This window comes from Novosphingobium sp. AAP83 (genome assembly GCF_001295795.1).
Lineage (GTDB): Bacteria > Pseudomonadota > Alphaproteobacteria > Sphingomonadales > Sphingomonadaceae > Novosphingobium.
Genome location: NZ_LJHY01000016.1, coordinates 1 through 56,609, shown reverse-complemented (window position 1 = coordinate 56,609; position 56,609 = coordinate 1). Strand labels below are relative to the sequence as shown.

Genomic DNA, 56,609 nt, shown 5'->3' with positions numbered 1-56,609 from the left:
TGAGGATTTCGTCAGCACCGTCGGCATGGGCGATGCGCACAGCCGCGCGACCAGAGCCGTCGGCGTACCGCGTGATGCATTCATGCGCGATATTGAGGTGATCGCGATCGCCGTCGAACAATTCCCACAGTGCCGCCGTCGAGGCGTGCTGCTGCGCGTCGGCATAGCTCGAATAGTTGGTGAGTCGGTTCATGCAACGCGCTGTCACACAACCGGCTTGCCGTTGTAAATAATGAATGATATTCAATATATCGAATGACAATCAACAAAGCCCCCGCCATTGCCCGCGCCGCCGCCATTTTGCGGCTTTTGGGAAAGAGTGACACGCCCTTGGGCGTGAACAACATCGCCCGGGCGTTGGGGCTGGTGCCGTCCACATGCCTCTATGTCTTGCGCGCGCTGGCCGAAGAAGAGCTGGTCGCGTTCGATCCCGATACCAAACGTTATACTTTGGATGCCGGGGTGCTCACGCTCGCGCGCGGCTGGTTGCGCCGCAATCTCTTCGCCGATGTCGCGCAACCTGCGGTGGATCGGCTTGCGCGCGATCATGGGGTAACGATCCTTGCGGTGCAGATCGTCGGGCTGGAACACATTATCGTGGTCGCCACCTCGCAAGGTGGCGCAAATTTCCAGCTATCGGCCAATGTCGGCAGCCGCTTCCCCGCGCTGATAAGCGCAACCGGACGCTGCATTGCCGCTTTCGGGGAATACCCGCGCGCCGAAATCGAGCGGCGCTTTCACACCCTGCGCTGGGACGATCCGCCCTCCTACGAAGCATGGCTCGATCAGGTCGCGCAAACCGCACAGCGCGGTTATGCAGTCGATAGCGGGAATTACATCGCGGGCGTCACCGTCATCGCCGCGCCCGTATCGCGCGATCACGGCAGGCCCACCCATGCGCTGGTCGCCGTAGGTATTTCCGGCGCGATGGAGCGGGCAGGGGTAGACGCCATCGGCGCGGCCCTGGATCAAGCCGCGCGCAATGTGTCAGGCCGCCTGAACCGCAGTTAGACGCCTAACCCTTCACCGGAATCCTGAACCGGTCGATATAGTCGGCAAAATGGCTGTAAACCGCCTCTCGCGTCAGACCATAATCTTCCAGCGCATAGGCATGCTTGCCATGCTTGCCCTGCGGATTGGCATCGAGCATCGCCTGCATCGAAGCCGCCGCTTCATCGCTCAACGCCTCATCGAAGTTGGCGTAAAGCTTGCGCATCTCGCCAATCGGATCGGAGGTGAGTTCTTTGTACTGTATATGGTGGATCGATCCTGCGCCATGCTTGGCTTCATAGGCCAACACCCGTTCAATCATCGCATCGAAGGTCTTGAGCGAGACATCCGCCACTGCCTTGGGGTCAGCATCCGGGCTATAGAGCTTGCGCACGGCATACACCAGCGAACAGGCCGATGCGACCACATCTGCCGGATCGCGGTGCGTCATCACCAGTTGCGCATCGGGGTAGACATCGGTCAGCTCATCCAGATAGAGCGGATGCCAAGGGTTCTTGAACGTCCAGTGGCCGCCATTGTTCTGCTGCAAAACCTGCATCAACCGCTTGTGATAACGGAACGCGGGGCGATAATCGGTGTTCAGGAACCACTCGCTGTAGCTCGGGATATGATATTGTGAATCATATACTTGCGAACAGAACGTGGGAGACATTGCGAACTGGCATTCGCACGATGAATCCGCGTCCTCGTGATGCATCGCCGATATATGCGGCACATACTTCAGCGACATGTCCAGCTTGGCTTGCTCTGCATGATAGCGCGGATCACTGCGCAACGCGCCTTTGTCCGCAGGCGGTACCGTGGCAAAGGCTTCCCAGCGCAGGAAGCACCGCCGCGCCGGATCAGCTGCCAGCAGATTGATCGCCAGCGTCGTGCCGGTGCGCGGCAGGCCGAACACGAATGTCGGCTTGGTAATCGGCGCATCAAGTAGTTCGGGATGCTGCGCCAGATAGTCTTCCACCTGCAACCGGTTGACCAACGTCGCCACGATGCTCGCGCCAACACGGCCGACCGCAGCCTCGGCCAGATTCGCTTCGGTATTCAGCGCGGCAACCAGCACGTCCAGCCCCTCGCGAAAGGCAGGGTCGCCGAAATTGGTCAACCCCGCCTGTTCGGTCGCGGCAGCAAGCAGCGCTTCACTGTTCAACGTCGTCATGGTCAGGCAGGCTTCTTCATGAGCTGGATTTCTGCCTTGGCCGTCGCCAGAATACTCCCGCTCTGGTTGGCCATCTTTACGTCGACCGCAACCATGGCGCGGCCTTCATCATCGATGTATTTGTCGAGGATGTTGCCGGTCATTACCGTGATATCGCCGGTCAGTGCAGGGCTGCGATAACTGGCGACAGAATGGCACACCATGCCCCATTCGCTGGCCCAACCTGCAAGGTAGTCGGTCACCCATGCCCCCATCGATGCGCCGTAGCCATAGCCGCGCGGCATGCCGATGTAGCGCGCCCAACGCGGGAACAAGTGCCCGCGCGATGGGCCGATATAAGCGCCATCGGTGTTTTCGGGGTTGTTCGCCTCTTCGGTCGGGTCTTGCTCAGGGCCAGCCATAGGGCCGACAAAGCCAAGCTCGGCCATGTTCAGGTCTGTGCGGCGGTGCATCGAACCCCACTGGGTGAAAGTATAGCTGCGCCATTCCGTGGCAAAGCTGACGATCGAATGCGGGCCAAACACGCGTTCTGGCAGGGCGGTATTGGCGGCAACATCGTCCCAATAACGTGGCGAATGGCCCAGATCGTGGAGCATCTTGATCCACTCGTACTTGCGCACTTCCAGCGCTTCGAGTTCGTCATCGGACCAAACCGGATCGTCGGAAGCAGCGGTTGCCTCGGTCTGGCTGGCTTCGCCCGCAGCTTGGGAATAGCGGATCGAGGTCGAGCGCTGCTTGGCCACCAATTCACCGCGTTGGTTATAATAGAAATTGTCGCCGCGCTGGAAGCAGGTCGGGCCGAACGAGGATGTGTCCTTGACCTTGTAATCAAACGGCACGCGCTCATTCCAGATACGGTCGCCTGCGCGCACCACAACATCGGAAAACCACCATTCGTCACCGCCAAACAGCATGTGCGAATTGGGGATCAGGCCAACGCAGCTTGGCGCAGCACCGTGGCCGTCATCCATCGTAATGGGGAAGCTTTGCGGTGCGATCAGCCCGCCGTGGCGGCTCTGCATGGCAAACATCGAATCGTAATGCAGCCGGTTGGGGTAATGCATGGCCTGCACCCAACGGCGGATATCATTGTTTGCAAAAGGGTCCACCATGCGCGCTGGCTGCATGGGCTTGCCCATGTAACGGTCAAGATCCGAACAATCCAGTTGGGGCGTGGTCATGATGATCCCTCTCTCTAGCAATGGGTTTTTATGGCGAACGCATTGTTCCTATGGCCATTGCCGTAATCTGTCGGGACGCAGAATAAAGCCCTCGGGGCGATCTATGACGTTTGGCCGCCTTCATATCGCGCCCGCGTTATCCCGATGACCTGTTTTGTGCCGGGATCGCCGCACGGGCGATACTGGCACAGGCGTCATGCAGCAGCGCTTGATTTGCACGACCCCATGGTTGCATGAGGATTGCCAGTCCCAAGGAGTTCTAGAAAAGATGGATATCAAGCCAGGGTCGCGCTGGAAGAGCGCCGTCTGCGATGCACAGCTGGTTGTGGTGCGGCCACCCAAGCAGGCTGGAGAGCTTCAGTGTGGCGGTGTTGCCGTGCTGGAACTGGCCGATGCAACCGCGCCCGGCGGCGATGTCCATCCCGATCACGCTGGCGGGGTGATGATCGGCAAGCGTTACACCGATGCCGAAACCGGCATCGAAGTTCTCGGCGCAAAGGCCGGACGCGGCTCGCTGTCGTTCGATGGCAGGCCCTTGCAGCTTAAAGATGCCAAGCCGCTTCCGGCTTCGGACTAGGATCATCGCGCGTGCACATTCCGCTTCTTCTCGACTTGATGGCAGATGTCGCCCCTGATCGCATGGCGCTCGGCAATCTCGATGGCGGCCTCGATTTTGGTGCCATGCGCAGCAATGCCCGCGCCGCCGCAGCATGGCTGGCAACTTGCGGAACGGATAAGGCTGTATTCGTCGGTCTGAACGGCAATGCTTTGCCCGTGCTGATGTTTGCCAGCGGAATGGCCGGGTGCAGCTTTGTCCCGGTCAATTACCGTCTGCCCGATGCCGAATTGCGCAAGCTGATCGCACGCACGGTGCCTTCGGTGGTGATCGTTGACGATGATATGGCCGCCCGGATCGAAGGCATCGATGGCGCAACGCTGGTCACCCGCAGCGAATTTGAAGCACGCTTTTTGCTGGCTTCCCCTGCGGAAGGCGAACCGCTGGACGAAAGCACCAACGACATCGCCGTGCTGCTGTTTACCAGCGGCACGACCGGTGAACCAAAAGCCGCCGTTCTGCGCCACGCAAACCTCACCTCCTATGTGATGTCTACGGTCGAATTTATGGGCGCTGATGAGGATGAAGCCGCGCTGATCAGCGTGCCCCCTTATCATATCGCGGGGATTTCGGCGGTTCTGACATCGGCTTATGGCGGCAGGCGCTTGGTCTATCTCCCGGCATTCACAGCCGAGGAATGGGTCGCTGCTGCCGCGCGCGAAAAGATTACGCACGCCATGGTCGTACCCACCATGCTTGATCGCATTCTGGACGTGCTCGAAAAAACCGGCGAAACGCTGCCTGCCCTGCGCGCGCTGTCCTATGGCGGCGGGCGTATGCCCGAACCGGTAATTGCCCGCGCACTGGACAGATTGCCGCATGTCGATTTCGTCAATGCCTATGGCCTGACCGAAACCAGCTCCACCATTGCGCTCCTGGGTGCAGAAGATCACCGCGCCGCATTTTCCAGCAGCGATGCGCAAGTCCGTCGCCGGCTTGGCTCGGTTGGCAAGCCACTGCCGTCCATCGAACTCGAAATCCGCCGCGATGATGGCACCTGCTGCGCAGCCGATGAACCCGGCGAGATTTACGTGCGCGGTGAACAGGTCTCGGGCGAATACCTCCACAAGAAAGCCATTGCCGATGACGGGTGGTTTGCCACCAACGATGCGGGCTGGCTTGATGCCGATGGCTACTTGTTCGTTGATGGACGTCTTGACGATGTGATCGTGCGCGGCGGGGAAAACATTTCGCCCGGCGAGATCGAGGACGTCCTGCGCCAACACGCGGAAATTGCCGACGTTGCCGTTCTGGGTCTGCCTTGCGTGCAATGGGGTGAAAAGGTTGCCGCCGTGATCGTCTCGCGCAACCCGACGCTTGATGTCGAAGCGCTGTCGCAACACGTCCGCAACCAGCTTCGGTCCACCAAAACACCCGAAAGCTGGTTCTTCCGCGATGAACTGCCGTATAATGAAACGGGCAAGCTGCTCCGCCGCGTGTTGAAGGCCGAACTGGCAAAGCCGGATTGACGAGGCTAGGTTTGCGGGCATGATTGGCGCGCATTCCCTTGATGATATCGATTTTCTGGACGCCGCCCGGTTTTCGGCCATGGGCGATGTGCCGGTCGTGATTGGTGATGCGCAAAGCTGGCAACCGCCGGTTCCCGGCCTGCAAGCGGTATGCATTGGCGTGGACGCAGCGGGCGCGCTTCCTGCCCTCAATCCTGCACACTTCGATGTGTTGGTAACAACCGCTGTCGATGCACCCGCGCCGTGGGTGTCGATTGCGCCCGCACAGCTTGAAACGCATCTGCACGATCTTGCCGCAGCGGTGCGTGATCGCCCGGTTGCGGCAACGATCCTGTGCCGTGTTCTGAAAACAGCGCAAGCGCTGCCTTTTGAAGCCGCGCTCGATATGGAATCGCTGGCCTATTCAGCACTTCTGGGCGGCGAAGAATTTGCGCGATGGCGGAGGGCAACGCCAGCGCAGCCAGTGCCGCAAAGCGATGGCCCACTGGTGCTGGTAGACCGTGAAGCCGATCACATCACGCTCACATTGAACAATCCTGCAGGCCAGAACGCGATGACCGCTGCCATGCGCGATGCGCTGCACGAAGCGCTGGCCGCCGTGCTGGATGATCCGACAATGCCATGCGTCACCTTGCGCGGGGCAGGGCGCTGCTTTTCCACCGGCGGTGCACTGGGTGAATTTGGCAGCGCCACCGATCTGGCTCAGGCGCATGTCGTGCGCACTTTGCGCAGTTGCGCCGCTTTGCTCGCGCGGTTGGGGGATCGCGCAAGCGTGCAATTGCACGGTGCCTGCGTGGGGTCAGGGTTGGAAGTGCCCGCCGCCGCCGCGCATCGCAGCGCCACCCGTGAGGCTTGGTTCCAACTCCCCGAATTGCGCATGGGCCTGATCCCCGGTGCGGGCGGCACTGTCAGCGTTGCCCGCGCAATCGGTCGGCATCGCACCACGTGGTTATTGCTGACCGGCAAGCGCATCAGTGCTCGTCAGTCGCTCGGCTGGGGCCTGATTCACAAGATCATGCCATGATTCCATCCGCCCTGATCGATGCTATTGCCGATGAAGGCAAAGCGGTCGCGGACCTTGCCGCGCAACTCGGCCGCAAAATCGCCATTGATCCCCGCACATTGCTGGAACGGGACATAGCATTGCAACCGCCGGGTCTGTTTTCACCCAACGGCTATTGCCGACTGGTTGCCGCATCCGACGGTTGGATCGCCGTAAACCTCGCGCGCGAAGATGATCGCGCGGCCATACCGGCATGGCTCGAATGTGATGAAACCGCAGATCCGTGGGTGGCAGTAACCAATCATGCGCGGCACCGGACAATCGCCATTCTGATCGAACGGGCCAAGCTGCTGGGGATGCCGGTTGCAGCGCTTAAAGAAGCTGACGTTCAGCCGTCAAATCCTCTGGCACCAAACGTCTTGCCGCAAAATCCGCACTCTGTGCTCGATCTGTCAGCCTTATGGGCAGGGCCGTTGTGCGGTGGGCTATTGGCGCAAGCGGGCATAGCTGTCACCAAAGTTGAAGACCCGGCGCGGCCCGATCCCACCGCGATCACCACGCCCGATCACAATCACCGGTTGAACGGTCAGAAGCGCCGTCTGACGATGCCATTGCACAGTCCTGATCTGCTCGATGCCGTCGCAGGCGCGGACATTCTCGTCACGAGCGCGCGCGCCCATGCGCTGGCGCGGCTTGGTCTCACCCCGCAGGCCCTGTTCGCCCGCAACCCCGGCCTGATCTGGGTGGCGATCACCGCGCATGGCTTCGCCGGTGAAAACGCGATGCGCGTCGGCTTTGGCGATGATGCGGCGGCGGCTGGCGGACTGGTCGGCTGGACCAGTGATGCGCCGCAGTTCCTGGGTGACGCGCTCGCCGATCCTCTCACCGGCCTGCGCGCCGCTCGCCTTGCATTGCGCGCCATCACCGCGGGGCAAAGCGGCATCATAGACGTCGCACTTGCAGCCACCGCCGCAGACTTCGCAACGAAAGCGGGCTTGCGGTGAACCACGCCTACGATCTCATCTTGCGGCAGGCGCAATTGATTGATGGCACCGTTGCCGATGTCGGCATTCGCGATGGCCAGTTCGCGGCAATCGCGCCCTGCTTGGGAAAATCGGATCAGGATCAGGATTGTCAGGGCAAGCTCCTGCTCGGCGGATTGCACGATCACCATCTCCACCTGCTCGCCACCGCAGCAAAGTTGCAATCGGCCGACTTGACCGGGCAGGTCGATCCCGCAGCGATCAGATCCATCTTGCAAGCAAAGGCCGGCAGCACCCCTCCCGGCGAATGGCTGCGCGCGACAGGATACGATGAACGCGCCGCCGGAATTCCGGATCACGTGACACTCGATCAGTGGGTTTCAGACCGGCCGATGCGGATTCAGGACCGCACCGGAGCGCTGTGGTTGCTGAACAGCGCGGCGATTGCGCTGATCGGTCCCGCGCCATGGCCCGAAGGTGTCGAACTTGACCAAAAAGGTGCGGCTACTGGCCGCATTTGGCGCGGCGATGCATGGTTGAGGACACAAATTGCCCACAAAACGCCATCAATCGCCACCTTATCCCAGCAACTTGCCGCGTGGGGTGTCACTGCCCTGACCGACGCCGGCGCGCAAAATGGCCCGGAAGAAGCCGCGATTCTGGCGCAATCTTGCCGCGATGGCACCCTGCGCCAACGCCTCACCATCATGGGCCGCGAGGATTTGCCAACGGGCAAAGAATACCACCTTGGCCCGGTTAAGCTATTGTTTGACGAACGGAATTTCCCAGATCCCGCCAGCATCGCCAGCCGTATCACCGCAGCGCGCACGCTCGGGCGGGCAGTCGCGGCGCACTGCGTAACCGAAGCCGAACTCCTGTTCTATCTGGCCGCGCTCGATCTGGCAGGCGGCGCGATGCCGGGCGACCGGATCGAACACGGCAGCATGATCGCCCAAAGCCTGCTGCCAGACATCGCCAAAGCCGGGCTCATTGTCGTTGCGAATCCTGGCTTTATCGCCCTGCGCGGCGACCGTTATCTATCTGAAATTGAGCCAGAAGATCGTCCGAACCTTCAACGATTGGCGTCTTTGAAGAATGCAGGGATTGCAGTTCTGGCAGGCAGCGACGCGCCTTACGGTCCGATCAACCCCTGGGTGACAATCCGCGCCGCGATGTTCCGACAGACACCGGCAGGGGCGCTTCTGGGCGCGGAGGAAGTCCTGTCCGGATTGCAGGCCCTGGGGCTGTTCAGCGCTGCAAACCCGTTGAAAATTGGCGCTTTAGCCGATTGCTGTGCCGTCCGCATGGATTGGCAGAGGCACGCCGCTGACACCCTTGATCCCAACCCTGTGGAGCTGACCCTGATCGGCGGACGTGCTCAAGACACCAGCGCGATTTCGCACGGGCGATAGGTTGCTCCGCTGCAGTTGCGCTTGCTACAGCCCGGAGGCATGCACGTTTGTGCGTACGAGTGAAAGGGGCGAGCATGATTGAAAAACGCAAACGCCGTGCGCGTAATCCCGACGCAACCCGGGAAACGATCCTCGTGGCCGCGCGCACTATTTTGGCAAAGGACGGGCCAGAGGGTCTCAGCCTTTCGAAAGTCGCAAGCCTGGCAGGGGTCAATCGCGGCACGGCGTACCAGCATTTCGCTACACGCGAAAACCTGATCGCTGATACGCTGCAATCCGTTTCGGACATCATCTTCCGCGCGGTTTTCGGCGATCCCGAAACGATCGGTGAGCGTGATGTAGAACATGTCGATATGGTGGCAGTGCCCGAACGGCTGGCCAATTTTGCGATGGAAAATCCGGAGCTTGGCCGAATTTGGCTATTGCAGGTGCTATCCGCGCCTGATCCAACAGCAGATCCTTTCTGGCGCGAATACGCCGGATCCATTGGCCGGTTTGCACAAACCGATCTGGCCGAGCCGAACATCGATGTTGAAGTGTTTTCGGTGATTACGCTGACCGCGAACTTCCTGTGGCCAGTGTGGGCGCGCTCGCACTCGCAAAGCAGTGATGAACGCAAGGCACTGTCCCACCGGTTTGCCCAGGAAGTGGTGCGCTTGTGCATGTACGGCACGCTCAAATCCGCCAAGCTTCCCCATGTCGCTGCGCAGCTTGAAAGCGCAGCTCCACCTCCGCCACCACCGCAGTTGCGCGTGGTCTGCTGAATTTCAGGAAAGAACCCTCTCCATGTTCAATGCCATTCTGATCGAAAAAACCGATGATGTGCAAAGCGTTGCACTGAAGCAGATCGATGAAACTGTGCTGCACGATGGCGATGTGACCATCGACGTCGCCTATTCAACGCTGAACTACAAGGATGGCTTGGCAATCACGGGCTCATCGCCAGTGGTGCGCAAGTTCCCGATGGTTCCGGGCATCGACCTTGCCGGCACTGTGCGTGAATCTTCGCACGCCGATTGGAAAGCGGGCGACAAAGTCGTGCTCAACGGCTGGGGCGTGGGCGAAGGCCACACCGGCGGTTTGGCGCAAGTTGCGCGGCTGAATGGCGATTGGCTGGTGCCCCTGCCATCTGCATTCAACGAAAAGCAGGCGATGGCAATTGGTACTGCCGGCTATACCGCAGCGCTTTGTGTTGAAGCATTGGTGAAAGCAGGCGTTACGCCAGATCAGGGCGAAGTGCTGGTAACCGGCGCAACTGGCGGCGTGGGCAGCGTTGCGGTCGCCCTATTGAAGAAAGCTGGTTTCACTGTCGCTGGCTCAACCGGCAAAGCTTCGGAAGCGGATTATCTGAAGCAGCTTGGGGCGGATACCATCATCGATCGTGCGGAACTGTCTGAAAAGGGCCGCCCGCTGGCCAAGGAGCGTTGGGCCGGTGTGGTCGATTCAGTAGGCAGCTTCACGCTGGTTAACGCTTGTGCAGCAACACGTTATGGCGGTGCGGTTGCGGCTTGTGGCCTTGCTCAAGGCGCTGATTTCCCCGCCACGGTTATGCCGTTCATCCTGCGCGGTGTGCGCCTGCTCGGCGTGGATAGCGTGATGGCACCCAAGGCTGCGCGCCTTGCGGCCTGGGAGCGTCTGGCGCGTGATCTTGATCCTGCGCTGCTTGATGTCATCGCTGTTGAAATCGGTTTGGGCGAAGCTGTTGCCGCTGCTTCTGATCTGCTGGCAGGCAAAGTACGCGGCCGCATCATCGTTGATGTGAACCGTTGATTCCATGGCAGGGGGGCTGCAATCTGATATGCCGTTATCGGTAATTCACGGTCCCCCGCTGGCCGAGGAGCCAGGGTTGGGTGAACTCACCCTGTCAGGCTGGTTCCGCACCATTTGCGAACAATGGTGCAGTAACGAAGCGCTTGTCCATTATGAGGGCGGCTTTGCCCAAGGTGAGCGCGTAAGCTGGACTTATGCCGAGATGTGGGCGCGCTCCAATGAGGTCGCGCGCGCCCTAGTGGCTTGTGGTGTCGGCAAGGGCACCCGCGTTGGCATCTTGATGACCAACCGCCCCGAATTTCTCGCTGCCACTTTCGGCACCGCGCTGGCAGGCGGCGTGGCCACCACGCTAAGCACCTTCTCGACCGCCGCAGAACTTGAGCATTTGCTTGGCGCATCGTGCATTTCGGTGCTGCTCATGGAGCGGCAGGTGCTGAAGAAGGATTTTGGCGCGCTAGTGTGCGAACTCGATCCTGCATTGGCATCTGCCTCCCCTGGCGCAATAACCTCGACGAAATATCCGTTTCTCACCCATATCGCAGCAGTCGGCGGTGGTTCGGGCGCGATTGAGGACTGGTCCGTATTTCTGGCGCGCGGCGCTAGCATAGCGCAAGCCTGTGTCGATGCGCGCGCATTGAGTAATTCTCCGGCTGATCCGGGCGTCCTGTTCTTCTCGTCAGGCTCCACCGCCATGCCCAAGGGCATTCTCTCGGCGCATCGCGGCGTGACGCTGCAATTGTGGCGCTGGCCCAAATGGTATGACGCAAAGCCCGGCGACTTGCGGATGTGGTCGGCCAACGGCTTTTTCTGGTCTGGTAATTTCAGCATGGCGCTGGGCGGGGCGCTCACCGACGGCGGCTGCCTGATCCTGCAAACCACCTTCAACGCCGAAGAAGCGCTGCAATTGATGGAAGCGGAAAAGGCCTCGTTCCTGAACGCTTGGCCTCACCAATGGGAGCAAATCATTGCCGCGCCCAACTGGGCAATGACCGACCTCTCGTCGCTGACTTACATTGATTACAAATCGCCCATCGCGCAGCATCCCACGATCAAATCGACATGGCGCGAACCGTTCGCAGCATTCGGCAATACCGAAACCTTCACGCTTTTCACCGTCTATCCGGCCAACACGCCCGATGAAGTGACCGCAGGCAGCGTCGGCGTACCTGCCCACGGTGTCACCGTCAAAATCATCGATCCGTTGACCGGCGCGATCATGCCGCAAGGAGAGCGCGGCGAGATTTGCGTAAAAGGCCCGACGCTGATGCTCGGCTATTTAGGCCTCCCGCTCACAGAAACGCTCGATGCTGAGGGCTATCTGCGCACCGGCGATAGCGGGCATTTCGATGCCCAAGGTCGGATGTTCTGGCACGGGCGGCTTAATGATATCATCAAAACAGGCGGCGCCAACGTCTCGCCTGTCGAGGTTGATACGCTGATGCGCAAGATGCCGCAGGTCAAAATCAGCCAGACAGTCGGCGTGCCACATGCCACGCTGGGCGAACTGGTAGTCACATGCATCGTGCCACACGAAGGCGCGTTGTTGTCAGAGGAAGACGTTAAGGCTTTTGCCAAGCAATCATTGGCTAGCTTTAAAGTGCCGCGATCGGTTTTGTTCTTTGCAGAAGACGAACTGGCTACAACGGGCACCAACAAGATCAAGACCGCAGATTTGCGCAAACTGGCAACGGAGCGTTTGGCATGACCAAAGCCAAGGACAGTCTGGAAATTGCTAACCTCAAAGCTCTTTACTGCTTTGCCGCCGATACATCTTGCACGGATGAAGCAGCGGCGCGTGCCATGTTTGCAGATATCTTCACCGATGATTTTGTGGGTGATTATGGCTTCGGCACGATGGAAGGCCCGCAGGTAATTGTCGATTTCATGTGCAAAGCCATCGGCGGTGGCAGCGAATGGATGATCCATGCACTTGGCTCGCCGCGCATCAGTGTTGATGGCGATCATGCCACCGGCGATTGGACAATCAGCGTTCAATCACGCCGCCGCGATGGGGCAGGAATGATGGCTATCGTCGGGCGTTATTCCGACACATTCTGCCGCACCAGGCATGGCTGGCGGATTGCGGGCATCACCTTCAGGAGGTTCGAATGAGCCATAAGTTTGCCGGCAAGACGGTTTTGGTGACCGGTGGCGCGGCAGGGCTGGGGCGTGCCTATGCCTTGAAATTCGGCGCTGAGGGTGCGCATGTCATTTTGGCCGATATAAACGCCGAGGGTATGGCCGAGACCAAAGCACTGGTTGAAGCAGTCGGCGGCACCGCCGAATGTCATCCGTGCGATATGAGCGATGAGGCTCAGATCAATGCGCTAGGTGCAGCCGTGATTGCAGGCCATGACAAGCTCGATGTGCTGATTAACAACGCCGGCTTGCATTTGGGCGAAATTGCGCGCGGGTTTTTCGGTCTGGGCCAAGCCAAGTGGCAGTATTACTTTGCGGTCAATACGATTGGCCCGTTGCTGCTGGCCGAGGCGCTGCGCCCGGCATTGGCCAAAGCCAAGGGTTTGATCATCAACAAATCTTCGATGGCCAGCTATCAGCCGCAATCCGCTTATGGCATCACCAAGGCATCGCTTAATGTGTTCACCCATGCGATGGCCAGCCAGTTTGCGGTCGATGAAATTCGCTGCGTGGCGATTGCGCCGGGCTTGATGGAAACGCCAGCGGCCAAGGGCGGTGTGGCGGATGAAAACTGGGCGCGGTTGCTCGCGATGCAGGCGGTAAAGCGGCAGGGTACTGCTGATGATATCGCCAATCTGGGACTGTTTCTGGCATCGGACGAAGGCAGCTTCATCAACAATCAGGTCTTGCTGTGCGATGGCGGAAACCAGATGCGCGGCTTCCGGATGTGAGCGGGCCTAGCTTTCCGGACTGGCCGCAGATCTGCCATCTCGAAGCGCGCTGACGCGGATCAATATGGAAATGACCGGCGAATAACAGAATCGGGACGGATCAATGGCGCTTTATACCACCACGCATTTGTACAACGTCACCGCCGGTCGCGAGGCTGAATACGCGGCTTGGTTCGATGGGCTGCATGCGCAAGATCTTGCGCGGCTGCGCGGTTTCAAATCGGCGGACCGCTATGAAGTGACTCCCGAGCAGGTGATGCCTGACATCGCCCAGCCCTGGCGGTTTATGAGCGTTTACGAGTTCGATTATTCGGCACCGGAAATCGATCTTCCGGCGCTAGGGCCATTGCTGGCGCAGGCGCGTGATAGCGGGCTGATTGATGACGGCAATGAATCCGAGCGCATCTTCAGCTATGCGCTCTATGCTGATTGGTATTCCGGCCCGAACCATCAGAAAGACAAGCCTTTTTCCAGCATGTTCATCATTCCGGCAAACTTCGTAGCAGGAATGGAGGCAGAATATCACGCCTGGTATGATGATGTGCACATACCCGAAGTGTGCCGTGTGCCCGGGTTCGTGGCGATGAAGCGCGGGCGGCTTTCCCCGCTCCAAATTGAACCACGACGGTTCTGTCCCGGGAGCGAACTGGTAATGTGTGGCCATCAGACCGATGACCTGCTGTTTTCTGTCAAGGATTTCAGCGCGCGGGCGCGCGGGGTCAGCCCCAGCGGCGTGGCGATGGCTCCGCGTTCCAAGGCGGGAAGTTTTGCCCGCACCGTCCATTTCTTCAAACGGATTAGCGGTGCCCGGAAGTGGGATCGCGGGATTGCTTATGCGGGCGACTTATCGGTCTATCCGCCGGACTTTCGTATCACGGGCGCTTAACCGGCATCGCTTCGGCGATTGCGGTTGGGCCCGTCTCGCTCTTTTTTCCAGCCCGCGATAGAGACGTGCCAAGGAGAAAATCATGGCCAAAACAATCGTGATTACAGGGGCCGGAGACGGTCTTGGCCGGGCATTGTCACGGCGTTTTGCCACAGATGGTGACACCGTCATCCTGCTCGGGCGCACGCTTGCCAAAATTGAGGCCGTTGCCGCTGAAATCGGCGCGCCGCACTTTGCGATCGAATGCGATGTGGCCAATCCCGATTCGGTCCGCGCTGCCTTTGCCGTTATCGCCGCGCGCCATCCCAAAATCGATGTGCTAATCAACAATGCGGCGGTCTACGAGCCATTTACATTGGCCGAGGTGACGGACGCGCAGATCGCAACCCAGATCAATATCAATCTGGCCGGGCCGATCTATTGCGCGCGTGAAGCGTTGCCTTTGCTGCGCGGCGGTGGCCAGATCATCAACGTCAGCAGCGAAACCGCCTCGCTTAAAATGCCGATGCTATGGCTTTATGGCGGGACCAAGACGGCGCTTGAATTGATGTCAGACATGTGGGCGCGCGAACTCACCCCCGAAGGTGTGCGGGTGACGATTGTTCAGGCCGGTATGATGATGGACGAGACCAAGACCGGCAGTGCCTGGGCACCCGAGGTTTCCATGCGTTTCGGCGTGGAAAACGCGAAAGCTGGTATCAACCTGCGCGAACGGCCGATTTCACATTATAATTCCGCGGCAAGCGCTTTTCGCGCGCTGATTGATACACCTGCCGATTTGCATATCCCGTTTGTCGCGCTTCGTGGCCATCGCGCCGCTTAATCAGCCAATTTTACATTGCTTTCCAGCAAGGAAACTGTTTCCATGACGACGCTCCCGGACGCCAAATTGTTTATCGATGGCCAGTTGCGCGATGCACAAAGCGGCAAGACGTTCGACATTATCAGTCCCTGGACGGGTGAACCGGTCGGCAAGGCCGCTGATGCAACGGCCGCTGATGTTGAGGAGGCAATCGCATCTGCCCGGCGCGCTTTCGATAAAACCGATTGGTCTACGAATATCGCGTTGCGCGTGAAGCTGGTCCAGAAGCTTTACGATCTGTTCGATGCCAATCGTGAGCGTTTGTCCGACCTTGCCCGCAATGAAGCTGGCGCCGCGATCGGTGCGGTTGGGCGTGCGCATGTCGACATGGCGATGGATGGCTGGAAAGACTACATTGACCTGTTCCCGCAGGTGGAATGGCAAAAAAGCTATGGCGAGCGCGCTGCCTACGGCATGATGCATGAGCGGGTCGCTGTGAAAGAGCCCGTGGGCGTTGTCGGGGCGATTACACCTTGGAATGTGCCGCTTTACGTAAACGTGGGCAAAGTGGTGGCGGCATTGCTCGCCGGGTGCACGGTCATCCTGAAACCAGCTCCCAACACTCCGGGTATGGGGTCAATCTTTGGCGAACTGGCGGCCGAGGCTGGTTTCCCGGCAGGTGTGCTGAACGTAGTATTTGGTGAAGACGCAGCACTTGCCGGCGAAATGCTGGTCACTGACCCACGCGTGGACCTGATCAGCTTCACCGGATCGACGGGCGTTGGCAAGCGCATCATGGAGCAAGGCGCTGCCACAATGAAGCGCGTCTTCCTTGAACTTGGCGGCAAATCGGCCAAAATTGTACTCGAAGATTCCGAAAACTTTGCGATGGATGTCGCGACCACTATGCTGGTGTTCCACGCAGGGCAGGGCTGTGCGGTGCATTCGCGGCTGCTGGTCCCGCGCAGCCGTTATGACGAAGCCAAAGCAATCCTCAAAGGTGCTTACGCCAACTTCGGCGATAACTGGGGCGACTTTGACAACCCGACGCAGATCATGGGGCCGGTTATCTCGAAGCGCCAGATGGAACGCGTGCTGTCTTACGTCGAATTGGGTCAGCAAGAAGGAGCAACATTGCTGGCAGGCGGAAAGGCGCGTCCTGATAAAGGCGGCGGCTACTTTATCGAGCCAACGTGTTTTGTGGATGTCGATAATGCGATGCGGATTGCGCAGGAAGAAATCTTCGGTCCGGTTCTGGTAGTGATCCCGTTTGAAGACGATGATGATGCGGTGCGCATTGCCAATGAATCGAGCTATGGCCTGTCCGGTGGCGTTTCATCTGGCAGTCTTGACCGGGCGCTGGCCGTGGCAAAGCGTATTCGCAGCGGTTCAATCAGCGTCAACGGCGGCATGTGTATCGCAGGTGACTTGCCTTTCGGCGGCTACAAGGCTAGCGGAATTGGCCGCGAATGGGGTGTCGAAGGGATCGAAGAGTATCTCGAGACCAAATTGATCGCGTGGCGCAAATAGGATTTGTGAAAGAAGCGGATGGTAGCGGCGCAGTCAGCAACAATTAACAAGAAGCGTCCTGCGCTCGCCGATGTCAGTCATAATCTCAACGGTCAGCGCCTTGGCCGAAAGGGGCGCGATACGCGTGACCGGATTCTTGCCGCGGCCAAGGAGATCATCGACGGACCTGACGCGACCCAGATCACGCTGAGCGAAGTTGCCCGCCGCGCCAGTTTGCGGATGGCTTCGCTCTATGTCTATTTTGCAGACCTGAGCGAACTGGTGGTGGCGCTACTTGAACCGGTGATGGCCGAGGCCGAGGCCAGCTACCTTGAGATTTTGCGGAAGCCATGGCCCGATGATCAACTGGTCCAGCATTGCGAACGGTTTGTCCGGGGGTTCTATGAATTCTGGCAACGCAATTCATCGATCCTGCACTTGCGCAACACCATGGCCGACCGCAAGGATCGTTTGCAGACCGACCAGCGGATCAACGCGGCACGACCGGTGATCGATTTGCTGGTGGTGCAGATGGGCCGCAGTCCGGCAGAGCGGACTTCCTTGGCGGTGAGTCTGGCAACCGTGCTGTACATGGGCTTTGAGCGTGCGGTGAACATCGCGACAGACCGGCACTTTGGAGATGCCATGGCGGATCGGGTGATGCCCGACGTAAGCCGTTACCTGGAAGCAGAAGTGCGCCTTTTCCACCTTTCGATTGCCGATCAAAGAGCGCAGGGAAAAGGCTGAGCGCCTACTTCTTTTTGCCGATGCCCTTCACGTATTCGTCGATCCGCGCGAGGTATGCGGGATTGAGCATAAGCGCACTGTTGGCCATGCGTTCAACGTGGCGGCCCATGCTGGGGCCGACTTCGGCAGCCAATTCGATGGCGATTTTTGCAGCGCCCATTTGTTCAGGATCGCTTTTGGTCAGGTGGTGGCAAAAGTCCAGGGCAGCTTGGTCAAAGCCTTCGTCCGGCAGTACATCGTGGACAAGGCCCATGATGTGCGCTTTGTCGGCATCCGCCTTTTGATTGCCCATGATCAGCCAGCGCGCCCAGTGCGGTCCGCAAATCCGGGTCAACCGGCTAACGCCATTGCTGGCAGGAAGCACCCCGAACAGGCCTTCGGGGAAAGCAAACGATGCGCCTTTGGCGGCAAGCCTGAAATCACACGAAAGTGCCATTTCCAAACCGCCACCAACGCAGGCGGAATGGATAGCAGCGACGATCGGCTTTTCGACATGCTCCATCTCGTCATAGATGCGGTGCATGCCGTTAAGGCCGAGGCGGTGGTTTTCGCGAATGCCACTGGCCGTGCGCTTTTGCTGCTTTGGCGATCCACCGCGCAAATCGGCACCTGCACAGAAATAGCGCCCGTTAGCGCGGATGAGCATGACCCGCAGATCATCATTATCGCGGAACCGCAGCAGCGCCTCTTCGAACAGTTCCATAATTTCGGCAGACAAGGCGTTCAGCTTATCGGGCCGGTTCAGCGATACGATCAGTACGCCGTCCTGTTCGTCGGTTAGCAGTTGCAGTTCTTCAGTCATCGGTGATCCTTAAGCGCGTGTGCGCGGCAAGCCAAGGTTGCGCTCTGCAATCATCGACCGGTGCACTTCGCTGGTGCCACCATATATCGTTGCGCCCTGCGCGTGCCGATAGAACAGGTTCAGCTCGGCGGTCGGGCCTTCGCGCAGCGATAGCGAATGCGGCGCGGTCAGGTCCAGCAAGTCGCGCGCATCGGTCAGGAACTTCTCGGACGAGAACATCTTGGCCATCGGACCATAAGCAAGGTTCTGCTTCTTTTCTGCAATGACCCACTGCGCACGGAACGTGATCAGTTCGGCCAGCCACAAATGCGCCATCGTGCGCGCCAGACGCGCTTGGGCTTGGGTCTGCTCGATAAGCGGTTTGCCGCCTTGTGTGATCTGGAGGCAGGCCGCTGCTCCCGCATCGTGCATCTTGCGCATGTATTTGCCGAAGCCGCCGCCGTGTTCCAGTTCAAGGCTTGCGCTCATCGTCTTCACGCCGCCATCGACCGCGCCCAACCGCCAACTGTCGGGGATCTGGACGTTGTCATAGAAGGTGATGTTGGTGCGCTCGTCCTGGAAGGTGTAAACGGGTTGCACCGTCACGCCTTCGGCCTTCAGCGGAACGATGAACATCGTCAGTCCCGCGTGCTTGGCAACTTCCGTGTTGGTGCGACACAGCATCAGCACATAGGACGACAAGTTCGCGCCCGATGTGAACATCTTGGTGCCATCGATCCGCCAGCCATTGCCAACGGGCGTGGCCTTGCACTGGGCGGCAAACACGTCCGACCCTGCACCCGGTTCGGAATAGCCGAGGCTGCAAATCGCCTCACCGTTCATGAGTTTGGGCAGGACTTCATTTTTCAATTCATCCGAGCCAAAGCGGTGAATGATCAGCGCAACCATCTGTGTGACGTTGGCTGCCGGGTTGTTATAGCCATGGTGCTCAAATGCATCCATCGCGGCCATCTGCGCATAGTGGGAAAGCTTCTTTCCGCGCAGATCGGCGGGAAGACCAGGGAAGAGCAGTCCTGCCTCGGAGAGCTTCTTGTGGACCGAGGGGACAAAACCTTCCCAGCTATAATGGAATTGCGCGCGCTCTTCGTCAGTCACCTGGCTGGAAAAGAAGGCGTTGATCTCCGCGCTCATCTGCGCTGCATCTTCACCAAGATCGAACTCGATCGGGCAATCGCCAGCATCGGGCAGAGGTGTCACTTCGCCAGCGTAAAGACGGCGGCCCGCCTCTTCCAACAGCAGGGCCGGATCGCCGTAGACCAGCGGCCAGGCTTTGGCCCGCAAGTTGTACAGATGGATATCGTATTCGGTGGTCAGGCCATAGCCGCCGAAGGTGTGCAGCGCCTGGGCCACGCAACGCGCTGCAGTGATGGATCCCCACCATGCTGCGATGGACACAGCGGCACCTGCTTCAGCCTTGCCATCGGCAATATCGCGGATGGCCTTCCACACCAGCATTTTGGCACCGTCAGCTTCGCAAACCAGATCAGCCAGCGGATGCGAGATGCCCTGGAACTGGCCGATGAACTGGCCAAATTGCTTGCGCTCGCACGCATACGCGGCAGCAAGCTTCAGCGATTCCTTCGATAGGCCGGCAAGGCCTGCGGCAATCAGCAACTTCCATTCTTCCACGCCGGCGGCAAATGCTGCCATATCGATGTTGATCGGCGTGCCGGAGATGGCAGAAAAATCGATTTCGGCCATTGGCGTATTGGCAAGGCTCGGCTCAGCGGCATGCGCGGCAGGGTTCAGCGCAAACAGCAGCACATCGTTGCCACGGCGCGCGATCACCGCATCGGCGACGCTGCCACCTGCGATCCATTGAACCGGGTTTGTGGCGACATCGTGCAAAGCGATGGTGACAACTGATTGCCCCGTCAGCGCGCGGTCCAACAGTTCTGTCTCGATCTCTGCCAAAGCCAAAAGCCGCAATGCGACCAGCGATTCCGCCAGCGGCCCGGAAACCAGCGTGCGGCCTGCTTCATCCATCAGCAGGGCGGCATCGAACAGGCCCATGCCCATACCGCCAGCAGCCTCGGGCACGCGGATCGACAGCGCGCCTTGTTCGGCAAGGCCGAGCCAAAGTTCGTGATCAAACCCGGTTTGCGATGCCGCGCGAACGCGGATCATGCTGCTGTTTTCGTCCAGATAGCGCGCGAACATGTCGCGCATCATTTCCTGGTCTTCGGTCAGGTCGAAATTCATCGGATATTCCTTAAGCCTCGGGCTACTTGCGGCTCATCATCTTCGAAATGTCGATCTGCCCCGTAGCGAGCGAGCCCATGAAACCGCCATCAACGGGAAGGACTACTCCCGTAACAATCCCGGCAAGCGCGCTGTTCAACAAGACAATACCGTGCGCTTGCTCAGCTGCGGTTGAATACCTGCCCAATGGTTCTGCCGCAGCGTCGATGACCTCTTTGCCCGATGTCGCCTGAAAGGTATCCATCATCGGTGTTTGCGTGGGTGAGGGCAGCGTGCAATTGATTCGAATGCCTTTTTTGATCAATTGGGCGCACATGAACTGCGTCCAGACGATCACCGCCTCCTTCGAAAACGCATAGCCCTCAGCCACTTGATCCATGTTGGCTTCAGCCCAATCAATCGCCCCGGCGTAGCCTTTGGTCTGCATCAGCCCCATGTGCACCGGGATGCGGCGGCTCCAACCAAGACCGCCTGTTGAAGCGATGCTGACGATCGCGCTACCTTGGGCCATCAGCGGCAAAACGCATTCGGTGATATGACGGGTGCCCGCAAAGTTGACCTTGAAGGTATCCAGCGCCGGGAAAGCGCCACCGCCCGGCAGGCCGGCGCAATTGAACAGGGCATCAACCTTGCCGCCAATGGCTGCAACGCCTGCTTCAATCGAAGCGGGGTCGCGCAGATCGATCTGGTTGAACGATGCAAGGGGCAAAGCGCTGGCTTTAAAGTCCAGCCCGTGGACCTCTGCGCCAAGATCAATCAGCAGCTTGGCTGTTGCTTCGCCCATTCCGGAGAAGCAGCCGCTGACGATGACGCGCTTGCCCTTATATCCCAACAGATCGCTCATTGTTGCGTTCCTTGCATTATATCGCTTCTTGCGATCAGCTTTCGCAGGACCGGCGGTGCCAATCAACTGCACGGGCGGCAAATCGTCGCGGCGATAAGGCTGGCTTGGCCTTGGTTTGCAGGGCGGCTGCGCTATGCAAGGTTAATCCATGGGGAGGACACCATTATGACCTGGCAGCGTTCGCGCATTCGCCTCGACAAAGACAATCGGGCATTTTGGACAGGCGGGGCCAATGGCCAGCTAAGCATCTGTAAGTGCAACGATTGTGGCGGATTCACGCATCCCCCGCGCGAGTTTTGCCGCCATTGTCAATCTGAAAATGTTGCCGCCCATGCCGTCGCCGGAACCGGCGTTATCGATACCTATACGGTGAACTACCAGAAGTGGGCACCCGATATGGAAGTGCCCTTCGTCATCGCACGCGTGCGTCTGGATGGTGCGGAAGACGTTTGCCTGACGACCAACATCATCAACTGCCCGGTCGATAGCGTGGATATCGATGATCGCGTCCAGGTCGTGTTCGAAGAGCAGGACGGCATTTGGTATCCCTTGTTTGAGAGGATGGTCTGATCATGGCACGCGAAGCCTATATCACCGGGATCGGCATGTCAGAGGTCGGCGTCCGCCTGACCCGTTCTCCGATGGGCCTGACAATGGATGCGATCCGAGAGGCTGTTGCCGATGCGGGTTTGACCCTCGATCAGATCGATGGCGTTGCAACCTATCCGGGCAAGATGCAGACGTTTCTGGGCTTTTCGCCGATCGGCGTGGACGATGTGATCGAAACCTGCGGGTTAAAAACGCGCTGGCATTCAGGCGCGGCTGAGGCGACGGCGCAGCTTGGCGCGATTGCCGATGCGGCTGCCGCAGTGCGTTCGGGGCTGGCGCGGCATATCATCTGCTTCCGCACTGTCTATGAAGCCGCAGCAATGGCGCGGCCTGAAGAGTTCCCGCCGCTTGAACGTCGCAAGGACATCACCGGCAATTCGCAGTGGGTATCGCCGTTTGGAGCTTTTTCAGCCGCTTGCTGGACCGCGCAATTCGCCATGCGCCACATGAAGCGCTATGGCATGACGCGTGAACAACTGGCGCAGATCGCCATCAACGATCACCGCAACGCGGCGCTCAATCCGCGTGCGATGGTGGATGAACCGCTAACGCTGGAAAAGTACATGGAGACGCGGATGATTTCATCGCCGTTCTGTCTCTGGGACTGTGACCGGTTTACCGATGCTTCAACCGTCGTGATTGTGTCAGCGGGCGATGCCTTGGACGAGGTCAAGACAACCCCGATCCGCATTGCCGCGACTGCTGGATCATGTGATCGCTATAGCTGGGATCAGGCCGAATGGGCGTCGGCTTATCCCACAGGGCGCGATTTGTGGTTGAACACCGATTATACCGTCAATGATCTCGATATGGTCCAGCTTTACGACGGCTTTGCGTTTCAGCCGATCACATGGCTCGAAGGGCTTGGCATTTGCGCCGTGGGTGAGGGGCACAAGTTCATCGAAGGTGGCACGCGGATCGCGCTCGATGGCGAATTGCCGATGAATACCGGTGGCGGACAACTTGGCTGGGGACGCCTGCACGGATTTGGCTTTGCCTTTGAAGCGGTTGTGCAATTGCGCGGTGAGGGCGGTGCACGCCAGATCAAGGGCGATCCCGGGCTGGCGGTCGCTACCTCTGGCGGCGGCCCGATGGCGGCAGCATTGCTGCTGGCGCGCGATTGACCTTGGCCGTGAGCGCGTCAGCCTTCGATGTGCCGGGCTATCGCCGCATGATCTGTGTAACGCCCGCTTCAGGCAGCTGTACGGCGGCGCTTGAGGATGACTATCACGCGATGGTGGTGACGCTTTGGCATGATGGCACCACTATCGCCGAGGTGACTAGCGAAATGGATCGCGTGCCATGGAGCACATGCCCCGGTGCGATGGGCGTCCTCGTGCGCACATTTGTGGGCGTGGAATTGGCGAATGCCGCCGCTCGTGGTGAAAAGCGCACCAACTGCACCCATTTGCATGATTTGGCGCTGCTGGCAGCCAGACATGCGCGCGATGCTTTGCCCACGCTCTATGAGATCGCGGTGGCTGATCCCGTTGGTGGAGAAATCCTTGCGCAAATCCGGGTGAACAAGGAACTCGCGCTAGCCTTGATCCACAATCACGATGTGCTGTCATCGCCCGAGGCAGTGGCAGGGTTGTCGCTGTTCGGCTTACGCGATTGGATTGCGGCTTTGCCAAGCGAGGCCGAGAAGCAAGCGGCGCGGTTGTTACAATGGGCCACGATTATTGCACATGGCCGGGTGATGACGCTGGAGCAGCATAGCGACCACAGGCGCATACCGGCCAATTGCTATACCTTTCAGGACGAACGGCGGCAGAATGCAAACCGGTTGCCCACAATTCGCGACTTCAGCGAAAGTGGCCGATTGCCGCTCGCCGCTTTTGACGGCGAGCGGTTCCAGCGCTGATCGTTACCAGACCAACGGCACTGATTCAGGGCCGATCACGCCGCCCGGGCGGTAGATCGTTTCGGCACCCGGATTCACCTTGAAATCCGGAATCCGCTTGAGCCATTCCTGCAATGCGATCTTGATCTCAAGCCGCGCAAGGTGCGCACCCATGCAACTGTGCACGCCAACGGTGAAAGCCAGAATGATCTTCTTGGGCCGGTTGAAATTCACTTCGGTCGGGTTGGGGAACACGTCGGGATCAAAGTTGCAGGCGGGCAGGATGCTTGTCACCTTGTCGCCCTTTATCATCTTTACACCGCGCACTTCGACATCTTGCGCCACGGTGCGTCCTGAAAATGTTACCGAAAACACGCGCAACAGCTCTTCGACTTGCGCATTGATGTTTTCGGGGTTGTCTATGATTTCTTGCCGCCTGTCAGGATTGTTGGCTAGCCAGAGCCACATGTTGTTCAGAGTGGCAAATACCGTGTCCAGCCCCGCAATGAACAGAAACGTCACAAACCCGAACGCTTCCTTTTCGGAAATGCGCTTTCCGTCAAACTCTGCGTGCGCAATCCGGCTGACCAGCCCGTCGTCGGGATTGGCTTCCTTGTCGGCTATGGCGGTTTTCAGGTAATCGCCGATGGTCTTGAGCGTATCGGCCATGATCTGGCGGTCGTTCGAATGCAGCAGCGCCATCGCCCAGCTGACGAACGTGTCGCACATGTTGCGCGGCAGGCCCATCAGGTCAAGGAACACCAGCACCGGCAGCGGACGGCCAAACACTTCGTCGAATTCGCATTCGCCCTTGTCGATGAAATCATCGATCAGTTCGTTGGCCAGCGCGCGGATGCGTTCTTCCAGCTTGAGAACACCTTGCGGGCTGACAAGCGGGTCGACGATGTTGCGATACTTGCGGTGCTCGGGCGGGTCTATTTCAATCGGGATGAAGTAGAAATAGTTGGCCGGATCGCGTGGAAACGGGGTTGCGTCTTCGGTCGAGAAGTATTCCGAATGACGCAGGGCATACAAAGCGTCTTCGTGCTTCGTCATCACCCAAGCATTGCCGAACGGCCCGACATCGTAAAACACCGGTGGCAGCTTTTCATGCATGCCTGCAAAAAACTTGTAAGGGTCGGCCAGAAATTCGGGGCTATAGATGATGCCAGCCTGCCGGATGAGATCGCGTGGCACGTGATCGGGAATCTGGTCCATGCCATAACGGCGGATGACGTTGGTTGGGGCAACCGGGTTCGCGGGATCGATGCGCATGATGCTGTTCCTGTTCGCGATCAGTACTGGGTTTCGGGGAGGTGGACGACAAGCCCGTCAAGCGCCGTGGTCATGAAAATTTGGCAGGACAGGCGGCTGGTGGCCTTGATCGGGGCAGACGTCGATTCCAGCATCTCGCTTTCCTCCTTCGAGGTAGGCGTGCCGGCCTGATTGGCCCAGACATCATCGACATAGCAATGGCAGGTAGCGCAAGCGAGGCCGCCGCCGCATTCGCCGATAATGCCCGGCAAATCATTGTTGAGCGCGCCGCGCATCACGTTTTCACCTTCGGCCACGTCAACCACATGCTGTGTTCCATCGAATTCGACGTAAGTTACGGCGGGCATACATTCTCCTGCAGTGTTGTCAGGTTAAAGGTGAGAACGGCGTTCTCGACATCGCCGGTATATCGTGCTAAGCGCAAAATGGAAGAATAATTCCGGAAGGTCTCGCTAGTGCATCGCAGGGGCGTTATTGGTGGATGAGCGGCGCGACCATATTGTGAAGGCGGCATACGAACTGCTCGCCAGCGAAGGCCTGGAAGGCCTGACGATCCGTTCGGTTCTGGCATATACCGGCCTTGCCCGCCGCGCATTTTACGAACGCTTTGCCTCCAAGGACGATCTGGTCCTGGCGGTGTTTCAGTTCACGCTTGCCGATGCGGCAAAGCGTTTTGCCGGGCATATGCGCGCGCTTGAATGCCCGACTGACCGGTTACGTCTGATCGTCACCGGGATTGTCATGGGGCATGGTTTTCTGGGCGATAATGACCAGTGGCAGGAAAACCGCCGAGCAGCCGCACTAAGCCGCGAGCACCTGAGACTTGCAGAGGCGCGCCCTGCGCAATTGCAGCATGCCATCGAACCTCTGGTAAGCCTTATCGCGCAGCAATTGAGCGCCGGTGTGGGAGCAGGGTTGGTACGTGAAGCCAATATCGAACGCATGGCTTTGCTGGTTTACAACCTTGTATCAACCACTGTGCACAGCCAGTTGATCGCCGAAGAGCGCATCCTGCCCGATCTGGAAGACCGTGCGCGGCTTGCCGAAGATATCTGGCAATTCTGCCTGCGCGCCGTCGCCGCCTAGGTCGCTGCCAATGCGGCCTCGGTTTGGGCGATTTCAGACCTTAGCCACATCGTTTCCGAAAGGTTCTTCGATCCGCTTGCCGTCAGGAGTGCATTCAACGCGGCCTTCTTGACCGTGAGCGCGGCGCGATGTGCAGGTGCAACGCCCAGTGCGATGTCGAGGAGATGGAGCGCCTCCAGCGGTCTGCCCGCCGCTTCATGCACGCCTGCCCGCACGGCCAGAGCATCCGCCCCGCCTGCCAGTTCAACCAGATCCTTGTTTACGGACAAACGTGGGACGTGGAACAACTCAGTCGTGCCATCTTCGTAATGGAACCAACCGGCATATTCGTCCCAGATCGTTTTGACAGCCCAGCTTACCTTGCCGTGGAATTCGCCGATCTGGAGATGATCGGGCAGTTCCACATCGCGCATCAATTCGTGTACGGTCTTTCCCGCATTCATCCCGTCCAGCGTAAAGTCACGGACATAGGTGATCGCGCCGATCATCCGGTCAATATCCGCGTGAATCCGGTCTTTGCCAAGGATCGGCTGGCCATGGCCGGTGATCACGATCTCGGCGTTCAACGCCTTCAGCTTCTCAAGGCTTTTGAGTGTATTCCACACCAACCGTGGCTTATCGCCGCGCAAGGTGCAGAAGAATGGCATCGACAGCCAAACCGGGCCGACGAGGTTACCGGTAAATGCGATCTTTTCCTGCGGCATCCATACCATGAGATTGTCGACGGTTTCGCCCTCGGGAGCATGGATCACCTCAAACCGGCGGCCCCCCTGGGTGAACGAGTGGACGCGATCGACAAACAGGTCGGGCGTGATGTCCGGCGCAGGCTTGGGGGTGCCGCCGCGCTTCAACGTGCTGCCCCACAACTTGCCACTGCGCGGGCCGAAGAACGGTTGCAACCGCTTCATATCAGCCCAAGCTTCATCAAAGCCGGGGCCGCCGATCACGATGGTTCCGGCTTCCTGGAATTCGGGCACCCCGCCAAAGTGATCGGCGTGGCTTTGCGTCAGGACAATGTGGCGTAACGGCCCCGTCCGTCGGGGAGCCATCAGACTGACATTGCGCGCGGCATTGTCCATGAACCCGCTATTGACCAGCACATCGCCATCGGCGGTATTGACCAGATAGAGGTTAGAAATGTCATTCACTTGCCAGATAAAATTGGTGATCGCGATTGCCTCTGTCTGCGCATCGCCCGCGCGCACCAGCCCTGCCAAAGCAGGTTTGTTGTCATCGCTCATACCTGGGCATCCCCGAATTCGATCATGACTTTGGCCGATTGCGGCGTAGCGGCAATTTCCAGTCCTTCCATGATCCGGTCAAACGGCACATGATGGCTGATGATCTGGCGGATTTGGCTGGCAAGCCACGGCATGGCGGCTACCACATCGGGGAATTCGGTGGGGTAACCAACCGCTGTGGTAATGGTCATCTCGCTCGTCAACATCGGGCCTGCGGGCAGTTCTATCGGCTTCATGTAAGCGGCCGTGATAACGTGGCGCGCGTGTTGTTTGGCCATGGAGACCACTTCGCCAAGGATCATCGGCGCTCCTGCCGCATCGATATAGGCATCGGTTGAAGCCCGTTCGCGCCCGAAGTACATTTCGCTACCATGGATCGCTTTGATCTGGGTGACGGCGTTTTCTGTTGCCGGGTTGATCGTCTTTGCGCCCAGTGCACGCGCGCGCTCAAGCCGCTCTTCGGCAAGATCGAGCGCGATCACATCGCAACCCCGGTCCACCGCCCACATTACCATGCCCAAGCCAATCGGACCGCAGCCATAGATCACCAGCTTGGTCCCGGCCTTGGCCTCGGCCCGGTTCAGCCCGTGCATGGCGACCGCCAGCGGCTCACACATCGCGGCAATATCGTAGGGAATACCTGCGGGGATAGGCAGAATTGAATCCCCGAGCCGGGCCTCGCGCACGAGCAATTCCTCGGTGAACGCGCCTTCCGGACCGCCGCTGCCGATGTAGCTGGGAGTGTTCATCGGGTTGACGATAACCGGTTGGCCGACCGTGATATCAAACACTTCGCTGCCCACGAACATCACTTCGCCTGCGCCTTCATGGCCCAGCGCGGTGGTGCCGTCGGCATTCTGGCTCATCCCGCCGACCTTGATGTAGCTCAGGTCACTGCCGCAAATGCCGCAGGCCTTCATCTTGATTACGACATCCCTGGGCCCCGGTTTAGGGCGTTCGTATTCATCCAGGCGCACGTCGTTGACGGCGTGAATTGTCAGCAGGCGTCCCATCGGTCAGTCCTTATCCGCGGATCATGTAGCCGCCATCGATCTTGATCGTTTCACCGGTCAGGAACGATGAGGCATCGGAGCATAGAAAGGCGGCGATGCCTTCAAAATCTTCGACCGCGCCAACGCGCTTCATCGGCGTGATCGGCTCATAAAGGCCCTTCAGGTACTGCACTGCCGGGCCATCGGCTGGCCCCATCATTGGCGTGATGATCAGGCCGGGAGCCACGACATTGGCGCGGACGCCGAATTCGCCCATTTCAGCAGCGAGACAGCGGATCACTGCCGCAATCGCGCTTTTGGACGCAGCGTATTCCGCTTTGCCAGCAAGCCCTTGGAACATCGACAAGCTACCGCAAGCAACCAGACTGCCGCCTGGTTCGCCAGCTTCCGCGCGCGCCTTCATATGCCGCGCACCTTCGCGCAAGGTGAAGAATGCGCCGTGCAATGCGGTCTTCTGGAAATCGTGCCAATGATCGCTCGGCATATCAAAGATCGATTTGTAGCGCGGTGATGCGCCCGAATTGGCAAACACGCAGTCTATCCGGCCGAAATCGGCCATCAATTGATCATAGCCCGCCAGAATTGCCTCTTCTGACGAGACATCGACGATGTAAGTTTCCACGCGGCCAGCGCCCGCTTCCAGCAAGGCCGCCTTGGCCGCAGCGTTCTTTTCCACGTTACGCGCCCAGATCGCCACATCGCCGCCCATCTTGGCCACGCCCATCGCAAAACCAAGGCCAATGCCGCCATTGCCGCCCGTAACCAGCGTAACTTTGCCAGTGCAATCAAACAGACCGGTGCCCATATCCATTTCCTCTTTGATGGGAGCATGGCGGAGCACGGCGCGGCTTTCCAGCCTGTTACCAATCGCTTCGGCGATCACTGTCTGGGTAGGAGGACACTGGTTCCATCGTGCTGCTAGCCTGCCGATCTGAACAGGAAAGATTGCGGCCATGATTACCGGGCATCATTACCAGAACGCCTATATCTGTGACGATATCGATGCCGCGATTGCAGCTTTTGCTGCTCGCGCGGATATCAGCAATGTCCGGCCCTTTGCGATCGAGCAGATGCTCTGGACGCCCGACGGGATCAAGCGCGTGGCGAGCAAGATCGCGTTTATCTGGGTTGGTGATCTGCAATATGAACTGATCGAGGTAACCGACGACGAATCAGGCATTTACCGTAATTGCGTCAGCAATGGCGGGCTGATGCATTTCCACCATATCTGCATGCGCGTGCCCGAATGGGAGCCGCTCCGCGCCGCTGTGGCCAACCAGAATTTGCCGGTTGTGCTGGAACGGGCGAATGACGGCGATCTGCTCAAGTTCCTCTATCTTGATGGGCGCAGCTTCTGCGGGCACTATATTGAATATACTTGGATGAGCGATGAGAGGTGGGCTCAATTGGGTGGCCCCAAGTGACCGAATTTGCTGCGTGTTATGAATTGCCGGGGCGGGGAGGCTGAGGGCGTTGGAGTGGCTTTTGCGGACCAATTGGCGTCGCTTGGCATCGATGTGGCCGCGCTGATAATCGGATGCACGCGCACGCCGGCACTCAAGCGGTCTGAGATAGGGCAAACAACGGCGTGTCCGCTACCGAACCGTCTGACGTTGCGCGCTTTGCGCTGGCCAATCTGGATAGGGGACCGGTTCTGGTCCTGCCTGAACTGGCCGCCGGATTTGCCGCACCGCAGGCGATGCCGCGCCGCCAAGCGGTTGAGAAAATGACCCGCGCTCCTGAACCACAAATGCGCCGATAAGAGGAACCCAATATCCTGACAGTTGCCCGCGCCACTGCATTTTGCGACGCAATCGCCGCACAGCTTGGCGCGGTGCGCGCATTGGTGCGCTGTAGCTACTACCCGGTGCACCGAAACTTCTTTGATTTCAGCCTTAAACGCAAAATGGCGGCCCTCGCTTGAGAACCGCCATCTGGAGAGATTAATGCGCTAAATTGCCACTCAAGCGGCGGAGGACATTGGCAAAACCGAAGCCGACGCAGGCGGCTGTTTTTCGCAGTGTGATACGGCTTCGACCAGTAACTGGCGCAAGGCTTCTGCATCAACCTGATGTGAAGGCTCATAAACAAAGCCAATCGCGATCGGGCGATTAGGCGACTGGTTTGGCAACAGAACCGCACAAGTATCAGCAATCGAGCCGAAACCGGCCATGCCGCACGAAAAACCGGACTGACGGACCTGTTCAACCTTTGCGGACATTTCCGAGAACGGGAACTGCTTGCTTTCGGGTGCTTCGGCGTTGAGGCGGCGGATCATGCCATCCCGACGTGGCTGCGTGATCGTGGAGAGCAAGAGCATGCCGGCGGCGCTGTCGGTCATGCGTTCCTGCATCCCGCTGCTGAAACCATCATGGCGTGCCGTACACAGCTTCGAGTTGCCACCACGCCACGAGAAGATCTGCACGTTGAGTCCGACCATGCCGAACACGGCAATCGCAAGGCCGGTTTGCGCCACCAGACGGTCTACCATAGCCATCAACTGGCCATCACGGATAAAGTCCGGCTGGGCCACTGCACCGAGCAGCGCAGCGCGCGGGGTGGGCGAATAGGACCGGCTGACGGGATCCTTGTAAAGCAAGCCCAGATTCACGAGGCTTGAAAGCAATTCCGACGTGCTGGATTGCGGACGATTGTACTTGCGCACGATATCCATCACCGTGGCCTCGGTGTGATTATCATCAAAAAAATCAAGAACTTCGATAACGCGATTGGCAATTTTTGCCTTGTTCGACTCCGTCGAGCGCATTTTTGTTCTCCTCTCTAATGAACACAGTTGTTGGCTAAGGAGGATGGCAAGTCAACGGAAAAATGATGAGGTGTAGTTTTTTATAGATCGTGCGAATGCAAGGTATTGAAAATACAGCGGATTGCTTGAAGATCAATCTTCATCGAGGCGTTGCGTGGCAGCGAATCCGTGATGAGCCAGTGCACCGGCAAGTGCGTCGATGGCAGCGTATCTCTCAGATGTCTTTGAAGTGTGGCAACTGTGGTACTTTGCATCCCGTTTGCCAAACAGACCATTGCCGCAGGAACTTCGCTCAACCGCTTGTCCGGAACCCCAACCACAGCAACCTCGGCCACTGCGGAATGCTGCAGCAAAGCGCGCTCGATTGTATCAGGCAGAATCTTGAAGCCGCCGCGCATGATGGCACTGTCCGTTCGCCCGGCAAGGAACAGAAATCCGTCCTGATCAATGGACCCGAGATCTGCCGTGCGAATCCATTCCGGGCCGATTCTCGGGGAGATCACCTCAACGCGGCCGACCGTTCCACAAGCTGCTTCTGTTCCGGTTTCAAGATCGATTATACGCAATTGGGCGCCAAGGATGGGCCTGCCAACGCTGCCCAGCTTGGTCGCACCCCATTGTGCATGCAGATCAGGAGACCAGGCACAGACGGGACCGCCAAACTCGGTCGCTCCATAGGAAAGCAGCACAGGAATGCCATAGCACTGTTCAAATTGACGCTGCAATCCGGGCGGGAGCGGAGCCGCGCCGATGCCCATTGCCTTTATCGAAGCCAGATCGCCGACGGGGATATCCGCATCAAGCAGTGCCCGCATGCTGGCTGGCGGGATACCGCTGTGCGTGGGGCGATGACGCAAAACATACCGGTGCCAGTCGGCTATGCTGAACCGGTCCAGCAAGCAGGCTCGCTGGCCGCGAACCAGCGTCGGGATCGTCGAATAAATGCCTGATATATTGCCTAGCGGAAAATAGAGCAGGTAAGGTGCCAAAGTAGCAGCAGCAGCTTGCGCTGCGGGGTTCAATGCCGCTGCGCCAACCATGCTTTCTGCGATCATTTTGTGCGTTATCGGGAATTGCTTTGGCGGGCCGGTTGTGCCGCTGGTAAGGATTTCAATCAACGGCGTTTGCGGCCCTTTACGCAATGCAGCTTCCCCGTGCGCCAGATGCGCTCCAGCAATCGGGGCAACGCTGCCATTGTTCAGGACGATCCCGGCGATCCCCGCTTCTGCCAGCGTCGGCGCAATATCTTTGGCCAGATCGGCTGAATCGACAATAGCTGCAGCAGGTGCCAACCGCTCAATTTCGCTGCCGATGACCGATGGCGACTGGAAGGCATAGACCATGCGCACCGTGCGCTGGCCCGCCAGCAGTGCAAGCAAGGCGGCAATGGACGCGGGTGTATTGCGCGGAACGAAGGCGACCGGCGCGTCGGGCCGGATGCCGCTGGAAGCAAGGCACCGGTCCAGCTCATGAGCAATCCGACGCAGATCACCCCAAGTGTGCCATTGGTCTTCGAATTCAATGGCGGGCAGGGCAGCATCGCGTGCCAGTGCCTGCCCCACCATTTCAGCCAGAGAGACCGATGTTTCAGGCAATCGCGCCAACTTCCTTCAATGCTTCAATGCGATCCCATTCCAATCCGAGTTCCATCAGCACCAGCTCGGTATGTTCCGATGCCTGTGGTGCGCGCGTGGTCACCAGTGGTTCGTGATTGAACTGGACCGGGCCGCGCACCAGCTTCAGCGGAGCGCCACCATCTGCGCCCTCGACTTCGATGATCATGTCGTTGGCTACGGCCTGTTCATCGGTCGTCAGATCCATCAGGCTTTGGACCGGCGCCCATTGGCCCTTCATGGTCTTGAGATGCTTGCGCCAGTAATCAAATGGCTGGGCGGCAAATGCGCCTGCCAGAATACCGCTCGCTGCTGCTGCGTTTTCGATCAGGCTGGGGACATCTTTGAAGCGCGGGTCATCGCCGGCTTCCGGGCGACCGACGTGATTGAAGGTATCGCGGATCAGGCCCGTCGGGCTGACAATGCACAAGTTGATCGTGCCGCCATCAGACGTCCAATAATTGCCCATGAACGGGTTTTTGGCACCACCCCCCGATTGCGGCATGGCGTTGCGCGTCAGGATGCCGGTTTCAAGCCCTTGCGCAATAACCGCACCCGAAGCCCACCAGGCGGCTGATAGCAGCGACACATCAAGCTCTACCGCTTCGCCCGTCTTTTCGCGGTGGTACAGCGCTGATGAAATGCCGCCCGCAATGAACATGCCGCCGATGGAATCGCCAAATGCCGGGATGCCTTGGCCCAAGGGGCCGGGCAATTCCTCGGGCGTCATGGCATGGGCAATGCCGCTGCGCGCCCAGAAGCACGTACCATCAAAGCCGCCCACTTCACGCTCTGGCCCCTTATCACCCAAGGCACTGCCGCGGGCATAAATGATGTTGGGATTGGCGGCACGGATGTGCTCGACGTCGAATTTATTCTTTTGGCGGACCTGCGGCAGGTAATTGGTCAAAAACACGTCTGCAGTTTTGGCCAGTTCATAGAGAACCTGTTGGCCTTCGGGCGTGGACACATCAATGCCGACACTGCGTTTGCCGCGATTGGGGTGTTCCACCAGCGTATGGCGCAGCGGATCGAGCGTGACACCGCCCATGTTCAGAAAACCGCGTTGCGTATCACCCCGCACAGGATGTTCCACTTTGATAACATCGGCACCCCAATCGGCCAGAATACCACCGGCGGCTGGCACAAAGGTGAACTGCGCCACTTCAAGCACACGGACACCTTGCATTACTTTGGTCATGTCTTACCCCTTTTTCAGGTCCGGTCTAAGCCGTGTGACACAGACAGAAAACTGCCATTCAAAATCCATCGCGGCGACGATACGCGGTTTAAAGGATTGCGATTGCGATTGTCGATCTTGCTGGCGATAGCTGCTGAAACGGCAAGAGAGACGACTTCATGAAAACAGACACTTCAGTTTCGGCCATTGTTACCGGCGGCGCATCCGGCCTTGGTTTGGCGACGGTTCGTGCGATGCGCGAAGCAGGCATGAAAGTCGCGATTTTCGATTTAAACGAGGAAGCAGGCAATGCGCTGGCCGACGAGCTTGGCGCGACGTTCTGCAAAGTGGATATCATGTCTGAAGACAGCGTTCTTGCAGGCTTTGAACAGGCCCGCGCAGCCAATGGCCAGGAACGCGTGCTGGTTCACTGCGCTATGGTGGCAGGCGGCGGCAAGACCGTCAGTTGGGACAAGGCAAACAACTGCTATAAGCGTGCGCCGACCGAAGGTTTCGAGCGCGGGATGATGGGCATTGCCGTGGCAAGTTACCGCATGGCGTCGATCGCGGCGCTTGGCATGGTCCAAGCTGATGCGATGGGCGATGATGGCGAACGTGGCTTGATCATCCTGACGTCCAGTTGTGCAGCAGAAGATGGCCAGATCGGCCAGGTTACTTATGGCGGGGGCAAAGGCGCGGTCAATGCGATGGTGCTGCCGATGGCCCGTGATCTGATGGACCTTGGCATTCGCGTCAATGCGATCATGCCCGGCATTTTTGCGACGCCGCCGATGCTGATGGTGAAAGAGCGCGCGCCTGCGATTTTCGAAGGCCTTGGCGCATCGGTGCCGTTCCCCAAGCGCCTTGGTGAGCCGCAGGAATTTGGCAGCCTAGCGATGGAATTGATCCGCAACACCTATTTCAACGGGCAGTGCATCCGGCTTGACGGCGGCATTCGCATGCCGCCGCGCTAAGCCTTATGCTCAGATACGTTCGATGATGATCGCGGGCGCCATGCCGCCCGCGGCACACATGGTGATCAGGGCATAACGGCCGCCCGTGCGCTCCAGTTCATCAAGCGCGATGCCGATCAGAACAGCACCGGTTGCGCCAATCGGATGGCCCAAAGCAATAGAGCCGCCGTTGGGGTTCACTTTGGCGCGGTCCAGATCAAGGTCGCGGATGAACTTTTCGGCGACAACCGCGAAGGCTTCGTTGATTTCCCAAACGTCGATGTCCTGTTTGGTCAGGCCTGCTTTTTCCAGCACCTTTTGCGCCGCAGCAACTGGTGCGTTGAGCATTAAGGTGGGGCAACCGCCGACATTGGCCGTCGCCACAATCCGTGCGCGCGGCTTCATGCCGCTTTTCTCGACATAAGCGGCCGATGCCAGAAGAATGGCAGCCGCGCCATCGACCACACCCGATGATGTGCCGACATGATGCACCGGCACGATATCGAGATCGGGATACTTCTGGTTGATCAATTGCCGGAAAGTCGGGCCATCTTTGGCCGATGGCATATCGGCTATCATCGCAAAGGCGGGTTTCATCGCGGCCAGATCTTCGACCGTGGTGTTCGGGCGCGGATATTCCTCGTGATCCAGAATAACGCTGCCATCATCGGCCAGAACCGGAACGGTCGATTTATCAAACCGGCCCTCGGCAATCGCGATGCCTGCGCGGCGCTGGCTTTCCACGCCGAAGGCTTCAAGATCGGCGCGGCTGATGCCTTCCATCGAGGCAATTGCATCGGCGCAAACGCCCTGGTTCGATTGCGGATGAGCCGCCTGAAGCCGCGCGTTGCCGGTGCCGATGCCGCCCGCGGACAGGCCCGCATCGCGCATCTTCATGCCGATGTCCATCACGTGACTCATCATTTCGGTGCCACCGGCAACAACCAGATCTTCCATGCCCGACATCACTTGTGCCGCAGCAAGACTGGTGGCGGTGATGCCTGAACCACAAAAGCGATCAAGCGTGACGCCGCTGGCTGTCTGGTCATAGCCTGCGTCAAGCGCAGCCATCCGGCCCATATCCCCGCCTTGCAGGCCCATCTGCGCTGAACAACCCCAGATCACATCGTCCACATCAGCGGTGTTAAGGTTGTTGCGATCCTTCAGCGCCTTCAGGACTGTAGCCGCAACATGCTGGGGGTGCAGCACAGACAGCGCACCTTTGCCGAGTTTGCCAATGCTGCGCGGCGTGCGCACCGCGTCGATGATGTAGGCTTCGCCCATTGCGGGTCTCCTGATTGGTCTAGTGTGCAATCCTGCGTCTGGTCATGGTGATTGCACGGTCTTTGGCCTTGCGCCAGTTGTGGCCAATCGCGCGGGCGATAAGCGGTGCTGCCCGCCTCGAATTGCTCGTCATCCATGGCCGAAAATGTCTACGACTACCCCGATGAGCCAGTCTGAACAAAGCGCGGCACCCGAACAACCCGGCATGTTTGCACCGCTTAAAGAGCCGGTGTTCCGGCGCATCTGGACGGCAAGCCTGCTATCCAACTTCGGACAACTGATCCTTGGCGTAGGTGCCGCATGGGAGATGACCCGGCAGACCAACGATCCCGGCATGGTCGCACTGGTGCAAACCGCAATGATGCTGCCCCTGATGCTGGTTGCGGCACCGGCAGGCGCGATTGCCGACATGTTCGACAAGCGCAAGATCGCGATGGCCGGCCTTGCGATTTCTGCCATCTGTGGTGCGGTGTTAACGGCGCTGGCTTGGATGGGGCTTGCAACGCCGTGGGTGCTGCTGGGCTTTTGTGTGCTAATCGGGGCGGGCGTTTCGATCTATAGTCCGGCCTGGCAGTCCTCGATTGGCGAACAAGTTGGGCCCGCGCAGCTTCCCGCAGCGATTGCTCTGGGCACGATCAGCTATAATGTGGCGCGCAGTTTTGGGCCTGCCTTGGGCGGCGCGATCGTGCTGTTGGCAGGAGCGCAAGCCGCATTCGCGATCAATGCGGTGTTCTATCTGCCATTGCTGTTCGCATTCTTGCTCTGGCGCAGAAAGCACGTGCCCTCGCGGTTGCCGCCTGAACGGATAGATCGGGCGATTGTCTCTGGCGCGCGGTTCGTTTTCCATTCGGCGATGATCCGCAAAGTGTTGTGGCGGGCGTTCCTGTTTGGCATGGTCGGTGCCACAGGATCGGCGCTGGCACCGTTGATCGCCAAGGACATCCTTGGCGGCAACGCGGCAACTTACGGCCTTTTGCTCGGCTCCAGCGGGGCCGGAGCGGTGGCCGGGGCGATGTTCGTCAGCAAGCTTCATCACGGATTGGGCATCGAAAAAGCAACGCGTGTGCTAATGTTGGTGGCAGGCATTGCCTTGATCATTGTCGGGGTCAGCCGATCATTGATTTTGACATGTCTTGCCATGTTCGTATCGGGGGGAGCGAACATCTTGAGTATCGCGCTGTTCAACGTGGCAGTGCAAGTGGGCGCGCCGCGCTGGGTGACGGCCCGCGCATTGTCGCTCTTTTCAGCAGCGTTAACGGGTGGCATCGCGATTGGCGCGGTGATCGGAGGGTTGATCGCCAGCGCGACCTCGGTCGAATTTGCGGTCATTATTTCCGGGATAGGCTTGGCCCTCATTCCGCTGCTGATGATCGCTTTCCCATTGCCTAAGCAAGATCAGGCAGCTGCCGAAATGGCAGATTTGCATGCCGATCCTGAAGTCCGGCTAGACATCACTTTGCGATCCGGCCCGATTGTGATTGCGATCGAGTATCACGTTGAAGAACGCGATGCGCGCGCGTTCTATTCCGCAATGTTGAAGTTGCAGCGGGTGCGATTGCGCAATGGCGGCTTCAATTGGTCTTTATCGCGCGACATTGCCGACGCCAAAGTATGGACCGAACGCTACCAATTCCCCACGTGGGGGGACTATTTGCGGACGCGGGACCGATACACCACTGCCGATCTGGCGGTGCAGGTCGATGTTGATGCCTACTTGATTGAAGGTGAGCGCAAGTCTGTGCGGCGGATGCTTGAGCGTCCGTTCGGTTCTGTCCGCAGGCATCAGGACACGCCTGATACGCAGCAAGATTCAGTCAGCTATTTGGGGCCTTAACATATGAGCGATCATAGAACTTTGCGCGTAATCCAATGGGCCACCGGCAATATCGGCACGCGATCACTGCGTGCGGTGATCGAACACCCCGAGATGGAACTGGTGGGTCTGTGGGTCCATTCGCCTGACAAAACAGGGCTTGATGCCGGGACATTGTGCGGCCTGGCCGAGACCGGCGTTATCGCCACAAATGATATCGCTGCGATTATCGCAACACCTGCCGATTGCGTGCTGCACATGCAGCAGGGCACGGATATCGATATGCTGTGTGCCTTGCTTGCAAGCGGCAAGAATGTGGTGACAACACGGGGGGATTTCTATCATCCCAGAACCATGGCAGCAGACGTTCGTGCCAAAGTGGATGCTGCCTGCGCGCAGGGCAATTCATCGATTTACTCCACGGGGTCCAGCCCGGGCTTCAGCACCGAAGCGCTAACGATTCCGCTGGTATCGATGTCGCGCAGGCTTGATTGCCTGACAATTGATGAATTCGCCGATTTATCGAGCCGAAATTCGCCCAATCTGCTGTTTAACGTGATGGGGTTTGGTGCGCCGATGGGCGAATTCGACCAAGGGCGCACCGAACACGTACAGTCTGATTTTGCAACCTCGCTGGCGCAAGTAGCTGATGAAATGAATATCGCGATAGACGAGTGGCACGGTCACGGCGAATTTACTGCGGCAGCGCACGACGTCCAGATTGCAGCAGGTTTGGTCAATGCGGGAACTGTTGCAGGGCAACGCATAACCGTTGAAGGCCGCGTTGCAGGCGTTGCAAGGCTGCGTTTCCGCGCAAACTGGTATGTTACGCACAACGTCGAGGCAACGGATTGGCGTTTATGCGAGACCGGCTGGCGGATCAGCGTTGAGGGCGACACGCCGATGGAAGTGACCATCGGTTTCCCGGTGACGCCCGAGGAATTTCCCAACATCAGCCCCGGCTTTACTGCGCACCGTGCGGTAAATGCGGTAAAGGTGCTCTGCGCTGCACAGCCCGGTATCCGCACCACCATGGATTTGCCGCACATCGTTGCCAACTTTCAATAGAAAGCGACCCATATGGCTGGATTTTTGAGCGGCAAAGTTGCGCTGGTGACAGGCGGCGGCACTGGTATTGGCGAAGCGGCTGCATTGGCTCTGGCTGGAGCCGGCGCACAAGTGGTGATCACGGGCCGGCGGGTGGACCGGCTTGATACGGTGGTTGCCGCCATCGAAAGCAAGGGCGGAACAGCCTTGGCAATCAAGAGTGACGTGAGTGTCGAGGCAGATGCGTTCGGGGCGGTAGAACAAGCGGTCAGCGCATTCGGGCGGCTTGATATCGTGATCAATTCTGCCGGTGTAAATGAGGCGGGCGGCATCCAGTCGCTCGATCTTGAAGGCTGGCGCAAGGTGATCCACACCAACTTGTGGGGCACGATTTACACCTGCATGGCGGTGGTTCCGCATCTCAAGGCTTCGGGTGGCGGAGACATCATCAACATCAGCTCAACCGCCGGCCGTCGTGCCGCCGGGCTTTTTGCTTCCTATGCCACCAGCAAGCATGGCGTGAACGGCTTTACCGAATCCATTCGTCAGGAATTGGGCAATGACAACATCCGCGTTTCCGTGGTTGAGCCCGGCGCGACCGAGACCGACATCGCATCGAGCGTTTCCGATCCGCAGTGGGCGGCGATGATGCAGCAGCACGTTAGCAAAGACGGCGCGATGAAAGCGGCTGACATCGCCGAAGCGATCATCTTCATCGTGTCGCTGCCAAGGCGCGCCAACGTCTCGCAAATTCTGATACGCCCGACCATCGACACCGCACCAATGTAGGCAGCGCGTGCAGGAGAGGCAGATGACGGGAAGCATTTCACCGGAAACAGCGCTGGCTGAACCGGCTGATAAAGCAGAACAATTGCCAAGCATGCTGTATCGCAGCTGGTTCATGTTCGTGCTGGTGCTCGTATCCGCCTCGGTGGTGGGTGAGCGCTTCATGATGGCGGTCATGGTTGGCCCTATCAAAGCAGAGCTCAAGCTGAGCGATACGCAGATCGGGCTTGCCAAAGATCTGGCGATTGCGATCATCTATGTCATCGCGGTGCTTCCGCTGGCGCGCATTGCCGACCGTTGGTCCAAGCGCAAGGTTGTGGCCATTGCGGCTACAATATGGAGCCTTGCCGTGCTGATTTGCGGTTCGGCGCAAGGCTTCTGGATGTTGCTTGCCGGGCGCGCCCTGATCGGGTTGGGGGAGGGGGGCTTTACGCCACCTTCGCAAAGCTGGATCGCCGATCACTTTCCGCTGCGCACCCGTGCGACCGCCATTGCGGTCTTTTTGCTTGGTGCGTCCTTGGGCAATCTCCTCGGGCCTGCGCTTGGCGGCTGGTTAACGGAAACCTACGGCTGGCGTCAGGCGATGTTTTACGCTTGCTTGCCCGGCTTTATCCTGGTGCCGTTGGTATTGTTTACGCTGCGCGATGTGCGACCCGGCCTTGCCGATAATGTGCGCAAAGAAGATACCGTGCAGCAGCCGTTCGGTGCAACGATGAAGCAGTTGCTGACAATCCGCACGATGCCTTTGCTGATGGTGGGTGCCGGTTTGAACACGCTTGTAACCATGGGGTTGGTGAGTTGGGCTCCTGCGTTCATGGAGCGTACGCACGGGATGTCGGCGCAAACTGCCGGATTGCAAATGGGCGGTGCGCTGTTCCTCGGCTCTGTGGTTGGTCATACAGTGGGCGGCCCCCTGTGCGATTGGCTGGGGCGCCGCGATCTGCGCTGGTACGTCTGGCTGGGCATGATTGCCGGGTTTTTGTCGATGGGCATTGCCTGGTTGGCGTTGTCCGGGCCGATGAATGCGGTATTCCCGCTGTTGGGCTTAAACATGCTGATTGGCGGAATGTCTGCTGCGCCTTTGATGGCCGTAATCGCAGGATTGGCGCCTGCGCATTCACGCTCGGTCGCAGTGGCCATGCTCATGATCACGATCAACGTTATCGGGTTTGGCCTCGGACCGGTTTTCGTCGGCTGGCTGAGCGACATGCTGACCCCGACCTATGGCAAAGAAGCCTTGGGCATGGCGATGCGGGTCGTGCTGCTGGTAGGCTTCCCGAGCACCGTCATTGCCTGGCTGGCAAGCCGTTCGTGCCGTGGCGATTTTGAACGCGCTGGCGGTTGGGGCAAAGGCCCGCCGCTTGCTACGACACTGCATTGACCGGCGTCCGACGATGATCCCGAACAGCTACAAGAAGGACCAGGCATGACTGATATCGTTCCCCGCATCTCGCACTGCCCGCGCGAGGAATGGACCGATGAAGCGCGCGATGTCTTTGCCTTTTGGGGTGAGCCCAACGCTTGGGAAAAAGGCAGCAAAACCAACATCATGATGGTGATGGGCAATCACCCGACGCTTGGTAAAGTCTATAACGACTGGGGCAAGCACTTCCTCATGGCCAACAGCATGAATACGCGGCAATTGGAACTCCTGATCCTGCGCGTCAGTTGGCGGGTGAAATCGGCCTACGAATGGCACAACCACGTTGGTTACGGGATGAATGCCGGTCTCTCGCTTGAAGACATCGGCGCTATCCGTGACTTTCCGGAAGGTGGCAACTGGAGCGAGGAAGAGGTTGCCCTGCTCCAGGCGGTGGACGATCTGATTGATCGCAATGTGATCGGCGACGCCACATGGGCAACGCTGACCAAGACGCTGAACAAAAAGCAATTGATGGACCTCACATTCACCATTGGCCACTATGTTATGACCAGTTGGGCATTGTCGTCGTTCGGCGTGCAAATTGAGGGTGGCGCCGATGCTGTGGGCTTTGATCTGCGCACGCAGTCAGGCAAAATCCCCGGCAAGACATACAAGCCGGGCGAGGTTGAAAACTGGGAAGATACCCGCGGCTATTAGGGTAAGGACCTATTGAATGGCTCTGCGTGTCGGAATTGTGAGCGCAGGGTGGGGCGCTTTTGCCCATCTGCCCGCATGGCAATCCGTGCCCGGTGTAGAGGTTACCGCCATTTGCACATCGCGGCAGGAGACCGCGTTGGCAGCCCAACAGCGGTTGGGTTTGCCGCGCGCTTTCTGGAACGCAGAGGAGATGTGCGCCGATCCCGACATTGATATCGTCGATCTGGGAACGCGGCCGTCGGTGCGGCTGGACATGGTGCTCGCCGCATTGCAGCACGGCAAACACATCTACAACGCCAGTCCGCATGTGCCTGATTGGGCAGGGGCCAAGGCGATCAATGCCGCAGCGATGAACAGCCCCAGCTTGGGCATGGTCGATGCGTTTAGCGAATACCTGCCAGCGCATCGGCAGATGAAAACGATGCTGGACGATGGCTTTATCGGCGAGGCTCTGGGGGGCACGTGCCATTTCAACCTGTCGCTGTTCAACCAGCCCGACAAGCGCTTCCCGTATAACTGGTTCGCCGATGCCAGCGCGGGGGTTAGCGCGGTGCGCAACAATGGCAGCCATGCGCTATATATGCTGTTGCACTTGTTCGGCCCGATTGCCGAACTTGTCGCCGATGATACGCAGGTCTTGCGGCAATGGGTCTTTTCCGATGGTGACACGATCACGCCTGGGACGACCGACTTTGCCAACGTGATCCTGAAATTCCAATCAGGCCTGACCATGACTATGCAGATCAGCTGGTCAATGCCGCTTCACGATGGCTGGCTGATCGATGTGTTTGGCACCAAAGGCCGTTTGCGGGCGCAGGCACCCACCTTTCCCACTGCGCGCGACTGCCTGCTCTCGGGCGGCCAACTGGGTGGAGCATTCGAGGCGATTGACCTGCCTGAAGCTTTCAAGACTGATCCAGCAGTTGGCCTAGATTGGACAGCATCGATCCCGCCCAGTTATCCGATGGCATTGGCAATGCACGGGCTGGTCGAGGCCATTCACGGCAAAGGACGGCCATCACCGGATTTCGCCCGCGCGCTAGAAGTGGAGCGCGTGCAAGAAGCGATCCGCCTGTCCAGTGCAGGGCGGCGGTGGGTGACTGTGGGTGAAGTCGTCTAACCCACCAACATTAAACACAAAATCATTCGAATTGCGCCGGACGTGACAGGATAAACGGCAACTTCGACGATGCTATGCTTGATTGGCTGCCGTCGCGATGGATTAATGAAACGCGGCCAACTCCCGGGGATGACACAACACCGACGACGCTATCGATCCATTCGTGCAACAGGACGCGCATTTGCAGCAACCGGGTTTCTTCTATTGATACCTCGCCAGCACTTTCCAATTCGGCCTCTAGCGCGGTGATTCGTTCAGCCTGCGCAGCGATGCGATTGTCTTCGCTCATGAAAAGTTCCTCTATTGGTCATTGGGTGCATCATGGTCGCGCAAGAGGCACACGTCGCGCGGCTTTGGTGGCATTTCATCGAAAATCGCCACGGCGCGGGATTGATCAAGTTTGCGTGATGAAGCCTTTTGCAAGGATATCGACCATCTGCTGTGAGATTTGCTGTGGTGTCAGGCTGCCGTCCGGCACATGCCAGCGCGCGGTCCAATTCAATGATCCTGTCAGCGTGAAAGCCAGCATCTTTGCATCGACTGGCGCAATCGATCCATCATCGATACCTTGCTGAATAAGCATGCGGATGGCGCTATCAATGCGCCTCTTCAACGCTCTGAACTGGCTCCGCGATTCCTCGCCAAGTTCCTCTTCAGATGTTCGGATCACGCATCGCCCAAAGTCGCCCATAATGATTTCAGCATAGCGGACAAGGCATGCCCGCAGGCGATCTGCTCCTGTGCCCGGTCCATTGCGTACCGCCTCTCCCGACGCCAGCAACTGCTCCAAACCCAGCGTTACGCATTCGAGCAGGACTTGGTCTTTGTTGCCCAGATAGTGGTAAATCGTGGGTTTGGTAACGCCCAAACTTGCGGCCACTTCGTCTAGCGAGGTCTGATGAAAACCGCGCTCATTGAACATCTGAACCGCTGCCAAAAGCACTGCATCACGCTTTTCCTGATGCCTGCTTTTGCGCTGCTGTGCCGTTGTAAACGGTGATGACGAACGGTCTTTGGTCACGGTCGGTATATCTCGCAAACATGGTCTTCGATTGACAATATACCAATCGGTATATTATTTACCAAGGAGTAAACTATCAAGGGCAACTTGTGATGATTCTCTCCGAAACACAGGTGGCGGTGCGTGATATGGTTCGCGGTTTTGCGCAAGACCGCGTGCAACCAAACGTGTTTGCCTATGAAACGCAAGGTGCTTATCCGCCAGAGTTGTTTGGCGAACTTGCCGAACTGGGCATGATGGGAATGATCGCGCCTGAAAGCGTCGGCGGCGTCGGGCTCGACACCGTATCCTATGCGTTGGCGCTGATCGAACTTGCTGCCGGAGACGGCGCTCTGTCCACCGTGGTGTCCATCCATAACAGTCTCATCGTCACTGCGCTGGTCAACTATGGCACCCCGGCACAGCAGGAACGCTTCTTGTCCGATCTGATAGGCGGGCGCGGGACCGGCGCATTTGCTCTGACCGAACCTGATGCAGGCTCGGACGCATCTGCCTTGCGCACCCGCGCGGTAAAGGTCGATGGCGGTTGGCGCTTGAACGGGTCAAAGCAGTTCATCTCGAATGGCCGGATCGCCAAACTGGCAATCATCTTTGCTACGACGGATCCAGAAGCGGGCAAGCGTGGTATCACCGGCTTCATCGTGCCGACTGATAGCCCCGGCTATGGCGTGGATAAAGTCGAACAAAAGCTGGGGCAGGGCGCCTCGGATACCTGCACGATCCGTTTTGACGATCTGTTCGTGCCCGATGAACTGGTTCTGGGCAAGCCAGGCGAGGGTTATCGCATTGCTTTGTCCAACCTTGAAGCAGGCCGCATCGGCATCGCAGCGCAGTGCATTGGCATGGCCGATGCCGCGCTCGATATCGCAATTGCTTATGCCAAAGAGCGCCAAAGCTTTGGTCAGCCGATCATCCAGCATCAGGCGGTCGGGCACCGGCTTGCGGGCCTTGTGGCAAAACTCGAAGCCGCGCGCCAGCTCGTGCTTCATGCAGCCTCGGTCAAGGATACCGGCGCGCCATGCCTGAAGGTTGCCTCGATGGCCAAACTGGTCGCTTCCGAAACCGCAGAAGAAGTTGTCTCGGGCGCGCTGCAAACGCTGGGTGGCTATGGCTATCTTGAGGATTACCGCATTGCCAAGATCTACCGCGATGTCCGCGTTTGCCAGATATATGAAGGCACCTCGGACATTCAGCGCATGGTGATCGCCCGCGATCTGTAAAGCGGGCTATACCAACCATTACACAGTTTTGAGAAGGATCCGAAAGTCATGGAAATCAACGGACTAGCTGCAATCGTCACCGGTGGTGCATCCGGCCTTGGCCAGGCCACCGCGAAGCGCCTTGCCGCGTGCGGTGCCAAAGTTACGATTCTCGATCTTGATCGCGAACGCGGTGAGGCCACGGCCGCGTCGATCGGTGGCCTGTTCATCGCTACCGACGTCACCGATGAAGCATCGGTCGAAGCGGCTTTGACACAAGCCGAAAGCGCGCACGGCACTGCCCGCATTCTCGTCAACTGCGCCGGGATTGCCCCGCCTGCCAAGGTGATCGCCAAGGACGGATCGCCCACCCCGCTCAGCCACTTTGCCAAGATCGTCACGATCAACCTGATCGGCACGTTCAACGTGCTGTCAAAGTTCAGCGCGCGGGCGGCCCAAGGCGATCCCGTGGGCGAAGAGCGGGGCGTGATTATCAACACCGCCAGCGTTGCAGCATTCGAAGGCCAGATCGGCCAATCGGCTTATGCGGCTTCCAAGGCTGGCGTTGTTGGCATGAACCTGCCGATCGCGCGTGAACTAGCGCGTTCGGGCATTCGCGTGATGACGATTGCACCGGGCATCTTCTGGACCCCGATGCTGGCATCGTTGCCGCAAGACGCACAGGATTCGCTCGGGCTTCAAGTGCCTTTCCCAAGCCGTTTGGGCAAGCCCGAGGAATATGCGCAACTCGTTGAAAGCATCGTCACCAACCCGATGCTGAACGGCGAAGTTATCCGTCTGGACGGCGCGATCCGCATGGCTCCGCGCTGATCACCATTATCGCAAAGCTGCGGGTTTCCCGAATTTCGGACCCGCAGCTGGCACTCCTGCAAAAGGCACGGTTATGTCGATCCGGACACGCGTCACCGATCTTCTCGAAATAGAACATCCGATCATTCAGGGCGGCATGATGTGGGTTGGCCGCGCAGAGCTTGCCGCCGCGGTTTCCAACGCGGGGGGGCTGGGCATATTGACGGCCCTGACCCAGCCCACCCCGGATGATTTGCGGCGTGAGATCGAACGGTGCCGGACCATGACCGACAAGCCGTTCGGCGTGAACCTCACCATCCTGCCTTCGGTCACGCCTCCGCCCTATGCAGAATTCCGCAAGGCGATCATCGAAAGCGGCGTGAAGATTGTCGAAACGGCAGGATCGCGTCCGCAAGAGCATATCGATGATTTCAAGGCGCACGGCATCAAGGTGCTGCACAAGTGTACGTCGGTACGCCACGCTCTTTCGGCTGAACGCATGGGCGCTGACGTTATCTCCATCGATGGCTTTGAATGCGCTGGCCATCCCGGCGAAGATGACATTCCCGGCTTGGTGCTGATCCCGGCCGCGGCGGACAAGGTTACAGTTCCGATGGTTGCCAGTGGCGGGTTTGGCGATGGCCGTGGCCTTGCCGCGGCTTTGGCGCTTGGCGCTGAGGGCATAAACATGGGCACGCGCTTCTGCGCCACAGTCGAAGCGCCGATCCACGATAACGTAAAGCGCTTCCTTGTCGAGAATGATGAGCGTGCGACCAACCTCATCTTCCGCAAATTCCACAACACTGGACGCGTCGCCAAAAACAGCGTGTCGGACCAAGTCGTGGAAATTTCATCGCGCGATGGAGCGGTGTTTGAAGATATCCAGCCATTGGTTTCAGGTGCCAAAGGCCGGGTCGCGCTGGAAACCGGTGATCTTGATGCGGGGCTGGTTTGGGCCGGCCAGATCCAGGGGATCATCCGCGATATTCCAACGTGTCAGGATTTGCTGGCGCGGATTGTGGCTGATGCTGAAGCCATCATCGTCGGGCGGCTTGCAGCGATGCTGCGCTAGTTCGGGGTGAGAGGGGGGCGGCAGCAACCGTCCTCCTGCCCTCAAGTGCAGCATGGTGCGCGCGCTTTATCGCCGAAGGGATATCTGCCCCATCGACTTGCAGAACTGCGGTGAAGCGGGCCTAAGATCGGGCCATGTCAAACGTCAACGATCCCCAAGCCGCCTCGCGCAGTGAAGTCCGGCAATGGCTTGTCGAGCACCGCCCCGCCGATTGGCGCGATGCCGCCACGCACGAAGCCTTCGTGGCTTCGCAACGCAACTGGTTCGCCAAGCTGGTCGACGCAGGTTATGCGATCCCGCATTGGCCCGCCCAGTGGCCCGGCGGTGGGCGCAGTCTGGCTGAACAAAAAGTTCTCTATGAAGAGCTTGCGAGCGCAGATGCGCCGCGTCTGCTGCTCTCGTTTGTCTCGACTTATCATGCTTTTGCCACGCTGCATGAATGTGGCAATGACAATCAGAAGGCGCGCTATTTGCCGCGCATCCTTGAAGGCGAAACGTGGTGCCAGGGCTTTTCCGAGCCCGGTGCCGGGTCCGATCTGGCGGCCGTGCGCTGCCGGGCAGAGCGCAAGGGCGATGTCTATGTGATCAATGGCCAGAAGGTGTGGTCAACGATGGCGCAATATGCCGATCGTTGCCTGCTGCTCGCGCGGACATCAACCGAAAGCGCCAAACAGGCGGGCCTGACCTATTTCCTGATGGATATGAAAGCCCCCGGCGTCACCGTCCGCCCCATCCACCAGATTCAGGGGGATGAGGAATTCGCCGAGATTTTCCTCGATAATGTCGAGATTCCGGTATCCGAACGCGTTGGCGAAGAAGGCCAGGGCTGGGCGGTTGCGCAGGCGACGCTATCGTCCGAGCGCGGTTTGACGCTGATGGAATTGGGCTACCGGATGCGCGGTGCGCTGAGCCGGGTCGCTGACCTTATAAACACCGTGGCGCGCCATGACGATGAAGGCGTGTTGCGCGATTTCGGCGCACTCACTGGGCAGGTCGAAGCAGTTTGCGCCTTGGCTGACCAGTTCCTTGAAAACCGCATGAACGGGCTGGAGCAGATTGGCGACGCTTCGGTGGTCAAGAACGCTTATTCGCGGGCGTTACGCGCTTATTCCGCGCTCGGCGTCAGGCTTGGCGGCATGGCTGCGCAATATCGCACGCCGATCACTTATGGCGATCTAAACAGTGGCAACTGGATGGCAGATTTCATGAACAGTTATGCGTGGACAATCGCTGGCGGCAGCGAAGAAGTTCAGCGCAATATCATTGCCGAGCGGATGCTCGGGATGCCGCGCGAACCCAAGAATTGGGTGCTGGCATGATGATCTCGCGCGAAGAACTGCGCGATAGCGCGCGCAAGGGCCTTGGCAGTGATGGCCTGATGCCACCGGCTGACCAAAGCTGGGAGCGTCTGGTGGAAATGGGCTGGTTTGCGATGGCCGTGCCCGAGGATCATGGCGGTTTGGGGCTTGGGCCAGAAGCGCTGGCTGCGGTCCATATCGAGCTTGGCCGCGCGCTGGTGCCCGGCCCCGCGATTGCCCAGATGCTGGCGATTGATGTGCTGTGCAGCGTGCCAGACTTTGCCGCGCGCGACGAATTGCTCGGCGCGGCCATCGGCGGCCAACGCTTGGGCCTGTCGCTGGCGCTGCATCAGGCAGGCACGCTGACGTGTGTGCCCGATGCGGATCAGGCGTCGCAAATGTTGGTATTAGGCCCTGATCGCATTGCGCTGGCCGATATTGCCAGCGCCAGCCAGAACGCCACATGGGATGAAACCCGCCGCTTGTTCGATGTGGAAATCGCCGGGCAAACCGTGATTGCAAACGGTGCGGATGCGCATGACGCCTATATCCGCGCGCTGTCCCGCTTGTTGCTGGCGCTCTCTGCCGATGCAGTCGGCGGTGCCGATGCGGTGCTCGATATGAGCATTGAATACCTCAAAACTCGCCGCCAGTTTGATCGTCCGCTTGCGCTGTTCCAGGCCTTGAAGCATCGCGTGGCCGACATGAAAATTGCGGTCGTGGCGGCAGAAGCGCTGTTGTGGAGCCGCACCGGTGATGCTGTGTCGTTGCACGATCTGGCAGCGCTCAAGGCGCTTGCCACAACTTCGTTTTGCCGGGTTGCCGAAGAAGCGGTCCAGTTGCACGGTGGGATCGGCCTGACGGTCGAACATCCCTGCCACCGCTTCCTGAAGCGGGCCTATCTGAATGCTGCACTTGGCGGCGATGCAGATCACTGGAACGGATTTGCCGGGCGCGTCGCGCTGGGCCAGCAAAAGTCTAATTAATCAAACGCAATTGCAAGATCCAAAGCCCTGCGCCGCCCAGACGGCGCAGGGCTTGGCATATCAGGCCATCAGAGCCTTGGCGGCTTCAACAATGGCCGCAGGCTGCACGATATAGGCATCTTCAAGGTTCTTGGCGAAAGGCACGGGGCACTTTGGCGCACCAAGCCGCATCACCGGCTTCTTCAGTTTGCCGAACAATTCCTCATTGATCGTAGCGGCAATTTCTGCGCCCGGGCCAAATGAACGCACCGCTTCGTGAACGATCATCGCGCGGCCTGTCTTGGCGACAGATTCGATCACGCATTCGCGGTCCCAAGGGGAAATGGTGCGCAGATCGATCAGTTCTGCCGAGATTCCGGCTTCGGCCAGCCCTTGCATCGCCATTTGGCAGCGCAGCACTTGGGTGGACCATGATACGATCGTTACATCGGTGCCCGGGACCACCACTTTAGCCTTGCCCAGCGGAATCGGCCCTTGATCGGGCGAAACCTCCCCGGGGGCAAACAGCGTCAGCCCGCCTTCGATGAAGATGCATGGATCGGGATCGTCGATGCACGAAAGCAACAAACCCTTCAGGTCAGCAGGGTTGGACCCGGCGACGACCTTGATCCCTGCCGTATGCGCAAACCAGCCTTCGAGGAAATCCGAATGCTGACCAGCGGTTTGCCAACCAGCACCAGTCATCGTGCGGATCGTGATCGGCACACTGGTTTGTCCACCCGACATAAAGCGCAATTTGGCGGCATGGTTCACGATCATGTCCATCGCCACAGTGGTGAAGTTCATCATCATGATTTCGGCAACGGGCTTGTATCCCGCCATCGCAGCACCAATCGCTGCGCCCATGATCGCTTGTTCCGAGATCGGGGTTGATCGTACGCGGTGATCGCCAAAGCGTGTCGACAGGCCCTTCATCGTGCCGGTTACGCCGCCACCTTCGCGGTCACCGACATCTTCGCCTAGCACAACCACTTTTGCGTCGGCTTCCATTGCTTGAACCATCGCCGCGTTGATCGCCTGAACGCCGTTCATCTTGATCATTTCACTCATGCCGGCAACTCCTGCGCAAACACATCGCGGCGCAATTCGTCCAAGGACGGCGCGGGGCTATTCAGGCCAAACTCTTGCGCTTCGGCAATTTCGGCAACGATTGCAGCCTGCAAGGCCACAAGCTCGTCCTCGGTCGCATGGCCTTCTACAATCAAGCGCGCGCGCAATGCGGGAAGCGGATCAGCTTCCATCGCTGCGGCCTTGACCGCTTTGTCCATGTAGAAATCATCATCGCCGAGCACGTGGCCAAGGAAGCGGAAGGTCATGCACTCCAGCAAAGTTGGTCCTTCGCCATCACGTGCACGTGCAATCGCTGCCGAGACATGGGCATACATGTCGTCAGTATCATTGCCGTCCACCGTGAAGCCGGGCATTGCATAGCTGGCTGCGCGCTTTGAAATCTGGTCCACCGAAGTGCCGTCTTCATAACGGGTGTGTTCGGCAAAGCCGTTGTTGGCGCAGACAAAGATCACCGGAAGTTTCCACAACGAAGCCATGTTCAGCGCTTCATGAAAAGCGCCGATGTTCGAAGCGCCATCGCCAAAGTAGGCCACCACGACGCGCTTTGAATTGTCCATCTGTGCTGCCCACGCAAGGCCATTGGCGATGGGCATGGACGAACCGACGATCCCTGTCGTGACCATGATCCCCATTTCGGGATAGGTGAGGTGCATCGGGCCACCTTTGCCTTTGCAGGTGCCATCCACACCGCCTGCGATTTCCGCCCACAGCGGTTTGAGCGGCATGTCCTTGGCAACCATATCCTGAATACCGCGATAGATAGTGCAGATCTGATCGTCCTGGTTCAGCAGGTGCGAGATCGTGGCTGGAATGACCTCCTGTCCGCGCGCCGAATAATACGGCATCTGCAACCGGCCACGGCGCAAGGTCGCACGGATCGCATCATCATTGCGCTCCACCCGCAACATGCGGCGATAAATGTCGACCAAGGCCTTACCGTCTGGCCTTGAGGCATTGCTAAGCTCTGCCATGGTATCCCCTGATGGCTGTTTTAAGAGCTTTGCAATGTCGGTTCCACGGCTGGACAGGTCAACCGCGCCACAGCGATATGTGCCCTCGATCCGGTTGCTTGGAGGGGGTTAAGCTAACGTATTCTCGAGACCAGCTGCGTGTTTAGCTGCGACAAAGCCAAATGCCATCGAGGGTCCTATGCTGGCACCTGCGCCAACATAGACCCCGCCCATGACGCTGGCACTGGACACGCCGCAGGCATAAAGTCCGTTGATCACCGAACCATCGGGCCGCAGCACCTGCGCCCGTTCATCGGTCACCGCGCCGCCATATGTCGATACATCGCCGGGGACGACATCGACCGCATAAAACGGCCCCTTATCAATCCGCGCCAATGCCGGATTGGGCTTGAGGAACGGATCGCCCAGCCATTTGTCGTATTCGCGCGCACCCCTGCCAAAATCGGCATCGACACCGGCATCGACAAAGTCGTTCCAGCGGGCAACCGTTGTTTCTAGCGCTGTTGGCGGCACGCCGATCAATTCGGCCAGCGCGGCAGGGGTTTCGGCCTCTTTCAAATAGCCGCTATCCTTCCACACTTGATAGTATTTCGCCATTTTTACCCCGGCAATCGGGTACTGTTCGGCAAAGTGCGCATCGAAAATCGCCCAACTGGGGATCGCCGGCACCGTGCGGTTCCGTTCAAACATGTTCTGGCAGTACAGTTCATAGCTGCCGCCTTCGTTCATATAGCGCACGCCCGATTGGTCGACCAGGATCGCCCCCGGCTTGCCCGTCAGGCTTTGCGCGGGAGGCTTGACAAAGGCCTGCTCCCAACCCGGCATCCGCGTCATCTGATAGCCCACCATCTGGTCCATCTGGCCGAGTTCCGCGCCAACCCGCTCCATCTCGGTGTGCATGTCGCCAGTGTCGCCCTCGGGCGTGTTCGACCATGCTGCCTGCGTGCCGGGCATATAGTGATCGCGCATCGCTTGATTTTGCGCAAAACCGCCAGCGTTGACCAGCACGCCCAGAGCAGCGCCGATGCGGCGGGGCTGGCCTTCGATCATAGCAACCACGCCGGTGACCCGCCCGTCTTCATAAACTAATTCACGCACCGCACTATCAGTGCGCACATCGGCCCCTGCATCAAGAATAGCCTTCAGCAAACGCCCTTGCAGCGCAGCACCAGCCGAAACCCACTGCTTGCCGGTCAACTTGCCAGCGATCAACCGCAAGCCGATGCGCAGCAGCAGCAGCTTGATCTTCCAGCTTTTGCCAACCCAGGCCAGTTTCATGCCTTCTGACAGCATTGCAGGCTGGCTGACAAAACCGGGGCGCAGCTTCGCGGCCCATTCCGGCCCAAGCTCGGCCTTGTTGAAATAGCGCGCCACTACGGTACGGCTTGTTTTGCAACCGCCCGGTGCCTCATCGTAATAATCGGGCCAAAAGTCGGCGCCGCGCTCCATCGGGATACCCTGTGCAATCAGGAAATCGATCATCTTCTGGCTCTGTGTCACATAGGCGCGGCGTTTGGCCGGGGTTGAGCCGGGCAGGTTCTGCGCCAGATGCTCAAGATATTTGACCCCCGCCTCGGTGCTATCGATCTCACCGGCCTTTTGCATCAAACGGTTGTTCGGCACCCAGATCACGCCGCCCGATTTGGCCGTGGTGCCGCCCACGTAGGGCGTTTTTTCCAGCACCAAAACGCGCTTCCCCGCCTGGCGCATGACTAGTGCCGAAGTCATCGACCCCGCTCCGCTGCCGACCACGATCCAGTCGAATGTCTCGTCAAAATCGCTCATCACATCTCTCTCCTGAATAGAGCGTTTAGACCCGCAGGCGGATGGCCAGACAAGCCTTATCGCCGGGGCGGAGTGGGCATATCGCTGCGGCGTGATATGGAACCGACATGACCGATATTCCTGTCCTTGAAACTATCCTGCTAGAACGGCGCGGCCGTTTGCTGGCGATCACGCTCAACCGTCCCGAAACGCTCAACGCGTTCGATCTGGCGCTGCATACAGAAATGGTGGCCGCTCTCGAATTTGCGCGGGATGATCAGAACTCTGACGCGGTGCTGCTGACCGGGGCAGGGCGCGCGTTTTCGGCAGGTGGCGACTTGGACCACATCGCGCACAATGCTGCAAACCCTGACAAGTTTGACTTCGAAATTCAGATTGCCAAGGCTATCGTGCTTACCTTGCTGGACATTACCAAGCCTGTCGTGTGCCGTATGAATGGCCATGCGGTTGGCCTCGGTGCGACGATTGCGCTGCTGTGTGATGTGATTTTTGCGGCTGAAAATGCCAAAATCGGCGATCCACATGTGCACGTTGGGTTGGTCGCAGGTGATGGTGGGGCGATCATCTGGGCGCAGCGTTTGGGTTTAACCCGCGCCAAGGAGTACTTGTTAACCGGTGAATTGTTGTCAGCCGTAAAGGCTGCCGACATCGGTTTGATCAATCATGCTCTGCCGCTCGATCAGCTTGATGCAGCAGTAGATGCGTTTTGCGCCAAGCTTTTGGCGGGCGCACAAATGGCTATCCGCTACACCAAGATGCTCACCAACCTTGAATTGAAGCGCATTGCCGCGCTCGTGCTCGATCAAGGTCTGGCATGGGAGGGTGAAAGCGTGCGCAGTGCCGATCACCGCGAAGCGGTTCAAGCGCTGATTGAAAAGCGGCCTCCGATTTTCGGGGCCGCTTGATCCAATCCTAGGTGCGGCCCAGCATCGCCTTTGCCAAAGTCAGAACTTGGGCAAGGTCTTGATTAGCCGAAGGAATGCCGCGACGGAATGTGGCATAGCCGTGGATCAGGCCGTGCGCTTCGTGGAAAGCGACCGGCACGCCGGCTTGCGCCAGTGCGGATGCAAGGGCGCGCCCGCTATCGCGTAGGGGATCAAGCGATGCAGTTGCGACAACAACCGGCGGCAATCCGGTAAGGTCTGCTACTAGAGCAGAATGGCGCGGGCTATGGGGATTGGCAGCGTAAGCCGCGTCGTAATATGCCATGTCTTTGGTAGACAGACCGTACCCGTCAGCGAATTCGCTACGTGAAGGGTAAGCGCGTGAAGCATCCGCCATTGGATACAGCGCCAGCAACAGACGCACCGGCACTGCGGCTGGGTTATCGCGAAGGGCAAGGCCCGAGACCAGCGTCAGCGTTCCACCGGCGCTGTCGCCGCAAAGCACGAGTCCATCAATTTCAAGACCAATCGCAGCGCCATTGCCGGCAATCCAGCGTGACGCAGCTTCTGCATCGTCAGGCGCTGCTGGCCATTTGCTTTCGGGCGCCAAGCGGTACTCGATCGAGATCACCGGCAAATCGAGCTGCCGAGCGATCTCTGCAGCCAGTGGGGCATGGGTGGCCACGCTGCCGGTTACGAATCCTCCGCCATGGAAGAACATGATAACCGGGCCTGCCACCCTATGCTTGCGCGCATCAAACAATCGCGCAGGTACATCACCGCCAGAGCCAGGAATCGTGAAGTCGCGGTCAACTGCCAACTCACCGATGGGCAGTTCAATCGCCTGCATCATCTGCGCCATCATCTCTGAAGAAATCTGGCGCATCTGTCGCACGCCGTCATCACTCATCGGCGGGCGCGATTGCGCAAGAAAGACTTTGAGGAAAGCAGCGCAATCCTCACGAATAAACGGTGCTTCCTGGTTCGGCATCTCGTCCGCCCTCACTTTAGCGCTAACCAGTCTTATTCGATGATCGCGATTAGCGTGCCCACTTCGTAGGTTTCGCCGATTTCTGCGTTGATCCGCAAAATACCACTAGCGGGCGCTTCTACCTCATTAGAGGACTTATCAGCTTCAAGCAGAAACAGCGGATCGCCTTCTCTTACATTGGCACCGTCTTGTACCAGCCATTCCGCAATCTGGCCCTCATTCATAGAAAACCCAAGTTTTGGGAGCAACACTTCAACAGCCATCTAATAATCCTTTTTAAGGCTTAGGTTTAGCGGGTAAAGTATAATGGATTAGAGACCATCCAGTTTTATGGCTAGCGCACATCTATCGCCTCACCGATTGATATGGATCAAGGCATTTCACCATGTCCGAACACATCTCCCGCCTTGCCCGGCTGCGGGCTCGGCTTCTGGTCTAATCCGCCTTAGCAATCCTCGCCAACACCGCCTCAACCTGCACTTGCGCGCCCGCCACGGCGTTCAGCTCTGCCACGGTGCCATCGAAGGGCGCGATCAGCGCGTGTTCCATTTTCATCGCTTCCAGAACCAACAACTTCTGGCCCTTAATCACAGCCTGGCCCGCGACAACATCCACCGAGATCACTTTGCCCGGCATGGGCGAGAGGATCGCGCCATCCGATGCCGCGCCTGCGCCGCCTCCATCGGTGCGGGCAAAGCGCAGCATAAACCGTTCGCCGCCTTCATCCATGCTGGTTTCACGCGCGGCAGGCCATTGGTCCACCGCCGGTTCATCGCCCAGAACCGCCGCGAACTGCCGCCCGAACTGGTCCGCCAGCAGCACCGCGCGCTGCGCAGGCGCATTCAGACGCAGCCCTGATTGGCTCGACCACGGCATAACGCCCGGCGTTCCGGCCAAGCGCAGCGCAGCCCGCGCCAGCGCGTCCGCCGAAGGTTCGGGCCGCGATGCCAAGACTTCCAGATTGCGCTCGATCAGCCCGGTATCAACTGCGCCAGCGCCAAATGCAGCGTTCCCCAGCAACCGCCAAAGGAACCCGCTATTGGACACGAGCGGCCCGACAACGCCTTCCTCCAGCGTTTCACGCAAAGCCGCAATCGCCTCGTCACGGGTATCGCGCTGGACGATCACTTTGGCGATCATCGGATCATAGAACGTCGATATCTCCGCGCCCGCTTCAACGCCGGTATCGATCCGCGCGCGATATTGCGGGAAGTGGAAATCCGTTACCCGCCCGATGCTCGGCAAAAACCCCTTGGTCGCATCTTCGGCATAAAGCCGCGCTTCCATCGCCCAACCATTGATCGAAAGCTCGTCCTGCCGCTTGGGCAAAGGCTCGCCGCTGGCCACGCGCAATTGCCATTCGACCAGATCGACGCCGGTGATCTCCTCGGTAACGGGGTGTTCCACTTGCAACCGCGTGTTCATTTCCATGAACCAGATACGATCAGCGCGCAGGCCTTCACTGCCATCGGCGATGAATTCGATCGTGCCCGCGCCTTCATAATCGACCGCCTGGGCCGCGCGCACCGCCGCGCCGCACACCGCCTC

At 58.9% G+C, this 56,609-nt stretch carries 57 protein-coding genes (1 of these 57 running past the window's edge); 34 read left to right on the top strand and 23 right to left on the bottom strand.

The features are described 5' to 3' along the window. Positions 1-193: the beginning of an acyl-CoA synthetase gene (locus IP81_RS07045; protein ID WP_054107286.1), read on the bottom strand. The gene continues 1,400 nt to the left of window position 1, outside the view; the window shows 193 of its 1,593 coding nt (coding positions 1-193); it begins with the start codon at positions 191-193; its stop codon lies off the left edge, out of view. A gap of 62 nt (positions 194-255) precedes the next feature. Between IP81_RS07045 and IP81_RS07040 the strand changes: the two genes are divergently transcribed. Beyond that, positions 256-1,011: an IclR family transcriptional regulator gene (locus tag IP81_RS07040; protein WP_054107285.1), complete on the top strand. Its 756-nt coding sequence runs from the start codon at positions 256-258 to the stop codon at positions 1,009-1,011. Between the two features lie 4 nt (positions 1,012-1,015). On the opposite strand, the gene IP81_RS07035 is transcribed toward IP81_RS07040, so the two are convergent. Together IP81_RS07035 and IP81_RS07030 are read right to left on the bottom strand one after the other, a co-directional pair. After that, on the bottom strand, positions 1,016-2,167 hold the full coding sequence (locus tag IP81_RS07035) for a sulfotransferase (RefSeq protein ID WP_054107284.1): 1,152 nt from the start codon (positions 2,165-2,167) through the stop codon (positions 1,016-1,018). A 2-nt stretch (positions 2,168-2,169) separates the two neighbouring features. Next, a complete protein-coding gene (locus tag IP81_RS07030; protein WP_054107283.1) occupies positions 2,170-3,348 on the bottom strand; it encodes a MaoC family dehydratase N-terminal domain-containing protein in 1,179 nt (392 codons plus the stop codon). A gap of 268 nt (positions 3,349-3,616) precedes the next feature. Here IP81_RS07030 and IP81_RS07025 point away from each other — a divergent pair, with 268 nt between their 5' ends. The 14 genes from IP81_RS07025 to IP81_RS06960 all read left to right on the top strand — a co-directional run bounded on the left by IP81_RS07025 (position 3,617) and on the right by IP81_RS06960 (position 17,415). After that, positions 3,617-3,925: a hypothetical protein gene (locus IP81_RS07025; RefSeq protein ID WP_054107282.1), complete on the top strand. Its 309-nt coding sequence runs from the start codon at positions 3,617-3,619 to the stop codon at positions 3,923-3,925. An 11-nt stretch (positions 3,926-3,936) separates the two neighbouring features. Beyond that, entirely contained in the window at positions 3,937-5,433 is a 1,497-nt protein-coding gene (locus IP81_RS07020; RefSeq protein ID WP_054107281.1) for a class I adenylate-forming enzyme family protein, read from the top strand. Positions 5,434-5,452: 19 nt separating this feature from the next. Then, positions 5,453-6,457 (top strand): enoyl-CoA hydratase/isomerase family protein, encoded by a 1,005-nt coding sequence (locus IP81_RS07015; protein WP_054107280.1) that lies wholly within the window; start codon positions 5,453-5,455, stop codon positions 6,455-6,457. Next, positions 6,454-7,440: a CoA transferase gene (locus IP81_RS07010; RefSeq protein ID WP_054107279.1), complete on the top strand. Its 987-nt coding sequence runs from the start codon at positions 6,454-6,456 to the stop codon at positions 7,438-7,440. Before IP81_RS07015 ends, IP81_RS07010 begins: the two co-directional genes overlap by 4 nt. Continuing rightward, on the top strand, positions 7,437-8,831 hold the full coding sequence (locus tag IP81_RS07005; protein WP_054107278.1) for an amidohydrolase family protein: 1,395 nt from the start codon (positions 7,437-7,439) through the stop codon (positions 8,829-8,831). Before IP81_RS07010 ends, IP81_RS07005 begins: the two co-directional genes overlap by 4 nt. Positions 8,832-8,905: 74 nt before the next feature. Next, positions 8,906-9,595 carry a TetR/AcrR family transcriptional regulator gene (locus tag IP81_RS07000; protein ID WP_054107277.1) on the top strand — a complete coding sequence of 230 codons (690 nt, stop codon included), beginning with the start codon at positions 8,906-8,908 and terminating at the stop codon, positions 9,593-9,595. Between the two features lie 22 nt (positions 9,596-9,617). Beyond that, a complete protein-coding gene (locus IP81_RS06995; protein WP_054107276.1) occupies positions 9,618-10,601 on the top strand; it encodes an MDR family oxidoreductase in 984 nt (327 codons plus the stop codon). 4 nt (positions 10,602-10,605) lie between these two features. Then, complete coding sequence (locus IP81_RS06990; RefSeq protein ID WP_082356030.1) at positions 10,606-12,306, top strand: class I adenylate-forming enzyme family protein; 1,701 nt, start codon at positions 10,606-10,608, stop codon at positions 12,304-12,306. Further along, on the top strand, positions 12,303-12,713 hold the full coding sequence (locus tag IP81_RS06985; RefSeq protein WP_054107275.1) for a nuclear transport factor 2 family protein: 411 nt from the start codon (positions 12,303-12,305) through the stop codon (positions 12,711-12,713). Before IP81_RS06990 ends, IP81_RS06985 begins: the two co-directional genes overlap by 4 nt. Beyond that, entirely contained in the window at positions 12,710-13,471 is a 762-nt protein-coding gene (locus IP81_RS06980; RefSeq protein ID WP_054107274.1) for an SDR family NAD(P)-dependent oxidoreductase, read from the top strand. Before IP81_RS06985 ends, IP81_RS06980 begins: the two co-directional genes overlap by 4 nt. A gap of 103 nt (positions 13,472-13,574) precedes the next feature. Continuing rightward, positions 13,575-14,357 carry a hypothetical protein gene (locus tag IP81_RS06975; protein WP_054107273.1) on the top strand — a complete coding sequence of 261 codons (783 nt, stop codon included), beginning with the start codon at positions 13,575-13,577 and terminating at the stop codon, positions 14,355-14,357. An 82-nt stretch (positions 14,358-14,439) separates the two neighbouring features. After that, entirely contained in the window at positions 14,440-15,180 is a 741-nt protein-coding gene (locus tag IP81_RS06970) for an SDR family oxidoreductase (RefSeq protein WP_054107272.1), read from the top strand. A 42-nt stretch (positions 15,181-15,222) separates the two neighbouring features. Further along, positions 15,223-16,689: an aldehyde dehydrogenase family protein gene (locus IP81_RS06965; RefSeq protein WP_054107271.1), complete on the top strand. Its 1,467-nt coding sequence runs from the start codon at positions 15,223-15,225 to the stop codon at positions 16,687-16,689. Positions 16,690-16,707: 18 nt separating this feature from the next. Beyond that, a complete protein-coding gene (locus tag IP81_RS06960) occupies positions 16,708-17,415 on the top strand; it encodes a TetR/AcrR family transcriptional regulator (RefSeq protein ID WP_054107270.1) in 708 nt (235 codons plus the stop codon). Positions 17,416-17,419: 4 nt separating this feature from the next. Here IP81_RS06960 and IP81_RS06955 read toward each other — a convergent pair whose 3' ends face one another. Genes IP81_RS06955 through IP81_RS06945 form a run of 3 tightly spaced genes read right to left on the bottom strand, consistent with a single transcriptional unit; the run spans position 17,420 to position 21,263 of the window. Further along, the gene (locus IP81_RS06955; RefSeq protein ID WP_054107269.1) at positions 17,420-18,217 is read right to left on the bottom strand and encodes an enoyl-CoA hydratase/isomerase family protein; all 798 of its coding nucleotides are present in this window, start codon (positions 18,215-18,217) and stop codon (positions 17,420-17,422) included. Positions 18,218-18,226: 9 nt separating this feature from the next. Beyond that, positions 18,227-20,419 (bottom strand): acyl-CoA dehydrogenase, encoded by a 2,193-nt coding sequence (locus tag IP81_RS06950; protein ID WP_054107268.1) that lies wholly within the window; start codon positions 20,417-20,419, stop codon positions 18,227-18,229. A gap of 22 nt (positions 20,420-20,441) precedes the next feature. After that, a complete protein-coding gene (locus tag IP81_RS06945; RefSeq protein ID WP_054107731.1) occupies positions 20,442-21,263 on the bottom strand; it encodes a coniferyl-alcohol dehydrogenase in 822 nt (273 codons plus the stop codon). Positions 21,264-21,428: 165 nt separating this feature from the next. Between IP81_RS06945 and IP81_RS06940 the strand changes: the two genes are divergently transcribed. Genes IP81_RS06940 through IP81_RS06930 form a run of 3 tightly spaced genes read left to right on the top strand, consistent with a single transcriptional unit; the run spans position 21,429 to position 23,736 of the window. Beyond that, positions 21,429-21,833: a Zn-ribbon domain-containing OB-fold protein gene (locus tag IP81_RS06940; RefSeq protein ID WP_054107267.1), complete on the top strand. Its 405-nt coding sequence runs from the start codon at positions 21,429-21,431 to the stop codon at positions 21,831-21,833. Next, positions 21,830-22,996 carry a thiolase family protein gene (locus tag IP81_RS06935; RefSeq protein WP_054107266.1) on the top strand — a complete coding sequence of 389 codons (1,167 nt, stop codon included), beginning with the start codon at positions 21,830-21,832 and terminating at the stop codon, positions 22,994-22,996. Before IP81_RS06940 ends, IP81_RS06935 begins: the two co-directional genes overlap by 4 nt. An 8-nt stretch (positions 22,997-23,004) precedes the next feature. Beyond that, on the top strand, positions 23,005-23,736 hold the full coding sequence (locus IP81_RS06930; protein WP_157573114.1) for a DUF2889 domain-containing protein: 732 nt from the start codon (positions 23,005-23,007) through the stop codon (positions 23,734-23,736). Positions 23,737-23,739: 3 nt separating this feature from the next. Here IP81_RS06930 and IP81_RS06925 read toward each other — a convergent pair whose 3' ends face one another. Together IP81_RS06925 and IP81_RS06920 are read right to left on the bottom strand one after the other, a co-directional pair. Next, entirely contained in the window at positions 23,740-24,990 is a 1,251-nt protein-coding gene (locus IP81_RS06925; RefSeq protein WP_054107265.1) for a cytochrome P450, read from the bottom strand. Between the two features lie 20 nt (positions 24,991-25,010). Beyond that, positions 25,011-25,337, bottom strand: coding sequence for a 2Fe-2S iron-sulfur cluster-binding protein (locus IP81_RS06920; protein WP_054107264.1), 327 nt, complete (start codon positions 25,335-25,337; stop codon positions 25,011-25,013). Positions 25,338-25,467: 130 nt separating this feature from the next. Here IP81_RS06920 and IP81_RS06915 point away from each other — a divergent pair, with 130 nt between their 5' ends. Then, positions 25,468-26,076 carry a TetR/AcrR family transcriptional regulator gene (locus tag IP81_RS06915; RefSeq protein ID WP_231626256.1) on the top strand — a complete coding sequence of 203 codons (609 nt, stop codon included), beginning with the start codon at positions 25,468-25,470 and terminating at the stop codon, positions 26,074-26,076. Here IP81_RS06915 and IP81_RS06910 read toward each other — a convergent pair. From IP81_RS06910 to IP81_RS06900, 3 genes are read right to left on the bottom strand one after another with little or no spacing between them, the layout of a single operon-like run. Continuing rightward, entirely contained in the window at positions 26,073-27,317 is a 1,245-nt protein-coding gene (locus tag IP81_RS06910) for an MBL fold metallo-hydrolase (RefSeq protein WP_054107262.1), read from the bottom strand. The two genes, IP81_RS06915 and IP81_RS06910, sit on opposite strands and share 4 nt — an antisense overlap. Next, entirely contained in the window at positions 27,314-28,330 is a 1,017-nt protein-coding gene (locus tag IP81_RS06905) for a zinc-binding dehydrogenase (RefSeq protein WP_054107261.1), read from the bottom strand. Before IP81_RS06905 ends, IP81_RS06910 begins: the two co-directional genes overlap by 4 nt. A gap of 10 nt (positions 28,331-28,340) precedes the next feature. Further along, entirely contained in the window at positions 28,341-29,285 is a 945-nt protein-coding gene (locus IP81_RS06900) for an SDR family NAD(P)-dependent oxidoreductase (RefSeq protein WP_231626255.1), read from the bottom strand. Between IP81_RS06900 and IP81_RS06895 the strand changes: the two genes are divergently transcribed. Together IP81_RS06895 and IP81_RS20110 are read left to right on the top strand one after the other, a co-directional pair. Next, positions 29,284-29,754, top strand: coding sequence for a VOC family protein (locus tag IP81_RS06895; RefSeq protein ID WP_054107260.1), 471 nt, complete (start codon positions 29,284-29,286; stop codon positions 29,752-29,754). The two genes, IP81_RS06900 and IP81_RS06895, sit on opposite strands and share 2 nt — an antisense overlap. A gap of 164 nt (positions 29,755-29,918) precedes the next feature. After that, a complete protein-coding gene (locus tag IP81_RS20110) occupies positions 29,919-30,092 on the top strand; it encodes a hypothetical protein (protein WP_157573113.1) in 174 nt (57 codons plus the stop codon). Positions 30,093-30,293: 201 nt separating this feature from the next. Here IP81_RS20110 and IP81_RS06890 read toward each other — a convergent pair whose 3' ends face one another. The 3 genes from IP81_RS06890 to IP81_RS06880 all read right to left on the bottom strand — a co-directional run bounded on the left by IP81_RS06890 (position 30,294) and on the right by IP81_RS06880 (position 33,911). Beyond that, on the bottom strand, positions 30,294-31,097 hold the full coding sequence (locus IP81_RS06890) for a helix-turn-helix domain-containing protein (protein WP_054107259.1): 804 nt from the start codon (positions 31,095-31,097) through the stop codon (positions 30,294-30,296). A gap of 80 nt (positions 31,098-31,177) precedes the next feature. Next, positions 31,178-32,692 carry a class I adenylate-forming enzyme family protein gene (locus IP81_RS06885; RefSeq protein ID WP_231626254.1) on the bottom strand — a complete coding sequence of 505 codons (1,515 nt, stop codon included), beginning with the start codon at positions 32,690-32,692 and terminating at the stop codon, positions 31,178-31,180. Continuing rightward, a complete protein-coding gene (locus IP81_RS06880) occupies positions 32,685-33,911 on the bottom strand; it encodes a CaiB/BaiF CoA-transferase family protein (RefSeq protein ID WP_054107257.1) in 1,227 nt (408 codons plus the stop codon). Before IP81_RS06880 ends, IP81_RS06885 begins: the two co-directional genes overlap by 8 nt. Before the next feature lie 158 nt (positions 33,912-34,069). On the opposite strand from IP81_RS06880, the gene IP81_RS06875 reads away from it, so the two are divergent. Next, positions 34,070-34,864 carry an SDR family oxidoreductase gene (locus tag IP81_RS06875; RefSeq protein WP_054107256.1) on the top strand — a complete coding sequence of 265 codons (795 nt, stop codon included), beginning with the start codon at positions 34,070-34,072 and terminating at the stop codon, positions 34,862-34,864. A gap of 9 nt (positions 34,865-34,873) precedes the next feature. On the opposite strand, the gene IP81_RS06870 is transcribed toward IP81_RS06875, so the two are convergent. Continuing rightward, the gene (locus tag IP81_RS06870; protein ID WP_054107255.1) at positions 34,874-36,127 is read right to left on the bottom strand and encodes an acetyl-CoA C-acetyltransferase; all 1,254 of its coding nucleotides are present in this window, start codon (positions 36,125-36,127) and stop codon (positions 34,874-34,876) included. Between the two features lie 145 nt (positions 36,128-36,272). Here IP81_RS06870 and IP81_RS06865 point away from each other — a divergent pair, with 145 nt between their 5' ends. Genes IP81_RS06865 through IP81_RS06840 form a run of 6 tightly spaced genes read left to right on the top strand, consistent with a single transcriptional unit; the run spans position 36,273 to position 42,973 of the window. After that, positions 36,273-37,961 (top strand): MFS transporter, encoded by a 1,689-nt coding sequence (locus tag IP81_RS06865; protein WP_369800717.1) that lies wholly within the window; start codon positions 36,273-36,275, stop codon positions 37,959-37,961. 3 nt (positions 37,962-37,964) lie between these two features. After that, on the top strand, positions 37,965-39,008 hold the full coding sequence (locus tag IP81_RS06860) for a dihydrodipicolinate reductase (RefSeq protein WP_054107253.1): 1,044 nt from the start codon (positions 37,965-37,967) through the stop codon (positions 39,006-39,008). Between the two features lie 12 nt (positions 39,009-39,020). Beyond that, a complete protein-coding gene (locus IP81_RS06855; protein WP_054107252.1) occupies positions 39,021-39,776 on the top strand; it encodes an SDR family oxidoreductase in 756 nt (251 codons plus the stop codon). A 22-nt stretch (positions 39,777-39,798) separates the two neighbouring features. Next, on the top strand, positions 39,799-41,154 hold the full coding sequence (locus IP81_RS06850; RefSeq protein ID WP_054107251.1) for an MFS transporter: 1,356 nt from the start codon (positions 39,799-39,801) through the stop codon (positions 41,152-41,154). Between the two features lie 45 nt (positions 41,155-41,199). Next, positions 41,200-41,853: a carboxymuconolactone decarboxylase family protein gene (locus IP81_RS06845; RefSeq protein WP_054107250.1), complete on the top strand. Its 654-nt coding sequence runs from the start codon at positions 41,200-41,202 to the stop codon at positions 41,851-41,853. A gap of 16 nt (positions 41,854-41,869) precedes the next feature. Beyond that, positions 41,870-42,973 (top strand): Gfo/Idh/MocA family protein, encoded by a 1,104-nt coding sequence (locus IP81_RS06840; protein ID WP_054107249.1) that lies wholly within the window; start codon positions 41,870-41,872, stop codon positions 42,971-42,973. Between the two features lie 22 nt (positions 42,974-42,995). On the opposite strand, the gene IP81_RS06835 is transcribed toward IP81_RS06840, so the two are convergent. Both IP81_RS06835 and IP81_RS06830 read right to left on the bottom strand, forming a co-directional pair. Then, positions 42,996-43,262 (bottom strand): hypothetical protein, encoded by a 267-nt coding sequence (locus IP81_RS06835; RefSeq protein ID WP_054107248.1) that lies wholly within the window; start codon positions 43,260-43,262, stop codon positions 42,996-42,998. Between the two features lie 105 nt (positions 43,263-43,367). Next, positions 43,368-43,994, bottom strand: a complete 627-nt coding sequence (locus IP81_RS06830) for a TetR/AcrR family transcriptional regulator (RefSeq protein ID WP_054107247.1) — start codon at positions 43,992-43,994, stop codon at positions 43,368-43,370. Between the two features lie 92 nt (positions 43,995-44,086). Here IP81_RS06830 and IP81_RS06825 point away from each other — a divergent pair, with 92 nt between their 5' ends. The 5 genes from IP81_RS06825 (at position 44,087) to IP81_RS06805 (ending at position 49,359) form a co-directional block, all read left to right on the top strand. Beyond that, a complete protein-coding gene (locus IP81_RS06825; protein ID WP_054107246.1) occupies positions 44,087-45,214 on the top strand; it encodes an acyl-CoA dehydrogenase family protein in 1,128 nt (375 codons plus the stop codon). A gap of 48 nt (positions 45,215-45,262) precedes the next feature. Continuing rightward, entirely contained in the window at positions 45,263-46,024 is a 762-nt protein-coding gene (locus tag IP81_RS06820; RefSeq protein ID WP_054107245.1) for an SDR family NAD(P)-dependent oxidoreductase, read from the top strand. Positions 46,025-46,097: 73 nt separating this feature from the next. Further along, the gene (locus IP81_RS06815; RefSeq protein ID WP_054107244.1) at positions 46,098-47,075 is read left to right on the top strand and encodes a nitronate monooxygenase family protein; all 978 of its coding nucleotides are present in this window, start codon (positions 46,098-46,100) and stop codon (positions 47,073-47,075) included. A 134-nt stretch (positions 47,076-47,209) separates the two neighbouring features. Further along, positions 47,210-48,394: an acyl-CoA dehydrogenase family protein gene (locus tag IP81_RS06810; protein WP_054107243.1), complete on the top strand. Its 1,185-nt coding sequence runs from the start codon at positions 47,210-47,212 to the stop codon at positions 48,392-48,394. Beyond that, complete coding sequence (locus IP81_RS06805; RefSeq protein ID WP_054107242.1) at positions 48,391-49,359, top strand: acyl-CoA dehydrogenase family protein; 969 nt, start codon at positions 48,391-48,393, stop codon at positions 49,357-49,359. Before IP81_RS06810 ends, IP81_RS06805 begins: the two co-directional genes overlap by 4 nt. A 60-nt stretch (positions 49,360-49,419) precedes the next feature. On the opposite strand, the gene IP81_RS06800 is transcribed toward IP81_RS06805, so the two are convergent. The 3 genes from IP81_RS06800 to IP81_RS06790 all read right to left on the bottom strand — a co-directional run bounded on the left by IP81_RS06800 (position 49,420) and on the right by IP81_RS06790 (position 53,186). Further along, on the bottom strand, positions 49,420-50,409 hold the full coding sequence (locus IP81_RS06800; protein ID WP_054107241.1) for an alpha-ketoacid dehydrogenase subunit beta: 990 nt from the start codon (positions 50,407-50,409) through the stop codon (positions 49,420-49,422). Then, the gene (locus IP81_RS06795) at positions 50,406-51,401 is read right to left on the bottom strand and encodes a thiamine pyrophosphate-dependent dehydrogenase E1 component subunit alpha (RefSeq protein ID WP_054107240.1); all 996 of its coding nucleotides are present in this window, start codon (positions 51,399-51,401) and stop codon (positions 50,406-50,408) included. The genes IP81_RS06800 and IP81_RS06795 overlap by 4 nt, the downstream gene beginning before the upstream one ends. Positions 51,402-51,509: 108 nt before the next feature. Then, on the bottom strand, positions 51,510-53,186 hold the full coding sequence (locus tag IP81_RS06790) for an FAD-dependent oxidoreductase (RefSeq protein WP_054107239.1): 1,677 nt from the start codon (positions 53,184-53,186) through the stop codon (positions 51,510-51,512). A gap of 107 nt (positions 53,187-53,293) precedes the next feature. Here IP81_RS06790 and IP81_RS06785 point away from each other — a divergent pair, with 107 nt between their 5' ends. Then, a complete protein-coding gene (locus tag IP81_RS06785; RefSeq protein ID WP_054107238.1) occupies positions 53,294-54,091 on the top strand; it encodes an enoyl-CoA hydratase/isomerase family protein in 798 nt (265 codons plus the stop codon). Positions 54,092-54,098: 7 nt separating this feature from the next. Here the strand turns inward: IP81_RS06785 and IP81_RS06780 are convergent, their stop codons facing one another. From IP81_RS06780 to IP81_RS06770, 3 genes are all read right to left on the bottom strand, one after another. After that, a complete protein-coding gene (locus IP81_RS06780) occupies positions 54,099-55,061 on the bottom strand; it encodes an alpha/beta hydrolase (RefSeq protein WP_054107237.1) in 963 nt (320 codons plus the stop codon). 32 nt (positions 55,062-55,093) lie between these two features. Continuing rightward, complete coding sequence (locus IP81_RS06775; protein WP_054107236.1) at positions 55,094-55,324, bottom strand: biotin/lipoyl-containing protein; 231 nt, start codon at positions 55,322-55,324, stop codon at positions 55,094-55,096. Between the two features lie 172 nt (positions 55,325-55,496). Further along, positions 55,497-56,609: biotin/lipoyl-containing protein (locus IP81_RS06770; protein WP_304437625.1), on the bottom strand; the 1,113-nt coding region annotated here is incomplete at its 5' end.

Coding starts and splice junctions, on each gene's coding strand:
- IP81_RS07040 (WP_054107285.1), top strand. CDS start 256: ATGACAATCAACAAAGCCCCCGCCATTGCCCGCGCCGCCGCCATTTTG.
- IP81_RS07035 (WP_054107284.1), bottom strand. CDS start 2,167: ATGACGACGTTGAACAGTGAAGCGCTGCTTGCTGCCGCGACCGAACAG.
- IP81_RS07030 (WP_054107283.1), bottom strand. CDS start 3,348: ATGACCACGCCCCAACTGGATTGTTCGGATCTTGACCGTTACATGGGC.
- IP81_RS07025 (WP_054107282.1), top strand. CDS start 3,617: ATGGATATCAAGCCAGGGTCGCGCTGGAAGAGCGCCGTCTGCGATGCA.
- IP81_RS07015 (WP_054107280.1), top strand. CDS start 5,453: ATGATTGGCGCGCATTCCCTTGATGATATCGATTTTCTGGACGCCGCC.
- IP81_RS07010 (WP_054107279.1), top strand. CDS start 6,454: ATGATTCCATCCGCCCTGATCGATGCTATTGCCGATGAAGGCAAAGCG.
- IP81_RS07000 (WP_054107277.1), top strand. CDS start 8,906: ATGATTGAAAAACGCAAACGCCGTGCGCGTAATCCCGACGCAACCCGG.
- IP81_RS06995 (WP_054107276.1), top strand. CDS start 9,618: ATGTTCAATGCCATTCTGATCGAAAAAACCGATGATGTGCAAAGCGTT.
- IP81_RS06990 (WP_082356030.1), top strand. CDS start 10,606: ATGGCAGGGGGGCTGCAATCTGATATGCCGTTATCGGTAATTCACGGT.
- IP81_RS06985 (WP_054107275.1), top strand. CDS start 12,303: ATGACCAAAGCCAAGGACAGTCTGGAAATTGCTAACCTCAAAGCTCTT.
- IP81_RS06980 (WP_054107274.1), top strand. CDS start 12,710: ATGAGCCATAAGTTTGCCGGCAAGACGGTTTTGGTGACCGGTGGCGCG.
- IP81_RS06975 (WP_054107273.1), top strand. CDS start 13,575: ATGGCGCTTTATACCACCACGCATTTGTACAACGTCACCGCCGGTCGC.
- IP81_RS06970 (WP_054107272.1), top strand. CDS start 14,440: ATGGCCAAAACAATCGTGATTACAGGGGCCGGAGACGGTCTTGGCCGG.
- IP81_RS06965 (WP_054107271.1), top strand. CDS start 15,223: ATGACGACGCTCCCGGACGCCAAATTGTTTATCGATGGCCAGTTGCGC.
- IP81_RS06960 (WP_054107270.1), top strand. CDS start 16,708: ATGGTAGCGGCGCAGTCAGCAACAATTAACAAGAAGCGTCCTGCGCTC.
- IP81_RS06955 (WP_054107269.1), bottom strand. CDS start 18,217: ATGACTGAAGAACTGCAACTGCTAACCGACGAACAGGACGGCGTACTG.
- IP81_RS06950 (WP_054107268.1), bottom strand. CDS start 20,419: ATGAATTTCGACCTGACCGAAGACCAGGAAATGATGCGCGACATGTTC.
- IP81_RS06945 (WP_054107731.1), bottom strand. CDS start 21,263: ATGAGCGATCTGTTGGGATATAAGGGCAAGCGCGTCATCGTCAGCGGC.
- IP81_RS06940 (WP_054107267.1), top strand. CDS start 21,429: ATGACCTGGCAGCGTTCGCGCATTCGCCTCGACAAAGACAATCGGGCA.
- IP81_RS06925 (WP_054107265.1), bottom strand. CDS start 24,990: ATGCGCATCGATCCCGCGAACCCGGTTGCCCCAACCAACGTCATCCGC.
- IP81_RS06920 (WP_054107264.1), bottom strand. CDS start 25,337: ATGCCCGCCGTAACTTACGTCGAATTCGATGGAACACAGCATGTGGTT.
- IP81_RS06910 (WP_054107262.1), bottom strand. CDS start 27,317: ATGAGCGATGACAACAAACCTGCTTTGGCAGGGCTGGTGCGCGCGGGC.
- IP81_RS06905 (WP_054107261.1), bottom strand. CDS start 28,330: ATGGGACGCCTGCTGACAATTCACGCCGTCAACGACGTGCGCCTGGAT.
- IP81_RS06895 (WP_054107260.1), top strand. CDS start 29,284: ATGATTACCGGGCATCATTACCAGAACGCCTATATCTGTGACGATATC.
- IP81_RS06900 (WP_231626255.1), bottom strand. CDS start 29,285: ATGGCCGCAATCTTTCCTGTTCAGATCGGCAGGCTAGCAGCACGATGG.
- IP81_RS06890 (WP_054107259.1), bottom strand. CDS start 31,097: ATGCGCTCGACGGAGTCGAACAAGGCAAAAATTGCCAATCGCGTTATC.
- IP81_RS06880 (WP_054107257.1), bottom strand. CDS start 33,911: ATGACCAAAGTAATGCAAGGTGTCCGTGTGCTTGAAGTGGCGCAGTTC.
- IP81_RS06875 (WP_054107256.1), top strand. CDS start 34,070: ATGAAAACAGACACTTCAGTTTCGGCCATTGTTACCGGCGGCGCATCC.
- IP81_RS06870 (WP_054107255.1), bottom strand. CDS start 36,127: ATGGGCGAAGCCTACATCATCGACGCGGTGCGCACGCCGCGCAGCATT.
- IP81_RS06865 (WP_369800717.1), top strand. CDS start 36,273: ATGTCTACGACTACCCCGATGAGCCAGTCTGAACAAAGCGCGGCACCC.
- IP81_RS06860 (WP_054107253.1), top strand. CDS start 37,965: ATGAGCGATCATAGAACTTTGCGCGTAATCCAATGGGCCACCGGCAAT.
- IP81_RS06855 (WP_054107252.1), top strand. CDS start 39,021: ATGGCTGGATTTTTGAGCGGCAAAGTTGCGCTGGTGACAGGCGGCGGC.
- IP81_RS06850 (WP_054107251.1), top strand. CDS start 39,799: ATGACGGGAAGCATTTCACCGGAAACAGCGCTGGCTGAACCGGCTGAT.
- IP81_RS06845 (WP_054107250.1), top strand. CDS start 41,200: ATGACTGATATCGTTCCCCGCATCTCGCACTGCCCGCGCGAGGAATGG.
- IP81_RS06840 (WP_054107249.1), top strand. CDS start 41,870: ATGGCTCTGCGTGTCGGAATTGTGAGCGCAGGGTGGGGCGCTTTTGCC.
- IP81_RS06835 (WP_054107248.1), bottom strand. CDS start 43,262: ATGAGCGAAGACAATCGCATCGCTGCGCAGGCTGAACGAATCACCGCG.
- IP81_RS06825 (WP_054107246.1), top strand. CDS start 44,087: ATGATTCTCTCCGAAACACAGGTGGCGGTGCGTGATATGGTTCGCGGT.
- IP81_RS06820 (WP_054107245.1), top strand. CDS start 45,263: ATGGAAATCAACGGACTAGCTGCAATCGTCACCGGTGGTGCATCCGGC.
- IP81_RS06815 (WP_054107244.1), top strand. CDS start 46,098: ATGTCGATCCGGACACGCGTCACCGATCTTCTCGAAATAGAACATCCG.
- IP81_RS06810 (WP_054107243.1), top strand. CDS start 47,210: ATGTCAAACGTCAACGATCCCCAAGCCGCCTCGCGCAGTGAAGTCCGG.
- IP81_RS06805 (WP_054107242.1), top strand. CDS start 48,391: ATGATGATCTCGCGCGAAGAACTGCGCGATAGCGCGCGCAAGGGCCTT.
- IP81_RS06800 (WP_054107241.1), bottom strand. CDS start 50,409: ATGAGTGAAATGATCAAGATGAACGGCGTTCAGGCGATCAACGCGGCG.
- IP81_RS06795 (WP_054107240.1), bottom strand. CDS start 51,401: ATGGCAGAGCTTAGCAATGCCTCAAGGCCAGACGGTAAGGCCTTGGTC.
- IP81_RS06790 (WP_054107239.1), bottom strand. CDS start 53,186: ATGAGCGATTTTGACGAGACATTCGACTGGATCGTGGTCGGCAGCGGA.
- IP81_RS06785 (WP_054107238.1), top strand. CDS start 53,294: ATGACCGATATTCCTGTCCTTGAAACTATCCTGCTAGAACGGCGCGGC.
- IP81_RS06780 (WP_054107237.1), bottom strand. CDS start 55,061: ATGCCGAACCAGGAAGCACCGTTTATTCGTGAGGATTGCGCTGCTTTC.
- IP81_RS06775 (WP_054107236.1), bottom strand. CDS start 55,324: ATGGCTGTTGAAGTGTTGCTCCCAAAACTTGGGTTTTCTATGAATGAG.